Annotated in this window: 57 protein-coding genes (2 of these 57 running past the window's edge); 12 read left to right on the top strand and 45 right to left on the bottom strand. The window is 74.6% G+C overall.

The annotated features are described in order from the left end of the window. Positions 1-406, bottom strand: the 5' end (the start) of a protein-coding gene (locus ACFYPD_RS24245; RefSeq protein ID WP_387117619.1) for an ABC transporter ATP-binding protein. The gene continues 1370 nt to the left of window position 1, outside the view; the window shows 406 of its 1776 coding nt (coding positions 1-406); the start codon lies at positions 404-406; its stop codon lies beyond the left edge, outside the window. Positions 407-462: 56 nt separating this feature from the next. Then, entirely contained in the window at positions 463-2337 is a 1875-nt protein-coding gene (locus ACFYPD_RS24250; RefSeq protein ID WP_387117622.1) for an ABC transporter ATP-binding protein, read from the bottom strand. Between the two features lie 216 nt (positions 2338-2553). Between ACFYPD_RS24250 and ACFYPD_RS24255 the strand changes: the two genes are divergently transcribed. The 3 genes from ACFYPD_RS24255 (at position 2554) to ACFYPD_RS24265 (ending at position 6232) form a co-directional block, all read left to right on the top strand. After that, entirely contained in the window at positions 2554-3183 is a 630-nt protein-coding gene (locus ACFYPD_RS24255; RefSeq protein ID WP_387117625.1) for a TIGR03085 family metal-binding protein, read from the top strand. A gap of 128 nt (positions 3184-3311) precedes the next feature. Continuing rightward, positions 3312-4262, top strand: a complete 951-nt coding sequence (locus ACFYPD_RS24260; RefSeq protein ID WP_387117628.1) for a terpene synthase — start codon at positions 3312-3314, stop codon at positions 4260-4262. Between the two features lie 143 nt (positions 4263-4405). Next, entirely contained in the window at positions 4406-6232 is a 1827-nt protein-coding gene (locus ACFYPD_RS24265) for an AMP-dependent synthetase/ligase (protein ID WP_387117631.1), read from the top strand. 86 nt (positions 6233-6318) lie between these two features. Here the strand turns inward: ACFYPD_RS24265 and ACFYPD_RS24270 are convergent, their stop codons facing one another. The 3 genes from ACFYPD_RS24270 to ACFYPD_RS24280 all read right to left on the bottom strand — a co-directional run bounded on the left by ACFYPD_RS24270 (position 6319) and on the right by ACFYPD_RS24280 (position 10493). After that, complete coding sequence (locus ACFYPD_RS24270) at positions 6319-7590, bottom strand: low temperature requirement protein A (RefSeq protein WP_387118119.1); 1272 nt, start codon at positions 7588-7590, stop codon at positions 6319-6321. A gap of 102 nt (positions 7591-7692) precedes the next feature. Further along, complete coding sequence (locus ACFYPD_RS24275; RefSeq protein ID WP_387117633.1) at positions 7693-8970, bottom strand: low temperature requirement protein A; 1278 nt, start codon at positions 8968-8970, stop codon at positions 7693-7695. 65 nt (positions 8971-9035) lie between these two features. After that, complete coding sequence (locus ACFYPD_RS24280) at positions 9036-10493, bottom strand: PLP-dependent aminotransferase family protein (protein ID WP_387117636.1); 1458 nt, start codon at positions 10491-10493, stop codon at positions 9036-9038. A gap of 58 nt (positions 10494-10551) precedes the next feature. Here ACFYPD_RS24280 and ACFYPD_RS24285 point away from each other — a divergent pair, with 58 nt between their 5' ends. Then, positions 10552-11229: a YitT family protein gene (locus ACFYPD_RS24285; RefSeq protein ID WP_387117639.1), complete on the top strand. Its 678-nt coding sequence runs from the start codon at positions 10552-10554 to the stop codon at positions 11227-11229. 140 nt (positions 11230-11369) lie between these two features. Continuing rightward, positions 11370-11831 carry a hypothetical protein gene (locus tag ACFYPD_RS24290; protein ID WP_387117642.1) on the top strand — a complete coding sequence of 154 codons (462 nt, stop codon included), beginning with the start codon at positions 11370-11372 and terminating at the stop codon, positions 11829-11831. 29 nt (positions 11832-11860) lie between these two features. On the opposite strand, the gene hisF is transcribed toward ACFYPD_RS24290, so the two are convergent. From hisF to hisD, 12 genes are all read right to left on the bottom strand, one after another. Next, positions 11861-12628, bottom strand: coding sequence for an imidazole glycerol phosphate synthase subunit HisF (hisF, locus tag ACFYPD_RS24295; RefSeq protein ID WP_387117645.1), 768 nt, complete (start codon positions 12626-12628; stop codon positions 11861-11863). A 73-nt stretch (positions 12629-12701) separates the two neighbouring features. Next, entirely contained in the window at positions 12702-13700 is a 999-nt protein-coding gene (locus tag ACFYPD_RS24300) for an NADP-dependent oxidoreductase (protein ID WP_387117648.1), read from the bottom strand. After that, entirely contained in the window at positions 13697-14122 is a 426-nt protein-coding gene (locus ACFYPD_RS24305; RefSeq protein WP_387118121.1) for an organic hydroperoxide resistance protein, read from the bottom strand. The genes ACFYPD_RS24300 and ACFYPD_RS24305 overlap by 4 nt, the downstream gene beginning before the upstream one ends. Before the next feature lie 5 nt (positions 14123-14127). Next, the gene (locus tag ACFYPD_RS24310; RefSeq protein WP_387117651.1) at positions 14128-14574 is read right to left on the bottom strand and encodes a MarR family winged helix-turn-helix transcriptional regulator; all 447 of its coding nucleotides are present in this window, start codon (positions 14572-14574) and stop codon (positions 14128-14130) included. An 82-nt stretch (positions 14575-14656) separates the two neighbouring features. Further along, a complete protein-coding gene (locus tag ACFYPD_RS24315) occupies positions 14657-15103 on the bottom strand; it encodes a RidA family protein (protein WP_387117654.1) in 447 nt (148 codons plus the stop codon). Then, positions 15100-15828: a bifunctional 1-(5-phosphoribosyl)-5-((5-phosphoribosylamino)methylideneamino)imidazole-4-carboxamide isomerase/phosphoribosylanthranilate isomerase PriA gene (gene priA / locus ACFYPD_RS24320; RefSeq protein WP_387117657.1), complete on the bottom strand. Its 729-nt coding sequence runs from the start codon at positions 15826-15828 to the stop codon at positions 15100-15102. Before priA ends, ACFYPD_RS24315 begins: the two co-directional genes overlap by 4 nt. A 19-nt stretch (positions 15829-15847) precedes the next feature. Continuing rightward, positions 15848-16168, bottom strand: a complete 321-nt coding sequence (locus tag ACFYPD_RS24325) for a hypothetical protein (RefSeq protein WP_387117660.1) — start codon at positions 16166-16168, stop codon at positions 15848-15850. 58 nt (positions 16169-16226) lie between these two features. After that, positions 16227-16850, bottom strand: coding sequence for an imidazole glycerol phosphate synthase subunit HisH (hisH, locus tag ACFYPD_RS24330; protein WP_387117662.1), 624 nt, complete (start codon positions 16848-16850; stop codon positions 16227-16229). Next, a complete protein-coding gene (locus ACFYPD_RS24335) occupies positions 16850-17020 on the bottom strand; it encodes a hypothetical protein (protein WP_387117665.1) in 171 nt (56 codons plus the stop codon). The genes hisH and ACFYPD_RS24335 overlap by 1 nt, the downstream gene beginning before the upstream one ends. A 58-nt stretch (positions 17021-17078) precedes the next feature. Continuing rightward, a complete protein-coding gene (hisB, locus tag ACFYPD_RS24340; protein WP_387117668.1) occupies positions 17079-17690 on the bottom strand; it encodes an imidazoleglycerol-phosphate dehydratase HisB in 612 nt (203 codons plus the stop codon). Then, positions 17687-18760, bottom strand: coding sequence for a histidinol-phosphate transaminase (locus ACFYPD_RS24345; RefSeq protein ID WP_387117671.1), 1074 nt, complete (start codon positions 18758-18760; stop codon positions 17687-17689). The genes hisB and ACFYPD_RS24345 overlap by 4 nt, the downstream gene beginning before the upstream one ends. Further along, the gene (gene hisD / locus ACFYPD_RS24350; protein WP_387117674.1) at positions 18757-20079 is read right to left on the bottom strand and encodes a histidinol dehydrogenase; all 1323 of its coding nucleotides are present in this window, start codon (positions 20077-20079) and stop codon (positions 18757-18759) included. Before hisD ends, ACFYPD_RS24345 begins: the two co-directional genes overlap by 4 nt. A 107-nt stretch (positions 20080-20186) precedes the next feature. Here hisD and ACFYPD_RS24355 point away from each other — a divergent pair, with 107 nt between their 5' ends. After that, on the top strand, positions 20187-20891 hold the full coding sequence (locus ACFYPD_RS24355; RefSeq protein WP_387117677.1) for an LON peptidase substrate-binding domain-containing protein: 705 nt from the start codon (positions 20187-20189) through the stop codon (positions 20889-20891). Here ACFYPD_RS24355 and ACFYPD_RS24360 read toward each other — a convergent pair. The 25 genes from ACFYPD_RS24360 to mraZ all read right to left on the bottom strand — a co-directional run bounded on the left by ACFYPD_RS24360 (position 20857) and on the right by mraZ (position 47253). Then, positions 20857-21792, bottom strand: coding sequence for a DUF2567 domain-containing protein (locus ACFYPD_RS24360; RefSeq protein ID WP_387117680.1), 936 nt, complete (start codon positions 21790-21792; stop codon positions 20857-20859). The two genes, ACFYPD_RS24355 and ACFYPD_RS24360, sit on opposite strands and share 35 nt — an antisense overlap. A 47-nt stretch (positions 21793-21839) precedes the next feature. Beyond that, the gene (locus ACFYPD_RS24365) at positions 21840-23405 is read right to left on the bottom strand and encodes an AAA family ATPase (RefSeq protein ID WP_387117683.1); all 1566 of its coding nucleotides are present in this window, start codon (positions 23403-23405) and stop codon (positions 21840-21842) included. Positions 23406-23522: 117 nt separating this feature from the next. Beyond that, on the bottom strand, positions 23523-24383 hold the full coding sequence (locus ACFYPD_RS24370) for a hypothetical protein (RefSeq protein WP_387117686.1): 861 nt from the start codon (positions 24381-24383) through the stop codon (positions 23523-23525). A gap of 7 nt (positions 24384-24390) precedes the next feature. After that, positions 24391-25335 carry an RluA family pseudouridine synthase gene (locus ACFYPD_RS24375; protein ID WP_387117689.1) on the bottom strand — a complete coding sequence of 315 codons (945 nt, stop codon included), beginning with the start codon at positions 25333-25335 and terminating at the stop codon, positions 24391-24393. After that, positions 25332-25934: a signal peptidase II gene (gene lspA / locus ACFYPD_RS24380; RefSeq protein ID WP_387117692.1), complete on the bottom strand. Its 603-nt coding sequence runs from the start codon at positions 25932-25934 to the stop codon at positions 25332-25334. Before lspA ends, ACFYPD_RS24375 begins: the two co-directional genes overlap by 4 nt. Before the next feature lie 67 nt (positions 25935-26001). Then, the gene (locus ACFYPD_RS24385; protein WP_091268039.1) at positions 26002-26421 is read right to left on the bottom strand and encodes a TraR/DksA C4-type zinc finger protein; all 420 of its coding nucleotides are present in this window, start codon (positions 26419-26421) and stop codon (positions 26002-26004) included. A 222-nt stretch (positions 26422-26643) separates the two neighbouring features. Further along, positions 26644-28149, bottom strand: coding sequence for a potassium/proton antiporter (locus tag ACFYPD_RS24390; RefSeq protein ID WP_387117695.1), 1506 nt, complete (start codon positions 28147-28149; stop codon positions 26644-26646). Between the two features lie 22 nt (positions 28150-28171). Then, positions 28172-28480 carry a DUF167 domain-containing protein gene (locus ACFYPD_RS24395; RefSeq protein WP_387117698.1) on the bottom strand — a complete coding sequence of 103 codons (309 nt, stop codon included), beginning with the start codon at positions 28478-28480 and terminating at the stop codon, positions 28172-28174. Positions 28481-28482: 2 nt separating this feature from the next. After that, positions 28483-29217: a hypothetical protein gene (locus ACFYPD_RS24400; RefSeq protein ID WP_387117701.1), complete on the bottom strand. Its 735-nt coding sequence runs from the start codon at positions 29215-29217 to the stop codon at positions 28483-28485. Between the two features lie 73 nt (positions 29218-29290). Beyond that, a complete protein-coding gene (locus ACFYPD_RS24405) occupies positions 29291-30103 on the bottom strand; it encodes a DivIVA domain-containing protein (protein WP_387117704.1) in 813 nt (270 codons plus the stop codon). Positions 30104-30144: 41 nt separating this feature from the next. Beyond that, positions 30145-30450, bottom strand: coding sequence for a YggT family protein (locus tag ACFYPD_RS24410; protein ID WP_387117707.1), 306 nt, complete (start codon positions 30448-30450; stop codon positions 30145-30147). Positions 30451-30478: 28 nt separating this feature from the next. After that, on the bottom strand, positions 30479-31174 hold the full coding sequence (locus ACFYPD_RS24415; protein WP_387117710.1) for a cell division protein SepF: 696 nt from the start codon (positions 31172-31174) through the stop codon (positions 30479-30481). Positions 31175-31369: 195 nt separating this feature from the next. Next, the gene (locus ACFYPD_RS24420) at positions 31370-32116 is read right to left on the bottom strand and encodes a YggS family pyridoxal phosphate-dependent enzyme (protein ID WP_387117713.1); all 747 of its coding nucleotides are present in this window, start codon (positions 32114-32116) and stop codon (positions 31370-31372) included. Positions 32117-32125: 9 nt separating this feature from the next. After that, entirely contained in the window at positions 32126-33241 is a 1116-nt protein-coding gene (ftsZ, locus tag ACFYPD_RS24425) for a cell division protein FtsZ (RefSeq protein ID WP_387117716.1), read from the bottom strand. A gap of 238 nt (positions 33242-33479) precedes the next feature. Next, the gene (locus ACFYPD_RS24430) at positions 33480-34298 is read right to left on the bottom strand and encodes a cell division protein FtsQ/DivIB (RefSeq protein WP_387117719.1); all 819 of its coding nucleotides are present in this window, start codon (positions 34296-34298) and stop codon (positions 33480-33482) included. Continuing rightward, positions 34295-35776, bottom strand: coding sequence for a UDP-N-acetylmuramate--L-alanine ligase (gene murC / locus ACFYPD_RS24435; protein ID WP_387117722.1), 1482 nt, complete (start codon positions 35774-35776; stop codon positions 34295-34297). The genes ACFYPD_RS24430 and murC overlap by 4 nt, the downstream gene beginning before the upstream one ends. Positions 35777-35807: 31 nt before the next feature. Continuing rightward, positions 35808-36914: an undecaprenyldiphospho-muramoylpentapeptide beta-N-acetylglucosaminyltransferase gene (gene murG, locus ACFYPD_RS24440; RefSeq protein WP_387117724.1), complete on the bottom strand. Its 1107-nt coding sequence runs from the start codon at positions 36912-36914 to the stop codon at positions 35808-35810. After that, positions 36914-38356, bottom strand: coding sequence for an FtsW/RodA/SpoVE family cell cycle protein (locus ACFYPD_RS24445; protein WP_387118124.1), 1443 nt, complete (start codon positions 38354-38356; stop codon positions 36914-36916). Before ACFYPD_RS24445 ends, murG begins: the two co-directional genes overlap by 1 nt. 214 nt (positions 38357-38570) lie before the next feature. Further along, the gene (mraY, locus tag ACFYPD_RS24450) at positions 38571-39695 is read right to left on the bottom strand and encodes a phospho-N-acetylmuramoyl-pentapeptide-transferase (protein ID WP_387117726.1); all 1125 of its coding nucleotides are present in this window, start codon (positions 39693-39695) and stop codon (positions 38571-38573) included. Continuing rightward, positions 39692-41089 (bottom strand): UDP-N-acetylmuramoyl-tripeptide--D-alanyl-D-alanine ligase, encoded by a 1398-nt coding sequence (murF, locus tag ACFYPD_RS24455; RefSeq protein ID WP_387117728.1) that lies wholly within the window; start codon positions 41087-41089, stop codon positions 39692-39694. The genes mraY and murF overlap by 4 nt, the downstream gene beginning before the upstream one ends. Next, positions 41086-42648: a UDP-N-acetylmuramoyl-L-alanyl-D-glutamate--2,6-diaminopimelate ligase gene (locus ACFYPD_RS24460; RefSeq protein WP_387117730.1), complete on the bottom strand. Its 1563-nt coding sequence runs from the start codon at positions 42646-42648 to the stop codon at positions 41086-41088. Before ACFYPD_RS24460 ends, murF begins: the two co-directional genes overlap by 4 nt. A 52-nt stretch (positions 42649-42700) precedes the next feature. Beyond that, positions 42701-44905 carry a peptidoglycan D,D-transpeptidase FtsI family protein gene (locus ACFYPD_RS24465; protein WP_387117733.1) on the bottom strand — a complete coding sequence of 735 codons (2205 nt, stop codon included), beginning with the start codon at positions 44903-44905 and terminating at the stop codon, positions 42701-42703. A 3-nt stretch (positions 44906-44908) separates the two neighbouring features. Beyond that, positions 44909-45511 (bottom strand): septum formation initiator family protein, encoded by a 603-nt coding sequence (locus ACFYPD_RS24470; protein WP_387117736.1) that lies wholly within the window; start codon positions 45509-45511, stop codon positions 44909-44911. Further along, positions 45508-46617, bottom strand: a complete 1110-nt coding sequence (gene rsmH / locus ACFYPD_RS24475; RefSeq protein ID WP_387117739.1) for a 16S rRNA (cytosine(1402)-N(4))-methyltransferase RsmH — start codon at positions 46615-46617, stop codon at positions 45508-45510. The genes ACFYPD_RS24470 and rsmH overlap by 4 nt, the downstream gene beginning before the upstream one ends. Before the next feature lie 204 nt (positions 46618-46821). Further along, positions 46822-47253 carry a division/cell wall cluster transcriptional repressor MraZ gene (mraZ, locus tag ACFYPD_RS24480; RefSeq protein ID WP_073831045.1) on the bottom strand — a complete coding sequence of 144 codons (432 nt, stop codon included), beginning with the start codon at positions 47251-47253 and terminating at the stop codon, positions 46822-46824. A gap of 355 nt (positions 47254-47608) precedes the next feature. On the opposite strand from mraZ, the gene ACFYPD_RS24485 reads away from it, so the two are divergent. The 4 genes from ACFYPD_RS24485 to ACFYPD_RS24500 are packed head-to-tail and all read left to right on the top strand — an operon-like array spanning position 47609 to position 51011. Next, on the top strand, positions 47609-48856 hold the full coding sequence (locus ACFYPD_RS24485; protein WP_387118127.1) for a MurT ligase domain-containing protein: 1248 nt from the start codon (positions 47609-47611) through the stop codon (positions 48854-48856). Beyond that, a complete protein-coding gene (locus tag ACFYPD_RS24490; RefSeq protein WP_387117742.1) occupies positions 48846-49568 on the top strand; it encodes a type 1 glutamine amidotransferase in 723 nt (240 codons plus the stop codon). The genes ACFYPD_RS24485 and ACFYPD_RS24490 overlap by 11 nt, the downstream gene beginning before the upstream one ends. Continuing rightward, a complete protein-coding gene (locus ACFYPD_RS24495; RefSeq protein ID WP_387117745.1) occupies positions 49565-50248 on the top strand; it encodes a TVP38/TMEM64 family protein in 684 nt (227 codons plus the stop codon). The genes ACFYPD_RS24490 and ACFYPD_RS24495 overlap by 4 nt, the downstream gene beginning before the upstream one ends. 1 nt (position 50249) lies before the next feature. After that, the gene (locus tag ACFYPD_RS24500) at positions 50250-51011 is read left to right on the top strand and encodes a phosphotransferase family protein (protein ID WP_387117748.1); all 762 of its coding nucleotides are present in this window, start codon (positions 50250-50252) and stop codon (positions 51009-51011) included. A 247-nt stretch (positions 51012-51258) separates the two neighbouring features. On the opposite strand, the gene ACFYPD_RS24505 is transcribed toward ACFYPD_RS24500, so the two are convergent. Both ACFYPD_RS24505 and ACFYPD_RS24510 read right to left on the bottom strand, forming a co-directional pair. Continuing rightward, entirely contained in the window at positions 51259-51915 is a 657-nt protein-coding gene (locus ACFYPD_RS24505; protein WP_387117751.1) for a response regulator, read from the bottom strand. Next, the gene (locus tag ACFYPD_RS24510; protein WP_387117754.1) at positions 51912-53093 is read right to left on the bottom strand and encodes a sensor histidine kinase; all 1182 of its coding nucleotides are present in this window, start codon (positions 53091-53093) and stop codon (positions 51912-51914) included. Before ACFYPD_RS24510 ends, ACFYPD_RS24505 begins: the two co-directional genes overlap by 4 nt. Before the next feature lie 132 nt (positions 53094-53225). Here ACFYPD_RS24510 and ACFYPD_RS24515 point away from each other — a divergent pair, with 132 nt between their 5' ends. Then, positions 53226-54134, top strand: a complete 909-nt coding sequence (locus tag ACFYPD_RS24515) for an ABC transporter ATP-binding protein (protein WP_387117757.1) — start codon at positions 53226-53228, stop codon at positions 54132-54134. After that, entirely contained in the window at positions 54134-54925 is a 792-nt protein-coding gene (locus tag ACFYPD_RS24520) for a hypothetical protein (RefSeq protein WP_387117759.1), read from the top strand. Before ACFYPD_RS24515 ends, ACFYPD_RS24520 begins: the two co-directional genes overlap by 1 nt. 44 nt (positions 54926-54969) lie before the next feature. Here the strand turns inward: ACFYPD_RS24520 and leuS are convergent, their stop codons facing one another. Next, positions 54970-55435: the 3' portion of a leucine--tRNA ligase gene (gene leuS, locus ACFYPD_RS24525; RefSeq protein WP_387117761.1), read on the bottom strand. The gene runs 2375 nt beyond the window's last position; only the last 466 of its 2841 coding nucleotides appear in the window; the start codon falls outside the window, past its right edge; it ends in the stop codon at positions 54970-54972.

The raw sequence follows: 55435 nt of genomic DNA on the forward strand, positions 1-55435 counted from the left end.
CGCTGGTGACCCGGGAGACCAGCGAGCCGCGCCGCTCGGACTGCTGGTGCAGCATGGACAGGTCGTGCACGTGCCGGAACGCGCGCGTGCGCACCCCGGCCAGCGCGGTCTCGCTGACCGTGAACAGCCGGCGCATCATCAGGTAGCCGCAGGTGGTGGTGACCACCAGCACGGCGGCGGTGACCACCACGGTCACCATGACCACGTCCAGGTCGAGGCCGCCGAGGATGCCGTGGTCGATGCCCCGCTGCACGGCCACCGGCACGGCGACCCGGCCGACCATGTAGATCAGGGCCAGCGCCACGGTGCCGGCCAGCCCGGTCCTCAGCTCCGGGGAGAGCGCCAGCCCGCGCCGCAGCGTCCGCCAGGTCGACTCGGTCGCCTCGGCCTCGTGGTTCGCGCTCACCGCGCCGGTCTCCGTTCGCGACTGCGGGGCTCGCAGACCCGGCTCACTCCTCGCGCTCACCGGTCAACCTCGATTTCCAGGCCGGAGGTCAGCGGGGTGACCTCGTCGTACGTGCGGGTCTGCTCGCGTTCCTGCTCGGCCTGCTCGTAGGCGGTGACCAGGTCGGCGTAGCCGGCGACGGTGGCGAGCAGGTCGGTGTGCGTGCCCCGGGCCACCACCCGACCGTGCTCGACGTAGATCACCTCGTCGGCGAGCGCGATGGTGGCCCGCCGGTAGGCGACCACCAGGATCGAGGCGGGCGCGTTGCCGTCAGCCGGGGCGCGCAGCCCGGCCAGGATGGCCGCCTCCACCCGCGGGTCGACGGCGCTGGTGGCGTCGTCGAGCACCAGCAGCCGGGGCCGGCCGGCGATCGCCCGGGCCAGGGTGAGCCGCTGCCGCTGCCCGCCGGAGAGCGAGGTGCCCCGCTCGCCGACCATGGTGTCCAGCCCGTCGGGTAGCGCGGCCACGAAGCCGTCCGCCTCGGCCAGCCGCAGCGCCGCCCAGACCTCCTCGTCGCCGATGCCGGCGCGGTCCAGGGCGATGTTGGCCCGCACGGTGTCGTCGAAGACGAACGGCACCTGGGCGACCAGGGCCACGGTCGAGGCCAGCGAGGCGGCGGTCAGCTCCCGCACGTCGACGCCGTCCAGGGTGACCGTGCCGGTGCGCGGGTCGACCAGCCGCACGGCCAGCGAGGTGATGGTGGACTTGCCGGCGCCGGTCGGCCCGACCAGGGCGACCGTCTTCCCGGCCGGCACGGTGAAGGTGACCTCGCCGAGCACCTCGGCGCCGGGCAGGTGCGCCTCGGCCGGCTCGTACCCGAAGTGCACGTCGTGGAAGGCGAGGGTGGCCGGCGCCGGCGTGGCCGGGTCGAGCGTCACGTCGCCGTACGGCATCTCGCCGGTGGCGTCGAGGACCCGGCGGACCCGGTCCCAGCCGGCGACGCTGCGCGGCAGCTCGGCCAGCACCCAGCCGATGGCCCGGACCGGGAAGGCCAGCACGGTGAAGAGGAACGCCACGCTGACCAGCTCGGTCACGGTGATCGCGCCCTCCCGGAGCCGGACCGCGCCGACCACCAGCACGGCGAGCGTGCCGAGGCTGGGCAGCGTCTCCAGCATCGGGTCGAAGACGCCGCGCAGCTTGCCGACGGAGATCAGCGCGTCGCGCAGGTCGCCGGCCCGGTCGGCGAACCGGGCGGTCTCCTGGGCCTCCCGGCCCATCGTCTTGACCACCAGGGCGCCGTCGAAGCTCTCGTGCGCGATGCCGCTGACCTCGGCGCGCAGCCGCTGGGCGCGGGCCTGGCGGGGCGCCATCCGGCGGGAGTAGACCACGTTGAGCGCGAACAGCGCCGGGAACACGGCGAGCCCGACCAGCGCGAGGGCCCAGTCGGTGAGGAAGAGCGAGATCACCGCACCGACGAGCATCACCAGGGTGCCGACGGCGAAGGGCAGCGGCGCGATCGGATACCAGGCGGCCTCGACGTCCGAGTTGGCGTTGGAGAGCAGGGTGCCGGTGGCGTTGCGGTGGTGCCAGGCCAGCGGCAGGTCGAGATAACGGCGGGTGACCCGGCGGCGGTAGGCGGCCTGGAGCCGGTACTGCATGTAGCCGGCGCCGAGCCGGCGGCCGAAGATGCCGACCACCCGCAGCACGCTGATGCCGAACAGTGCGGCGGCGGCGAGCGCCAGGGCGCCGCCGGTGACCGAGCCGCGGGCGACCGCCGGGACCACCACCTTGCCGACCACCGCGCCGACCACGTACGCGCTGGCGATCACCATGAGGCCGAAGAGCACGCTGCCGGCCACCGCGACCGCGAAGATGCGCGGCTGCTCCCGGATGGCCCGGCCGAGTACCCGTAGCCCTCTGCCGAGGACGTCCCGACTTGTCCCGCTCGCCACGCTCTCCCCCGCCGTAAGCCGCAGTTATCTCCCTCATCCTTACCGGTCGGCCCCTGCTCTGCCGACCCGGCCCCGATATGTCCGCCGTCACTCCTTCCCGGTCAACCCCGCCCAGCAGGACGGACGTCCGCGCGGCCGGACGGTGCCGGACGAGGGACGCCGGCGCGGGGCCGCGCCGGACGCGCCGATCGGCCCGGGCGGGCCTACGATCGGGCCATGCCGCGGTACGCCCGAACGGAGCGCGAGGCGCTCGCCGACCTGATGCTGGAGCTGGGACCGGACGCGCCGACGGTCAACGAGGGGTGGACCACCCGGGACCTGGCGGCGCACCTGCTGGTGCGGGAGCGCCGGCCGGACGCGGCGGGTGGCATCCTGCTGCCGCCGCTGCGCGGGTACGGCGAGGCGGTCCGTCGTCGGGTGGCCGCTGGACCCTGGGCCGAGCTGGTGGACCGGGTCCGCCGCCCGCCGCGGTGGAGCCCGCTGAGCAACCCGCTGACCGACGAACTGGTCAACAGCCTGGAATTCTTCATCCACCACGAGGACGTGCGCCGGGCCCGGGCGGGCTGGCTCCCCCGCGACCTGCCGGCCCGGCAGCAGGCCGCGCTCTGGAAGCGGGCCGCCATGCTGGCCCGGGTGGCGTTGCGGCGCTTCCCGGCGGACCTGCTGATCCAGGCCCCCGGCTACGGCGAGCGGGCCGTCGGCCGCGGCGGCGAGCGGCTGCGGGTGGTGGGCGCGCCGGGCGAGCTGGTGCTGTTCATCTCCGGCCGCCAGCGGGTGGCCCGCGTCCAGGTGGACGGCCCGACCGAGCCGGCGGAGCGGTTGCGGACGGCCGGCCTGGGCTTCTGACGAAGCGCGCCGGACCGGTCACCGGATCCCGTGGGAACAGCTTCGGCCCAGCGACGGGCGCCGATCCGCGCTGCCGTACGCTCCTGACCCGCCGCCCAACCGCGGGGTGGCGGGACAAGGGGAGACGGATGCGAGGCTTCGCGCTCTCGGCACTGCACGAACCCCCCTTCCCGGCGCGCCGGCACGCCGCCGTCGAGCTGGTCGCCGGGGAGAGCGCAGCGTGGGTCGTCGACCTGGGCCTGATCGACACCCCGGCCGGGTTGCGCCGGCTCGCCGGCGCCCACCCGGTGGAGCTGGCCGGGCGGGCCTGCCCGGACGCGTCGGTCGGCGACCTGCGACTGCTCGCCGACCTGATCAGCTGGCTGTTCGTGATGGACGACGCGTGCGACGAGGACGGCCTGGGGGCCAGCCCCACCCGGCTCGCGCCGACCGTGGCGGCCCTGCTGGAGGTGCTCGACCGGCACGGCGATCCGCTCGCCCCGAGCCCGACCGGGGCCGGCCCGCTGGCCGTGGCGCTGGACGACCTGTGCCGGCGGGTCCGCGACCGGCGGCGGCCGGCGCTGCTGCTGCGCCTGGTCAGCCAACTGCGCGAGTACCTGCTGGCCCTGCTCTGGGAGGCGGCCAACCGGGAGCACCGCCGGGTGCCGGGGGTGGTCGAGTACGTGCAGATGCGCCGGCACACCGGGGGCGCCCGGCCCAGTTTCACCCTGACCGACCTGGCCCACCCGGACCTGCCCGGCCCGGACCGGCGGGCGGACCCGGCGCTGGCCGCCCTGGACGCGCTCGCCGCCGACCTCGTCTGCTGGTGCAACGACCTCTTCTCCTACGACAAGGAGCGGGCGACGGGCCCGGACGCGCACAACCTGGTCACCACGATCGCCGGCGAGGCCGGGCGGGGCGAGGAGGCGGCGCTGCGCGCGGCGGCCACCCGGTTCAACGAGGGCCTGGCGGCGTACGCGGAGCGGGACGCGGCGCTGGCCGCGACGGGCGACGAGGGGGTGCGGGCCTTCCTCACCACCCGGCGGAACTGGATCCGGGCCACCTACGACTGGTCCCGCGCCGCCACCCGGTACGCCTGAGCCGCGGGTTCCACCTCCCGGGAGGGCGGTCGCCGCAGGCCACCGGGGCTAGCCGCTGCCCCGGTCCAGGCAATACTCTTCGGTAACCGCAGAATGGCGTGACCCCCGTCACGTCCCTCCACCCTCTGAAGGCGGCTACAGCGATGGCTCTCGATGTACCGTACCGTTCCGTACCCGACATGTTCCTCAAGCGCGTGGCGGACTCCCCCGACCGCCACGCGTTCGCCCATCCCGCCCCGGACGACTCGGGGCCGGTCTGGCTGACGTGGGAGCAGGTCGGGCAGCGCGCCAAGGCGATCGCCGCCGGCTTGCACGCGCTCGGCGTCGGCCTGGAGGATCCGGTGGCGATCCTCGCCAACACGCGGCTGGAGTGGGTGCTCGCCGACTTCGGGATCATGTGCGCCGGCGGGGCCACCACCACCGTCTACCCGACCACCGAGCCGGAGGACGCCACGTACATCGTCGCCGACTCCGGGTCGAAGGTGCTCTTCGCCGAGAACCCCGCCCAGGCGGCGAAGATCGCCGGCACGGCGGTGCCGGCGCTGACCCACGTGGTGCTCTTCGACGGCGCACCCGACCCGGCCGCCACCGTCCCGCAGCTCACCCTGGCCGAGCTGGAGGACCGGGGGTCCCGGGCGCTGGCCAACGAGCCCGACCTGATCGACATGCTGGTCGCCGGCATCGGCCCGGACCACCTGGCCACCCTGATCTACACCTCGGGCACCACCGGCCGGCCCAAGGGCGTCGAGCTGCTGCACGGCGGCTGGTGCTGGGAGGGCGTGGCGCAGGCCGAGTTGGGCCTGCTGCACGCCGACGACCTGCAGTACCTGTGGCTGCCGCTGTCCCACTCGTTCGGCAAGACGCTGCTCTGCGGCGCCACCCACGTCGGCCTGCCCACCTACGTCGACGGCCGGGTCGACAAGCTGGTCGACCTGCTCGGGGTGATCCGGCCGACGCTCATGTGCGGCGCGCCCCGGGTCTTCGAGAAGGTCTACAACAAGGCGGTCACCACGGCACAGGGCGCCGGCGGCGCGAAGGCGAAGATCTTCGCCTGGGGCGTCGCGGTGGGTAAGGAGAAGGTCGCGCTGGAGCAGGCCGGCAAGCCGGTGCCGGCCGGACTGAAACTGAAGTACGCGCTGGCCGAGAAGCTGGTGTTCAGCAAGCTCCAGGCCCGGCTCGGCGGCCGGATGCGGGTGCTGGTCTCCGGCGCGGCGCCGCTCAGCAAGGAGATCGGCACCTTCTTCGCCGCGGCCAACCTGCCCATCTCCGAGGGCTACGGGCTCACCGAGACCAGCGCCGGCGCGTTCGTGAACCCGCCCGACGGGCTGAAGATCGGCAGCGTGGGCCGGGCCATGGGCGACCTGGAGTGCCGGATCGACACCGACGGCGAGATCCTGGTGCGGGGCAAGCCGGTCATGCGCGGCTACCACAACCTGCCCGAGGAGACCGCTGCCGCGTTCACCGAGGACGGCTTCTTCCGCACCGGCGACATCGGCACCCTCGACGACGACGGCTACCTGTGCATCACCGACCGGAAGAAGGACCTGGTCAAGACCTCCGGCGGCAAGTACATCGCGCCGTCGCACATCGAGGGCATGTTCAAGGCCGTCTGCCCGTACACCTCGCAGGCGGTGGTGATCGGGCAGGCGCGCAACTACTGCACCATGCTGGTCACGCTCGACCCGGACGCGATCAAGGGCTGGGCGGCCGGCACCCCGCTGGAGGGCCGCGACTACACGGCGATCGTCACCTCGCCCGAGGCGCAGGCCATGGTCGAGGGCTACGTGGCCGAGCTGAACGGCAAGCTGAACCGCTGGGAGACGATCAAGAAGGTGACCATCCTCCCCCGGGACCTCACCATCGAGGACGGCGAGGTCACCCCGTCGCTGAAGATCAAGCGCCGGAGCGTGGAGACCAACTTCGCCGACCAGATCGACAAGATGTACGCGGGCAGCCTCGCCGAGTTGTAGCGAGCCCGCACCGCCCGGCGGCCGTGCCCCTCCGTCCCGGGGCACGGCCGCCGCCGTGGTTCCGGGCCCGGTCACACTCCTCGCGCTCAGAGGTGCTGCTGGCGCCAGTGGCTCTGGTCCGCTTCCGCGGCGAGCTGCTCCTCCAGCGCGAGCTCCCGGACCTGGCGCCGCCCGCCGTCCTCGCTGAACGTCTCCGCGATCACCCCGATGGTGGTGAGCACCGCCAGCAGGCCCAACGCGGCCAGCTCCGGGATCGGGGCGGCGAACGGGGCGACGGCGGCGAGCACCACCACCGTGACCAGCAGCGGCCAGTGCACCTTCCGCAGCGCCACCAGCGCGCAGCCGACAAGACTGAGCAGGTAGAGACCCACCCCGCCGTAGAAGACGGCGACCCAGAAGCCGCCGAGCGGATCGCCCCAGCTGGGGGATTCTGGGCTGGCCGCCTCGGCGAGCAGGTCCTTCAGGCCGAGGGCGAAGAGAATGATCCCGGCGAGCAGGGGCAGGTGCAGGAACGTGTAGACGTCCCGGGCGAGCCGGAGCCGGGCGGCCGGGTCCCGGGCGTGGTGCAGCGCCTGCTCCAACGCGTACGCCAGGGTGTCGAAGTACCCCCACCAGAGCATCGCCACGATCAGGACGCCGAGCAGCGCGGCGACCGCCACCGGGCGGGTGAGCGGCAGCCCGGTCTTCGGGCCGAGCCCGAGCGCGATGATCAACTCGCCGAGCGCGATCAGCACCATCAGGGCGTGCCGCTCCGCCCAGTGCCCGGCCGAGACCACCACCCACCACCGCCGGGCCAGGGTCACCCCGCCGACGTACTCGACCAGCAGCGCCACGGTCCAGAGCGCCAACTGCAGCGCCACCGCGAACGGCCGGTCGGCGAGCCGCTGGGGAACCGTGCCGGCGACCACCAGCAACGCGGTGGCCACGCTCGGCAGCACCGCGCGCAGCAGCAGCCGCTGGCGCCGGACCGGATCCGCCCGGTCCACCCAGCCGAAGACCACGAGCTGGGCCATCCGGATCACGAAATAGCAGCCCGCGAAGACCAGCGGGCCGTTCAGCCCGCCGGGACGGTCGACGAACGCGCTCGGCACGCTGAGCACCAGCAGGAAGGTCGCGGCCACCGTGACGAAGCCGACCAGCGGCAGCAGGCCCTGGTCGGCGCGCACCGCGTTGCCGAGCCGGGCGAAGCCGGTCCACGACCACCAGAGCAGCGCCAGCACCAGCAGGCAGCGGTAGAGGTTGGTCGGGGTGAGCAGGGTGGCGGTCAGCGTGGTGACGTTGATGAACGCGAAGACGAAGACCAGGTCGTAGAAGAGCTCCAGCCGGGTGGTCCGGGAGCCCGGCGCGCCGAGTCGCACCACGCGCGACCATCCGGCACCCCCGCCGTTCCCCACCCGGGCAGTCTCCGCAATCCCCGCCCCGCGCCGGTGCCGATCAGGGGATCCGTACCGGAACGGGGCCTACCGCCCGGGCGCGCCGCCCGCGCCGTGCTCGTCGAGGAACTCGTCGCGCAGCGCGCGGCGGGCCGCCCCGAAGAGCACCATCTCGGCCACCACCATCCCGGCGCAGACCACGGCGAGCAGCCCCAGCGCGGCCAGCGCCGGCAGGTGGTCGGCCATCGGCAGGAGCAGCACCAGCAGCACCGTGGTGGCGACCCGCGGCCAGTTGACCGAGCGCATGTTGCGCAACCGGAAGCCCACGTGGCCGAGCAGGTAGACGATCACGCCGCCGTAGAGGGCGAGCAGGCCCAACCCGTGCAGCGGGTCGGTGAGCCGGTGGTGGGTGTCGTCCGCGACGTACGCCAGCACCTTCTTGAAGCCGAGGGCGAGCAGGATGATCCCGGTGATCATCGGCAGGTGGAGGTAGGTGTAGGAGTCCCGGCCCAGCGCGGCCCGCTCGGCGCCCCGCGCCCGGGCCAGCACCCGCTCGGCGGCGATCGACACCACGTCGAAGTACGCCCACCACAGTGCCGCCGCCACCGTGACGCCGAGGAACGAGGCCACGATGATCGGCCAGGAGATCGGCAGCGCGGTGATCCCGACGCCGATCGCGACCAGGGACTCCCCCAGCGCCACGATGATGATCAGGCCGTGCCGCTCGGTCCAGTGCGCGGCCGAGTAGATCTGCCAGCCCGCCGCGCCGATGGCCATGATGCCGCCGTAGTCGACGACGAGGGCGAGCACCCAGAGCAGGGTCCGCAGCCACACGACCCGCGCCGGGTCGTCGGTGAGGTACGAGGGCAGCAGCGCGGCGGTGAAGAGCAGCACCGCCCCGCCCAACATCGGCAGGGCGGCGCGCACCAGCTGCCGGCGCAGCCCGGCGTCGCCGCGGGCGGCGTACCAGTAGAGGACCAGGTGCAGCACCCGGACGGCCAGGTAGCAGGCGGCGAACACGACCGGGCCGGGGAGCCCGCCGGGCAGGTCGACGAACGCCTCCGGGATGGTGGCGGCGACCACGAACATGATGGCCACCACCGCGAAGAGGACCACCCGGACCACGCCCTCGTCGGCGCGGACGGTGTTGCCGAGCCAGGCGTAGCAGCACCAGCACCACCAGAGCAGGGCCAGCACCAGCAGGCCCCGACCCATCCCGGGCCAGGTCAGGTCGGCCGCCATCAGCGCGGTCACCTGGGTGAGCGCGTAGACGAAGACCAGGTCGAAGAAGAGCTCCAGCGGGGTGACCGAGGCGCCCTCGGTCATCCCCCGCATCCGCGGCCCGCGCCGCGTCCCGTCCGTCACGGCCGACAGTCTCGCAGCCGTCCGGCGGGGGTGCTGCCCCCGAGCCACCCGGCGCCGCGGTCGGGTCAGGCGATGACGGAGGGCTCCCGCCACTGCGGCCGGCCGGTCCGGTCCAGGTCGTAGCGGACCGCGGCCAGCCGGCCGACGGCCTCCACCAGGTCCGCGGCGGGCAGGGTGAAGGGCAGCCGGAGGAACCGCTCCAGGGTGCCGTCCAGGCCGAAGCGGGGTCCGGGCGCCAGGCGTACGCCGACCTCCTCGGCCGCCCGGGCCAGGGCGCTGGAGATCGGGCCGTCCAGCTCCACCCAGAGCGTCACGCCGCCGCGCGGCACGGTGACCCGCCAGTCGGGCAGCCGGTCGGCCATCGCCGTGACGAGGGCGTCCCGCTGGGCGGCGAGCTGGACCCGCCGGTCGGCCACGATGCCCGGCCCCTGGGCCAGCAGGTGCACCGCGACGAGCTGGTCGAGCACGGGGCTGGCCATGTCCACGCCGACCCGGACGGCGGCCAGCCGCTGCACCTGCGGGGCGGACGCCCGGACCCAGCCGATCCGCAGGCCACCCCAGTACGGCTTGCTCATCCCGCCGATGCTGATGACGCGGGAGTGCCGGTCGAAGGTGGCCACCGGCGGCGGCAGCGGGGTGCCGTCCAGCGGCAGGTCCACGAAGGACTCGTCCACGATCAGGTCGGTCCCGGCGGCGTGCGCCGCGCCGACCAGCCGCTCCCGCAGGTCGGTGGCCATGAGGTGGCCGGTCGGGTTGTGGAACTCGGGGATCACGTACGCCAGCTTCGGCCGGGTCTGCCGGATGCTGCCCAGCAGCAGGTCGGCGTCCCAGCCGTCCCCGTCGGCGGCGAGCCCGTGGGTGGTGATCCGGGCCCGCCGGGCGGACAGCGCGGCGAGGGCGTTCGGGTAGGTGGGCGACTCCACCAGCACCCCGCCGCCGGGCGACAGGGCCAGCCGCAGCACCAGGTCCAGCGCGTGCTGGGTGCCGCTGGTCACCATGATCTGCTCCGGGCTGGTCGGCAGCCCCCGCTCGGTGTACGCGCGGGCCACCGCCTCGCGCAGCTCGATGATGCCGGTCGGGTGGTAGCCGGCGCCGCCGAGATAGCGCGGCAGATCCTCGGCGGCGGCCCGGGCCGCCGGCACGAGCTGCGCCGGGGCGGAGAGGGCGGCCACGCCCAGGTCGATCATGTCCCGGTCGTCCAGCGGGGTCCAGAGCCCGGTGCTGGCCACCCGGTGGGTGCCCGGAAGCATGGTCCAGCTCCCGGCGCCCCGCCGGCTGGCCAGGTGGCCGGTCTCGCGCAGCTCCCGGTACGCGGCGGTCACCGTGGTCCGGCTGATCCGCAGCGCCTCGGCCAGATCGCGCTCGGCCGGCAGGCGTACCCCGAGGGGAAGCCGGCCGTCGGCGAGCAGCCCGCGGACCGCGGCGGCGAGCGCGGCGTAGTCCGGGCTGCGCCGGCGGCCCGGCAGGGCATGCCACTGCCCGAGGAGCCGAGCCAATTGGACGCCACGCACCTGGCTCGTCATGGCCACTCCTCCTAAATTGGCTCTGTCCTGGGCAGGATTGGCCCCTAGGGTGGCATGCATGGCACAGATTGGCAATCTCCGGTACCGGCCGGCCCGGCGGCTCGTCCAGCTCTACGCCGGGCTCGCCCTCTACGGGATCAGCATGGCGCTGATGATCCGGTCCGGACTCGGGCTCGACCCGTGGGACGTGTTCCACCAGGGGCTCGCCCGGCAGACCCACCTCTCCTTCGGCACGGTCACCATCGCGGTCGGCGCGCTGGTGCTGCTGCTCTGGATCCCGCTGCGGCAGCGCCCCGGCCTCGGCACCGTCAGCAACGTCGTGGTGATCGGGCTGGTCGTCGACGCCACCCTGGCCCTGCTGCCGCCCGGCGAGGGCCTGCCGCTCCGCGCCACCCTGCTGGTCGTCGGGATCGTCGCCAACGGCGCCGCCACCGGCCTCTACCTGGGCGCCGGGCTCGGCCCCGGCCCGCGCGACGGTCTCATGACCGGCTTCACCGCCCGCCGGCCCCGCTACTCCATCCGGCTGGTCCGGACCGTCATCGAGGTGACCGTGCTGAGCCTGGGCTGGCTGCTCGGCGGCACCGTGGGTCTCGGCACCGTGGCGTACGCGGTGGCCATCGGGCCGCTCGCCCAGTTCTTCATCCCGATCTTCGCGGTGCCGGCCCCGCCGGTCGACAAGCCCGCCGACGAGCCGGCGGTCCCCTGCGCGCCGCGCCCGGCCGGCGAGGCCGCCTGACCGCCCCTCGATCACGCAGCGTCACCTCGACCGCGCCGACCGCCACCCTGTGGGACGCCCGGGACGTCGCTGAGCTGCGGCGACGTCCGGCAGCGAAACCGGGTGTTTTCTCCGCCGCCGCGGCCGGGCATCATTCGTTCATGGGGGAGAACGGTTGGCGTCGGAGCGACGCCTGGATCTTCGTCTCACTGGTCATCGCGAGCGGCGCCGGTCGGCACCGCCGGGCCGCCGCGACCCGGCGCCCGGAGGGCGTGCGCCTCGCCGACGTCCTCTCCACCGCCGACCACCTCAACCAGGCCATCCCCGAGCGGCACGAGGTGGAGGGAGCGGTCCGCCGGCTGGCGAGCGCCGGCCTGGTCAGCGTCACCGACGGCTGGTTCCGGGTCACCCCGGACGGCGAGCGGCTCTGGCGCACCCGGCCCAGCGCCGGGCTGGGCACCACGGTGGACACCGTGCAGGGCGTGCTGAGCCGCCGCCCCGCCCCCGACGAGTTCGACTGGCAACTGGACGAGGACGACCACGCCGCCGCGGTGCAGGAGTACGCGGTCCGCTCGATCCCCATGCCGCGCCGCTCCCGCGAGGGCCACCCCGGCCGCCCCTGACCGCTAGCGGCGCCAGGGGGTGGGCGGGGTCAGCGGATCGGGTGGCCGGCGCCGCGCAGGGCGTCCTTGACCTCGCCGACGGTCAGCTCGCCGAAGTGGAAGACGCTGGCCGCGAGCACCGCGTCGGCGCCCGCGCCGATGGCCGGCGGGAAGTGGGCCACCCGGCCGGCCCCGCCGCTGGCGATCACCGGCACGTCGACGACCGCGCGGACCGCCTCGATCAGCGGCAGGTCGAAGCCGGACTTGGTGCCGTCGGCGTCCATCGAGTTGAGCAGGATCTCCCCGGCGCCCAGTTCGGCGCCGCGCGCCGCCCAGTCGACCGCGTCGAGGCCGGTGCCGCGACGCCCGCCGTGGGTGGTCACCTCGAAGCCGCTGGGCGTGGTGCCGGCCGGCGCCCGGCGTACGTCGAGCGAGAGCACCAGCACCTGGCGGCCGAACCGGTCGGCGATCTCGGCGATCAACTCGGGGCGGGCGATGGCCGCGGTGTTCACCCCGACCTTGTCCGCGCCGGCGCGCAGCAGGGTGTCGACGTCGGCGACCCGGCGGACGCCCCCGCCGACGGTGAGCGGGATGAAAACCGACTCGGCGGTGCGCCGCACCACGTCGAGCATGGTGCCGCGGTCGCTGCTGGAGGCGGTGACGTCGAGGAAGGTCAGCTCGTCCGCGCCGGCCCGGTCGTACGCGGCCGCCAGCTCGACCGGGTCGCCGGCGTCGCGCAGGTCGAGGAAGTTGACCCCCTTGACCACCCGCCCGGCGTCCACGTCCAGACACGGGATGACCCGAACCGCCACCGTCATGCCGCGAGCCTATCCAACCGCCACGCCACGGCGGCCGGCCCGACCGGGCCGGCCGCCGCGAACGAGTGCTGGCTCACACCCGGACGAGCATCTTGCCGAGGTTCTCGCCGCGCAGCATGCCGAGGAAGGCCTCCGGGGCCCGCTCGATGCCGTCGACCACCGTCTCGTCGTAGGAGATCCTGCCGTCCCGCAGCCAGCCGGCCATCTCCTGGACGAACTGCTCCCGCAGGTGCCCGTGGTCGCCGACCAGGAAGCCGCGCAGGGTGAGCCGCTTGCCGATGAGCAGCGCCAGGTTGCGCGGGGCGGCGGGCGGCTCGGTGGCGTTGTACTGCGCGATCATGCCGCAGATGGCGGCCCGGCCGTGCAGGTTCATCGCACCGATGGCGGCCTCCAGGTGCTCGCCGCCGACGTTGTCGAAGTAGACGTCGACGCCGTCCGGAGCGGCGGCCCTGAGCCGGTCGCGGACCGGCCCGTCGTGGTAGTCGAACGCGGCGTCGAAGCCGAGCGCCCGGAGCCGCTCGACCTTGGCGGGGGAGCCGGCGCTGCCGACCACCCGGGCCGCGCCGCGCAGCTTGGCGATCTGCCCGACCATGCTGCCGACCGCGCCCGCCGCGCCGGAGACGAAGACCGTCTCGCCCGGCTTCATGGCCGCCACGTCGAGCAGTCCGGCGTACGCGGTCAGCCCGGTCATGCCGAGCACGCCCAGGTAGGCGGTGACCGGCGCCAGGCGCGGGTCGACCTTCCGCGCCCCCTTGGCGTCGACCAGCGCGTACTCCCGCCAGCCCAGGCCGTGGAGCACGACGTCGCCGGGCGCGAAGCCCTCGGCCTCGCTGGCCACCACCTCGCCGACCGCGCCGCCGTCGAGCGGGGCGTCGAGCGCGAACGGCGGCACGTACGACTTGACGTCGTTCATCCGCCCGCGCATGTACGGGTCGACCGACATGAACTGGTTGCGGACCACGAGCTGGTCCGGCCCCGGGGTGGGCACCTCGGTGGTGACCAGCCGGAAGTTGTCGGCGGTCGGCCAGCCCTGCGGACGGGACGCCAGGTGGATCTCCCGGTTGGCGCTCATCGGGCGTCCCGGACGGTCAGGCTGACCTCGATGTTGCCCCGGGTCGCGTTGGAGTACGGGCAGACCTGGTGGGCGGCCTCGACGAGCTGCTGCGCGGCGGACCGCTCGACGGCGGGCAGGTCCACCACCAGGGTGACCGCGAGGCCGTAGCCGCCGCTGCCGTTCGGGCCGATGCCGACCTCGGCCTCGACGACCGAGTTCGAGACGTCCGCCCTGGCCTTGCGGGCGACCAGGCGCAGCGCCGAGTGGAAGCAGGCCGCGTAGCCGGCCGCGAAGAGTTGCTCCGGGTTGGTCGCGCCGCCGGCGCCGCCCATCTCCTTCGGGACGGCCAGGTCCAGGTCGAGGCCGCCGTCGGAGGTGCGGACGTGGCCGTCCCGGCCGTCGCCGGTGGCCTGCGCGGACGCGGTGTAGAGCACCTGCATGGTGGTCACTGCTCCTTCTGTCGGTGGATCGTCTCGGTGACCCGGGTGAGGGTGTCGCGCAGGGCGACCAGCTCGGCCTCGGTGAGGCCGGTGGCGCGGGCCACCTGTCGCGGCACCTCGTCCATCCGCTCGCGCAGGGCCCGGCCCTGCGGGGTGAGGCCCACCTCGACCCGACGCTCGTCGGCCGCCGAGCGGGTGCGCACCACCAGGCCGGCCGCCTCCAGCCGCTTGAGCAGCGGGGAGAGCGTGCCGGAGTCGAGCCGGAGGCGCGCGCCGAGTTCGGAGACGGTGGGGGCGTCGTCGCCGCGCTCCCAGAGCACCAGCAGCACGAGGTACTGCGGGTAGGTCAGGCCGTGCTCGTCGAGGATGGGCCGGTAGACGTCGGTGAGGGCGCGCGACGCCGCGTAGAGGGCGAAGCACACCTGCCGGCGCAGCACCAGATCATCGGTCACCCGCAAACCGTAGCGCCCAATTGAGTTGTGCACAATCGATCGGGCTGCGAGGTGACCGCCCTCACACCGCGGGACGGCGCCCTCAGCGGTCGCCGAGCCAGGCCTCCAACTCGACCTCGACCAGGTGGTCCGGGTCGATCAGCCCGGCCACCACCACCATGGTGGCCACCGGGCGGACCGCGCCGAACACCGCGTTGTGCGCCCGGCCCACCTCGTCGGCGTACATCCGGTCGGTCACGTACATCCGGGTGCGCACCACGTCGGCCGGCCCGGCGCCGACCTCGGCGAGCGCGTCCAGGCCGATCCGGATCGCCTGGGCGGTCTGCGCGGCGGCGTCCCCGACGTGGGCCACCCGGCCGTCCACCGTCGAGGTGCAGCCGGCGGTGAGGGCCGACTGCCCGGCCCGGACCACCCGGCAGTAGCCGTAGAGCGCCTCCCACGGGCCGCCCGAACCGAGCCGGGTGACGGCCGAACCGTCACCCGAGAGGTCCAGCTCCGACCCGGCGCTGTCGCCCGCGACGGCGGTCACGCCCCGGCCCGCAGGGTGGAGAGTGCCTCGGCGACGGTGAACGCCCCCGCGTAGAGCGCCTTGCCGGCGATCACGCCCTCCACACCCACCGACTCCAGGGTGGCCAGGGCGAGCAGGTCGTCCAGGGTGGACACGCCGCCGGAGGCGATCACCGGGGCGTCGGTGCGGGCGCAGACCTCGCGCAGCAGGTCCAGGTTCGGCCCGCGCATGGTGCCGTCCTTGGTGATGTCGGTGACCACGTAGCGGGCGGCACCGGCCTTGTCCAGCCGGTCCAGCACCTCGTAGAGGTCGCCGCCGTCACGGGTCCAGCCGCGCGCGGAGAGGGTACGGCCGCGCACGTCCAGCCCGATGGCCACCTTGTCGCCGTACTCGCCGCAGATCCGGTCGCACCACTCCGGGTTCTCCAGCGCGGCGGTGCCGATGTTGACCCGGGCCGCTCCGGTGCCCAGCGCGGCCTGCAGCGATTCGTCGTCCCGGATGCCGCCGGAGAGTTCGACCTTCACGTCGAGCTGGCGGACCACCTCCGCGAGCAGATGGGCGTTGGTGCCCCGGCCGAACGCGGCGTCCAGGTCGACCAGGTGGATCCACTCCGCCCCGTCGGACTGCCAGGCGAGGGCGGCCTCCACCGGATCGCCGTACGCGGTCTCGCTACCGGCGGCGCCCTGGACGAGCCGGACGGCCTGGCCGTCGGCGACGTCCACGGCGGGCAACAGGGTGAGAGTCAACGCTCTTCTCCTCGCATCTTCAACGGCGGTCCAGGGCGATCACCACGATCGCGGGCAGGACCAGCAGTAACAACACGACCAACGCCAGCCGCAGCGCCAGGTCGTCGACGAAACTCCAGATGCCGGCCACCGCCGCGCCGGTGAGCAGCGCGATCGCCGCCCGCTCGCCACGGCTGTGCCGGCGCAGCCGGCCGGTCCGGCCCCGCCGCGGGGTGAGCGTCAACCGGCGTACGACGGCGCGTCGCCGTGCCCGGCGCGCCACCCGGCGGGCGCGCGCGGCGCGTTCCCGCTCCTGCTCGGCCTGGCGTGCCTCCCGGCGCCGGGCCCGCTCCTTGCTCACGCTGCGCCGCCGGCTGGTCGCGGCCGTGGGGCTCGCAAACCCGGCTCGCTCCTCGCACTCACAGGGTCGTCAGCCAGTTGCGCAGCAGGGTAGCACCCGTGTCGGCCGACTTCTCCGGGTGGAACTGGGCCGCCGACAGGGGGCCCCGCTCGATCCCGGCGACGAAGTCCGTGCCGTGGTGGGCGGTGGTGACGGTGGCACCGGCGGCGGCCAGCGCGGCGGGGGCGGTCGCCCCGTAGGAGTGGACGAAGTAGAACCGGGCGTCGGCCGGCAGGCCGGCGAAGAGCACCGAGCCGGCCGGGGCCTGCACGGTGTTCCACCCCATGTGCGGCAGCCGCGGCGCGGGCAGCCTGGTCACCCCGCCGGGCAGCAGCCCGAGCCCCTTGGTGACCACGCCGTGCTCGTCGCCGTGCTCGAAGAGCACCTGCATGCCGACGCAGATGCCGAGCACCGGGCGGCCGGCGGCGACCCGGTCGGCGATGACCGGGCCGGCGCCCAGCGCCTCGATCCCCGCCATGCAGGCGGCGAACGCGCCGACGCCCGGCACCACCAGGCCCTCGGCCTCGGCGGCGGCGGTCAGGTCGGCGGTGACGGTGACGTCCGCCCCGACCCGCGCCAGGGCGCGCTCGGCCGACCGCAGGTTGCCCGACCCGTAGTCGAGCACCACGACCCGCCTGCCCATCAGCCCTCCCCCGGCAGCAGCCAGAGCAGCCCACCGGCGGTGGCCAGCACGGCCAGCAGGCCGGTGATCACCACCGCGCCGCGGGCGGCGCCCTGCTTGTAGAGCGACCAGGTCCCGCCGACCAGCACCCCGGCCAGGATCAGCAGCAACGTCGGCAGCGGCCGCCCCATCAGTGCCGCCCCTCATTCGCGACGGCGGTTGTCCGCTGCGCCGCGTTCCGCGCGCCCATTACAGCGCGCCCTTCGTGCTGGGGATCGCGCCCGCGGCGCGCGGGTCGATCGAGGTGGCCTCACGCAACGCCCGGGAGACCGCCTTGAACTGGGCCTCGACCACGTGGTGGGCGTCCGGGTGGCCGCCCGGCCGGGCCGCGCGCAGCACGTCCACGTGCAGGCTGACCCGGGCGGCCTGGCCGAACGACTCCCAGATGTGCCGGGTCATGCTGGTCGGGTAGACCGGCCCGATGTACGGCGCGAGCGCCGGCTCATCGTGCACCACGTAGGGCCGGCCGGAGAGGTCGACCGCGGCCCGGACCAGCACCTCGTCCATGGGGACGGTGGCCGAGCCGTACCGCCGGATGCCGGCCTTGTCCCCCAGCGCCTGGTCGAACGCGGCGCCCAGCGCGAGCGCCGTGTCCTCCATGGTGTGGTGGGCGTCGATCTCCAGGTCGCCGACCGTGTGCACGGTCAGGTCGAAGCCACCGTGCCGGGCGATCTGGTGGAGCATGTGGTCGTAGAAGCCGACGCCGGTCTCGATGTCGGCCTTGCCGGTGCCGTCGAGGTCGATCTCGACGAGGACCTTGGTCTCCTTGGTGATCCGCTCCACCCGGGCGGTCCGGCTCATGACAGCTTCTCCATCGCAGACAAAAAGGCGTCGGTCTCGGCGGGGGTGCCGGCGGTGACCCGCAGCCAGCCGGGCAGGCCGACGTCGCGGACCAGCACGCCGGCGGCGAGCAGGGTGCGCCAGGCGGTGGCCTGGTCGCCGCCGACCTCGAAGAGCACGAAGTTGGCGTCGCTGTCGGCCACCCGGTGCCCGCGGGCGCGCAGTTCGGCGACGATCCGGTCGCGCTGCCGCATGATCGCGGCCACCGTGCCGAGCAGGGCGTCGCGGTGGGCCAGCGCCGCGCGGGCGGCGGCCTGGGTGAGCGCCGAGAGGTGGTACGGCAGCCGGACCAACTGCACAGCCTGCACCACGGCCGGATCGGCGGCCACGTAGCCGAGCCGGCCGCCGGCGAAGCCGAAGGCCTTGCTCATGGTCCGGGTGACCACCAGCCGGGGGTGCCCGGGCAGCACGGCGAGCGCGCTGACCGTGCCGGGCCGGGCGAACTCGGCGTACGCCTCGTCCACGACCACCATGCCGGGCGCCTCGGCCAGCACGGCGGCGACCACGGCCGGGTCGAGCGCCGTGCCGGTCGGGTTGTTCGGCGAGCAGAGGAAGACCACGTCGGGCCGGTGCGCCCGGACCTGGGCGACGGCGTCGGCCACGGTCAGCCCGAAGTCCGCGTCGCGGGCGGCGGGGATCCAGCCGGTGCCGGTGCCGAGCGCCAGCAGCGGGTGCATCGAGTACGCCGGGGTGAAGCCGAGCGCGGTGCGCCCGGGGCCGCCGAACGCCTGGAGCAGCTGCTGCTGGATCTCGTTGGAGCCGTTGGCCGCCCAGACGTGGTCGACGGTGAGCCCGTGGCCGAGGTAGTCCGCGAGGTCGGCGCGCAGCGCCATGGCGTCCCGGTCGGGGTAGCGGTTGAGGTCGCGCAGCTCGGCCGCGAGGGCCTTGCCGATCGCCTCGACCACCGGCTCGGGCACCGGGTAGGAGTTCTCGTTGGTGTTCAGCCGCACCGGCACGTCGAGCTGCGGCGCCCCGTACGGGCTGAGGCCCCGCAGGTCGTCGCGGATCGGCAGGTCGTCGAGGGTGGTCACGAGGTCTCCCCCGGGAAGCGCGCGCTGACCGCCTGGCCGTGCGCCGGCAGGTCCTCCACGCCGGCCAGGGTGACCACGTGCGGGGCCACCTCGTGCAGCGCGTCGCGGGTGTATTCCACGAGGTGGACGCCGCGCAGGAAGGACTGCACCGACAGCCCGGAGGAGTGCCGGGCGCAGCCGCCGGTGGGCAGCACGTGGTTGGAGCCGGCGCAGTAGTCGCCGAGCGACACCGGCGACCAGGCGCCGACGAAGATCGCGCCGGCGTTGCGCACCCGCAGCGCCCACTCGCGCGCGTCCGCGGTCTGGATCTCCAGGTGCTCGGCCGCGTACGCGTCGACCACCCGCAGCCCGGCCTCCAGGTCGTCCACGAGGACGACCCCGCTCTGCTCGCCGCGCAGCGCGGTGCCGATCCGCTCGGCGTGCTTCGCGGCCGGCACCTGCCGGGCCAGCTCGGCGTCGACCGCGTCGGCGAGCGCCGGCGACGGGGTGACCAGCACGCTGGCCGCGAGGGGGTCGTGCTCGGCCTGGCTGATGAGGTCGGCGGCGACGTGCGCCGGGTCGGCGGTGTCGTCGGCCAGGATGGCGATCTCGGTGGGCCCGGCCTCGGCGTCGATGCCGACCACGCCGCGCAGCAGCCGCTTGGCGGCGGTGACCCAGATGTTGCCGGGGCCGGTGATCATGTCGACCGGGTCGCAGCGCTCGGCGCCCGCCGGGTCGACGGTCGCGCCGTACGCCAGCATGGCCACCGCCTGGGCGCCGCCGACCGCGTAGACCTCGTCGACGCCGAGCAGCGCGCAGGCGGCGAGGACCCGCTGGTCGGGCAGGCCGCCGTTCTCCTTCTGCGGCGGGCTGACCACCACCAGCGAGCGGACCCCGGCCGCCTGGGCGGGCACCACGTTCATCACCACGGTCGACGGATACATGGCCAGGCCGCCGGGGACGTAGAGGCCGACGCGGTCGACCGGCACCCAGCGCTCGGTCACCGTGCCGCCCGGCACCACCTGGGTGGTGTGGTCGGCGCGGCGCTGGTCGGCGTGGACCGTGCGGGTGCGGGTGATCGACTCCAGCAGCGCGGCGCGGACCTGCGGGTCGAGGGTGTCCTCGGCCGCGCGGATCACGTCGACCGGCACCCGCAGGTGCTCCGGGGAGATGCCGTCGAACCGCTCGCTCGCCTCGCGGATCGCCGGGTACCCATGCTCCCGGACCGCCTCGACGAGGGGGCGGATCCGCTCGACGGCCACGGAGACGTCGAGCTGGGCACGGGGCAGCAGGCGGCGCGGGTCGCGGGACCCGCCGCGCAGGTCGATCCGGTTCAACACCCTTGCGAGTCTAGGCGGCCGGCCCGCGCGCCGACCGAAGCCGCCCGTACGCCGGGACGGTGAGCCGGGACACGCCGCCGGGGCACGATCGGGATACTCTCGATCACGTGACCGCACGGCTGCCGGTTTTCCCGCTCGGGACGGTCCTCTTCCCGGGGCTGGTCCTCCCGCTGCACATCTTCGAGGAGCGTTACCAGGCGCTGGTGCGCCACCTGATCGGGCTGCCCGAGGGCGCGGCGCGCGAGTTCGGGGTGGTGGCGATCCAGGCCGGTTGGGAGGTCGCGCCGCCCGGGCCGCCGGGCCGCCCGGGCCCCGCCGGCGGCGAGGTCACCCTGCACGAGGTGGGCTGCACCGCCGAGCTGCGGCAGGTCACCGAGCTGGCCGACGGCGGGTTCGACATCGTCACCGTGGGGCGGCGGCGGTTCCGCATCGCCGAGGTCGACGACGCCGCCGCGCCCTACCTGACCGCCGAGGTGGAGTGGCTGCCCGAGCCGGCCGGCGCCGACGAGGTGGCCGACCTGCTGGCCGCCCGGGTGATCTCGGTCTTCCGGCAGTACCTGGGCCTGGTCCGGCCCGACCCGCAGGAGATCTCCGAGCAGCTGCCGGAGGATCCGACCGTGCTGTCGCACCTGGTCGCCGCGACCGCGGCGCTGACCGTCGACGACCGGCAGCGGCTGCTCGCCATCGACGACACCGCCGGCCGGCTCCGGGCCGAGCTGCGCCTGCTCAACCGGGAGACCGCCCTGCTGCGCGAGATCCGGGCCGTCCCGGTGCCGCTCAGCGAGCTGGCTGGTCCCCCGGTTCCGAACTGATCCCCGGCCCGCCGGGCGCCCAGCCGCCGTCCCACTTGGGCTCCGGCCGCAGCGAGGGCCACCGCGACCAGCCGGCCAGCAGGGTGTACGTCACGGCCGCGCCGAACGCCGCCAGCAGCAGGTTGCCGTGCGGCACGGGCAGCGGCCCGTACCAGTCGATCCCGCCGGCGCGCAGGTCGGCGGGCTTGGTGAAGTCGGTCCCGGGCGGCGCGCTGTCCAGCAGCCGCTGGTAGGCGCCGAGCCCGATCCGGCGCCCGACCTGCCAGGCCACGACCGCCGCGCCGAGCCCGCCGAGCGCCCCGGCGACCAGGCCGACCGGGCCGCGCCGGCGGCGCAGCACCACCCAGAGGGTGATGGCGGCGAGCACCCCGAAGCCGAGGCCGAGCAGGCTGAACCAGCCGTCCGCGGCGATGGGCTGCTCCGGCTGCGGGGTGGCGTAGACGGCGCCGTCGGCGGTCATCTGCACCGGCGTGCCGGGGGCCACCAGCGCCCAGAGCAGGCCCAGGGGCGCGCCGAGCGCGGTGAGCAGCAGCGCCGCGCCGAGGGCGACCGCGGCGGCCCGGCCCCCGGCCCGCCGGGTGGCGGACGGCACACCGGGCGCGGCGCCGACGACACCGGGGTAGCCGGCGAGCGGATCCGCGCCGGGCGCGGCTCCGACGACGCCCGGGTAGCCGGCGAGCGGGTCCGCGCCGGGCGCGGTGACCGGGGTGCCGGCGGGCACCGGCAGGCCGCCGGGCCAGCCGGGCACCTCCCCCTCGGCCGGGGGCCGGTCGGGCGGTGCGCCGTCGGTCGGCCGGTCGGGCCGCGGGGAGCTGTCCGCACCGGCGGGCGGGCGGGCGGCGTCGCCGGGCGCGGCGGGACCGTCGGCGGCCCGCTGGGAATCAGGGGTGTCCGGACTCACCCCGTGATCCTCTCAGGCGACAGGGCGGCGCGGGGCGGCGGTGGCGGTCAGCGGCCGAACGGTTCCAGCATCACCGAGGCGGCCTTGAGCCAGCCCTGCCGGGTCTCCGCCTGGAGCTGGTGATATTCGATCGAGGAGCCGGTCTCCAGCGCCGGGTCGTAGGGCACCACGGCCACCGCCCGGGTCCGGGTGGCGAAGTGCCGCTCCAGGTCGTCCTGGAGCGCGGTACGACCGGGGGTGGGGCAGGAGATGAGGGTGACGGCGTTGTCGGCCAGCTCGCCCATGCCCTCCTCGTGCAGCAGGTCGAGCATCCAGTCGGCGCTGAACGCGGCGTCCTCCCGGGGCACGGTGGTCACCACGAGCTGGTCGGCGGCCTGCATGACGGTGCGCCAGTTGGGGCTCTCCACGTTGTTGCCGGTGTCCACGCAGACCACGTCGTGGGTGCGGCGCAGCAGCTCCAGCACCCGCTTGACGGTGAACTGGTCCAGCCGCTGGGCGAAGCGCGGGCTCTCCTCGCCGGCCAGCACGTCGTACGAGCCGTCGGAGGCGTGCCGCAGGTAGTCGTCGAGGTGCTCCAGGAGGGTGGCGCCCTCCAGGATCTCGATCTGCGCGAGGTCGTGGATCAGGTGCCGGATGGTGCGGGCGTGCCGGGCGCTGCCGGCGCGCAGGCCGAGGGTGCCACGCAGCTCGTTGTCGTCCCAGGCCAGCACCCCGCGCCCGCGGATGCTGCCCACGGTGGCCGCGGCGAGCACGGTGGCGGTGGTCTTGTGCACCCCGCCCTTGGGGTTGGCGAAGGCGAGCACCCGGGGCCCACCCAGCTCGCGGCGGAGCACCCCGGCCGCCCGTTCCAGCTCGGTCTCCGGTTCCGGTGCGCGCCACTCCACCCGGGCCGGCTCGATCCGGGCGGGCTCGATCCGGGCGGGCTCGATCCGGGCGGGGTAGGCCTCGGTCTGGGCCGGGTAGGCCTCGGTCTGGGCCGGGTAGGCCTCGGTCTGGGCCGGGTAGCCAGGGGCGGGCGGGGCCGGCTCGGGGGCGGGGTGGGTCTCCGGCCGGTAGCGGCCCCGGTCCAGCAGCGCGTAGCGGGACTCCGCCGGGGGCGGGTCGGGCTGGTAGCCGCCGTCGAGCAGGGCGTACCGGGACTCGACCGAGGCGGTGCCCCGACCGCGCGCCTGCGGCTCGGGATAGCCCGGCTCCGGCGGGTGGACCGGCTCGGCGCGCCAGGACGGCTCGGCGCGCGGCTCCGGCTCGGCGCGGTACGCGGGCTCCGCCCGGTAGGCCGGCTCGCCGCCGTAGCGCGGGTCGACCCGGTAGGCCGGCTCCACCCGGTAGGTCGCCTCGACGCGGTAGGCCGGATCGGCGTCGAAAGACGCGTCGGCGGGGTGGGCGACGGCCTGCGCCCGGCCGGTCCAGCCGGTGCCCGCGCCGCGCCGGGGCAGCGGCTCCTGGGTCGGCGGCGGGGGTTCTTCGGGGCGGTGGTCGGCGTCGGGATGCTCCGCGCCGCGACCGCCGAGCCGGGCCCGGTCGAGCAGCGCCCGCCACCGTGGTGCCGGCTCAGCCTGCCGACCCCAACCGGTCTCGCTGCCGTCCAAGGCCTCGCCCCTCCCCCAGCCCATCGATCTCCGTCTGACAGGCTACGAACGAAACCCTATTCGGACCACACCCCGGCGCGCACATCCCCCGGTGCCTGTCCTCACCGCGGGGCCGGGCACGAGGCCTTCCACCTGCACGTCTCAGGAGGTGGGAGCGGGATTGGGCGGTCCCGCCCCGGCGGCGGGCCGGCTGGCGGCCGGTGAGGATCCGGTCACCGTCGGTGCGGATTCCGACGAATCGGCCATACCAACGTTCGGCGCGAGCCCGGTGTCGGCCGGCGGCCGGGCCACGTCCCGCTGCTCCGGCAGCGGAGGGGTGAACACCGTGCGGTCCAACCGGGTCACCTCCGGGGCGGGGTCGACCGCGCGGACGCCGGAACGGGCGGCCAGCGCCCGCAGAGCGTCCGGGGCGTCCCGGACCACCGCGGCGTAGACGCAGGCGCAGGCCGTCCGGTAGCCGACCGCCTCCCGCGCCGCCACGACGGCCCCGGTGTCGTACACCCGGCGCAGCTCGGGATCGGCGGTGGCCGCCGGGGCGGCGGCGCGGGCCCGGTAGTCGGCGGCCTCCCGGTCCTTGCGCACGGCCACCTCGGCCATTCCCGCGACCACGTCGTCGGGGACGCGCAACGCGGCGATCCGGACGATCTCGGTCTGCCGCCCGGGCACCGGCACCCGGGCCAGCACGGCGGAGACCGGGGCGCCGCCCAGCGCGGTGGCCACCTGCGCCGGCGTCAGGTACGCGGCGAACGACACCAGGGCGTAGCTGCCGGACGCCGGGGCGTCGAGCCGGCCGAGTTCGTCGGCGGCGGCGCGCAGGTAGGCCGGGACGGAATCGCCGTCGGTCACCCCGACCCGGGTCACCTCACCCACGGTGCGGTCCCCCACCGGCTGGTCCCGCCGCTGCGCGACGGCGACCACCAGCACCACCAGCGCGCAGGCCAGGGCGAGCCAGGTGAGCGCGGTGGTGCGCGACCGGCGCGGCGGCTCGGTGTCGGTGCTCATCGGCGGGTCAGTCGCTGAGGATCTCCAGCGCCCGGGCCAGGTCGTCCGGGTATTCACTGACGAAGGTGACCTCGTCGCCGGTTCGCGGGTGCAGGAAGCTCAGCGAGCGGGCGTGCAGCCACTGGCGGCTCAGCCCGAGCCGGGCGGACAGGGTCGGGTCGGCGCCGTAGGTGAGGTCGCCCACACAGGGGTGCCGCAGCGTGGAGAAGTGCACCCGGATCTGGTGGGTACGCCCGGTCTCCAGCCGCACGTCGAGCAGGCTGGCCGAGGGGAACGCCTCGAGGGTGTCGTAGTGGGTGATGCTCGGCTTGCCGCCGGAGACCACCGCCCAGCGGTAGTCGTGGTGCGGGTGCCGGTCGATCGGCGCGTCGATGGTGCCCCGCAGCGGGTCCGGGTGGCCCTGCACCACGGCGTGGTAGCGCTTCTCCACCTCGCGGTACTTGAACGCCCGCTTCAACGCGGTGTACGCCTGCTCGCTCTTGGCCACCACCATGACCCCGGTGGTGCCCACGTCGAGCCGGTGCACCACGCCCTGCCGCTCGGCGGCGCCGCTGGTGGAGATCCGGTGGCCGATCCCGGCCAGCCCGCTGATCACGGTCGGGCCGGTCCAGCCCGGGCTGGGGTGGGCGGCCACCCCGACCGGCTTGTCCACCACCACGATGTCGTCGTCGGCGTAGACCACGGTGAGGCCGGGCACGGCCTGCGGCACCACGGTCGGCGGGGCGGCCGGCGCGGGCAGCGTGACCTCCAGCCAGGAGCCCGCCTTGACCTTGTGCGAGTTGGGCCGGGCCGCGCCGTCGACCAGCGCGTCCCCGGCGTCGACCAGCGCGGCCGCGGCCGTCCGGGACAGCCCGAAGAGCCGGGAGACGGCCTGGTCCAGCCGCATGCCGTCGAGCCCGTCCGGGACGGGCAGGGACCGGTGGTCGCCGCCGGCGGCGAAGGCGGAGGTCACGCGCGCTCCCGCTGCCCGGCGGGAGCCTCGGCGACGGACCGCGCGGCGGTGGCCCGGGAGCCGTCCCGCTGCCGGCCGGTCAGCTCCAGGAACACCGCCAGCAGCACGCCGCAGACCAGCGAGCTGTCGGCCAGGTTGAACACCGGCCAGACCTGCCCGTACGGGTCGAAGAGGCTGACCATGTCGACCACGTGGCCGACGAAGTGCCCGGGTGCCCGGAAGACCCGGTCGGTGAGGTTGCCCAGCGCCCCGCCCAGCACCAGCCCGAGCGACACGGCCCAGGGCAGCGACCGCAGCCGCAGCGCCATCCAGGCGATCCAGGCGATCACGCCGAGGGTGATCAGCGGGAAGACCCAGGTGTGGTCGGAGCCGATACTCCACGCGGCGCCGCTGTTGCGGGTCAGGCTGAGGTAGACCGCCCCGCCGAGCAGCGACACCGGGCCGCGCCCGGTGAGCTCCGAGAGCGCGAGCTGCTTGGTGACCAGGTCGGCGACCAGGGAGGTCAGGGCGACCCCGAGCAGCAGGCCGGTCGCCTTGCGGCGGGGCGTGCCGGTGCCCGATTCGGCGGTGCCGGACCCGGCGGGCGGTGCTGCGGTCATCTGCTCCCCATCGACGCTCGCGACGGTGGCGGTCACCGTCTGCCGTTCGGCGGCTGGGGAACGGACGTCAGCGCCGCTCCTCCAGCTGCTTGCAGCTCACGCAGAGGGTGGCCGACGGGAAGGCGGCGAGCCGCTCCACCGGGATCGGGTTGCCGCACCGCTCACACCAGCCGTAGCCACCCTCGTCGAGGCGCTCCAGGGCGCGCTCGACCTGCGTGATCCGTTCCTTGATGCTGTTGGCGAGAGAGATCTCCTGCTCACGCTCGAACGTCTTGGTGCCGGTGTCGGCCTGGTCGTCCCCGGCCGAGTCGGTCAGCCGGTCGCGCTGCAGCTCGGTGATCTCGCTCAGCGTCTGATCGTACTCGGCGTTGAGCTCGTCCCGCCGTGCCGCCAGGGCGGCCCGGATCTTCTCGGTCTCCGCCGCGCTGCGGGTGGCCTTCGCCACCGGCTTACGGCCGGCGGTCCTGGTGTCGGCTGGCTTCGCCATCGTCAGCTCCCTCAGCCGCGTGCCGCGGCGGTCAGCGTGCCTGGGCGGGGGTCGCCAGCACGGGCGTCCCCCATGTACAGAACGGGCGCACGGCGATGCGGCCGCGCACTCCGGAGGGTGGCAAGAATACGGAACGTACAGGCGTCCGACAACGTGCCGCACCGTCGCACCGCGATTCAGCCCCGAACTGCCACCAATCGGGGCAAAGGGAACGCTAGCAGATCAGCCGGTCCGGTCCTCGCCGTACTCGCCAAACCACCGGGCCAGCCGACCCCGGCGGCTCACCGCCCGCAGCCGCCGCTCCGCCTCGTCCCGTACCTCCGCCGTGGCCACGATGAGCAGGCTGTCGCCGACCTTCAACCGGGTGTCCGGGCCGGGCACGAAGCCCACCCCGTCCCGCAGCACCAGCGTCACCGAGGCGCCCACCGGCAGCCGCAGCTCGTCCACGTGCACCCCGCCCAGCCGGGAACCGGGCGGCACCTCCAACTGGAGCAGGTCGGCCCGCATCCGCTCCAGCGGCGCCGTCTCCAGCAGGATCTCCGCGGCCTCGGCCGGCGCGGTCACCCCGAGCCGGCGGGCCGCCGGCGCCAGGGTCCCGGCCTGGAGCAACGTGAAGATCACCACCAGCACGAAGACCGCGTCGAAGAGCCGGTCGGCGCCCGGCACCCGCAGCGAGAGCGGGATGGTGGCCAGCACGATCGGCACCGCGCCGCGCAGCCCGGCCCAGGAGAGGAAGAGCTGCTCGCGCAGCCGGAACCGGAACGGCAGCGCGGACACCGCCACCGACAGCGGCCGGGCGAGCAGCAGCAGGGCCAGCCCGGTGACCACCGCCGGCAGCACCGCCGCGTCCAGCCGGCTCGGCGAGACCAGCAGGCCGAGCAGCACGAACAGGCCGATCTGGGCCAGCCAGGCCAGCCCGTCGGCGAAGCCCAGGATGGCCTGCCGGTGCGGCAGCCGGGCGTTGCCGAGCAGGACGCCGGCCACGTAGACGGCGAGGAAGCCCGAGGCGTGCAGCACCGAGCCGGCCGCGTACGCCAGCACCGTGAAGCCGACCACCGCGATCGGGTAGAGGCCGGAGGACGGCAGGGCGGCCCGGCGCAGCGCGTACCGGCCGGTGATCCCGGCGGCCACCCCGACCGCCGCGCCGACGCCCAGCTCGTAGCCGACCAGGAGCACCTCGTACCACCACGGGTGGGCGGCCTCCACCCCGGCCCGGGACAGCAGCAGCACCAGGATGACGACCGGCGCGTCGTTGATCCCGGACTCGGCCTCCAGGGTGGCCACCAGGCGGGGCGGCAGGCGCAGCCGGCGCAGGGTGGCGAAGACGGCCGCCGCGTCGGTGGAGGAGAGCACCGCCCCGTACAGCAACGCCAGCCGCCAGTCCAGGCCGAGCAGCAGGTGCACCACCACGCCGACGACCAGGATGCTGACCGCCACGCCGACCGTGGAGAGCGCGGCGGCCAGACCGAGCACCGGCCGCAGGGTGCTCCACCGGGCACTCAGCCCGCCCTCCGCGATGATCACGATGAGCGCGCAGAAGCCGAGCACCCGGGTCAGCTCGACGTCGTCGAAGCGGATGCCCAGGCCGGCCTCGCCGATGGCCACCCCGAGCGCCAGGTAGGCCAGGAGACTCGGCACGCCGAGCCGGGTGGAGAAGCGCACCGCGCCCACCGCGACCAGCAGAACGGCCGCGCCCACCAGCAGCGCGACATCGAGCCCCGGCGTCATCCGCGGCCGATCCGGAGGGTCCTCACCCGGCCGATCCGTCGCGGAGCCGCCGGAGCACGTCGGGCAGCCCGGGGGCCGGGTGCTCAACGAGGAAGAGCTTGTCCCGGCTGGCCGCGCCGGACCGCAGGGAGACCGCCGCCGGCCGGACGCCGAGCGCGTCGGCCAGGGCGCGGCGGGCCGCCTCGGTGGCCCGGCCGTCCACCGCGGGCGCGTTCACCGCGACGACCAGGGCCGGCCCGTGCGGCCCGTCGAACCGGCCGCCGACCCGGGCCCGCGAGGCGCCGGGCTTCACGCGTACGGCGACGGTGAGCGTGTCGTCCATGGTCACCATGATCAGTGCGGCCGGGACTCGGCGAGCAGCGTGGTGGCCGGCGCGCAGCGGCCGCACGGGGTGAAGCCCAGCCCGACCGCCTCGGCGACCGGCAGGGGCTCGTCGACCCGGCCCACCAGTTGAGGGCAGCCGGGCAGGTGGAAGCGGGGATGGCCGTCGACCACCCGGACCTCGCCGTCGAGCCGGACCAGCCGCGCGACCTCCCCGGCGGTCAGGAACTCGGCCGGCGGATCGCCCTCGAACGGGCCGTCCGGCGCCGGCGACGTGGGAGTCGGCGCGTCGGAGGCCGTCTCGGCCCGGGACGGGCCGCGGGGAGCGGGCGGCGAGTAGGGCTCGGCCGGCGGCGCGAACGGGTCCGGCTCGAACGGGTCGGGCTCGAACCGCTCGGCCGGCGGGCCGTACGCGGCGGCCGGCGGGTCGAACGGGTCGGCCACCGGTGGCCCGGGTGGTTGCCGCCACCCGGGTCCACCGGTGCCGACCGGCGACGTGCGGTGCGGGACCGGGATCTCCGGCTCGTCCGGGGACGGGCCGGTCGTTGCGGTCCGGCGACGCGGCCCGGTCTCCCGGCCCGCCGTGGCCCTTGCGCCGGCCGCCTGGCGGGCGAACGCGACGAGGGCGACGGCGGCCAGCAGGCTGACCGCGATCGAGGTGATCAGCAGCGGGCTGGACCCACCGGCCAGCCCGGCCACCAGGAGCACGACCGCGACGAGGATGAGCAGGATGCTGGCGGCTATCACGGCTCACCCCCGGCCGCGTCGTGTCGGTCTGCGTTGTCGGTGGCCGCCGCGGGGACGACCACCGACGCCGGGATCAGCGGCCGGACTCGAGCGAGCCCGTGCGGCCGCCGCCGCCGTAGGAGCCGGCCAGGCCGGCGGTGGCGAGGCCGTTGCTGCCGCCGGCGGCACGGGTGCCCTCGGAGCGGTTCATCTCGACCTCGAGGCCCTGGCCGCGACCGTCGAGGTCGCGCAGCTGGCTCTCCAGGTACGCCTTGAGGCGGGTGCGGTACTCGCGCTCGAACTGCTTGAGCTCTTCGATGTGCTTCTGCAGCGCGGTGCGCTTGGCGTCCAGGCCGCCCATGGCCTCCTGGTGCCGCTGGCGGGCGTCCCGCTCCAGGGCGTCGGCCTTGGCGCGGGCCTCGCGGGTGACCTCCTCGGCCTTGGAACGGGCCTCGGAGAGCAGCTGGTCGGCCTCGCGCCGGGCGTCGGACACGTGGTCGTCGGCGGTGCGCTGGGCCATCATGAGCACTCGCAGCGCCTGCTGCTCGCCGTCCGCGGCGGCGGAGGCCGCCGGGCCACCCTGGGCGCGGACCTGCTCCAGCTCGGCCTGCATCGCGCGGGCCGCCTGCTCGGCGGCCGCCTTGTCGCGCTGCACCCGGTCGAGCTGGGCCTTGACGTCGTTGAGCTCCGCCGCGAGCCGGGCGTCGCCGCCGGGGCCGGCGGGAGCGCCACCCCGACCGCCGCGCTCCACCTGGGCGCGCAGCTCGTTGTTCTCCTCGATCAGACGGGCGAGCTCGCGCTCGACCTCGTCCAGGAAGGCGTCGACCTCCTCCTCGTCATAGCCCCGCTTGCCGATCGGCGGCTTTTTGAAGGCGACGTTGTGGACGTCGGCCGGGGTCAGCGGCATCGAAACTCCTCGGGTCAGTTGCGGCCGCGAAAGCGCTCTGGTCAGGCAAAGGCCACGATCAGGCGCCTAAACACGAACTCCATCAGCACGAACAGGATAACCAGGAGCACAAGGGAGGCCAGGTCGATGCTCACGGTACCAATTCGCAGTGGTGGGATCACACGCCTCAACGCGCGCAGGGGCGGATCAGTGACGCTCCACACGACTTCCAGTCCCGCCGATGCTCCACGGCCCGGTTGCCAGCGGCGACCATAGGCCAGGACGGCGCCGAGGACAAATCGGGCCAACAGCACAAGAAGGAAGAAATACAGGAGCAGATAGAGCACCTGGAACAGGATCGACAACACGGCAGGCGACGTCCCTCGGTCGTGCGGGCTAGCTCATGCTGAAAAAGCCGCCCTCAGCGATCTTGGCCTTGTCCTCCGCGGTGACCTGGACGTTGGCCGGTGAGAGCAGGAACACCCGGTTGGTCACGCGCTCGATCGTACCGCGCAGGCCGAACGCCAGCCCGGCAGCGAAGTCGACCAGCCGGCGGGCATCCGCCTCGTCCATCTCGGTGAGGTTGATGATCACCGGCACGCCGTCGCGGAAGTGCTCGCCGATGGTGCGCGCCTCCCGGTAGGTGGTCGGGTGCAGGGTGGTGATCTGGTAGCGCTGCTCGTCCTCGGGCACCACCGCCCGCTCGCGCGGCTGGGCCTGCGGCGCCAGGGCGAGGTTGTCGCGCGTGTGGTAGGTCAGCGCGCCGGAGGTCTCGCCCGCGCCGGAGCGGGTGATCGACCGGACGCTGGACCGCTCGGCCCGCTCCGGCCGCTCCACCTCGGCACGATCGTTCTCGACGGCGCGGCTCGACGCGCGCTCGGTCAGCCGGCCCCGGTCGCCGGCCCGGCCACGGCTCGCCGGCGGCTCCTCGGACTCGTCGTCCTCGTCGTCGGCGAACTCTTCCGAGTAGCGGCTCGACCGGTAGCGCGACTCGCGGTAGCCACCCTTGTCGTAGCCACCGTCCTCGTACGCCCGCTCATCGTCCTCCTCGACGAGACCGAGCCAGACCCCCGCCTTGCGCAGTGCACCCATCCCCGCGCCCTTCCGTCCGCCGTGCGGCACGCGCCCCCGATGCCGTGTCGCTTGATCACGAGTGGACAACGATGCCCACCGGACCGGATCGGCAATCCCCTGGCGAGCGATTCGCGGTCCGCTCGCCACGGCCCCCGGCTACGGGAACGCCGTTCCTGAACAACACTGCTGTAATTTGCTTCTTTCGCGGTCAGGCTACCGCAGCGTGGGGCGCATTCCGAGTAACGCGCTGCCGACGCGGACATGTGTCGCGCCGTATCCGATCGCAATTTCCAGATCGCCGCTCATGCCCGCCGAGAGCACCGTCGCACCGGGATGGTCGGCGCGGAATCGCGCCGCCACCTCGGCCAGCCGGGCGAACGCCCGGTCCGGCTCCCAGCCCAGCGGGGCGACCGCCATCAGGCCGGCGAGCCGCAACGCGCCGGCCCCGGCCACCGCCGCGGCCACCGCACCGAGCCCCCGGTCCGGGTCGGCCGCGTCCGGCAATGCCCCGCCGCGCGCGGGGTCGCCGTCGACGCTCACCTGCACCAGCACGTCCAGCGGCCGGTCCCGGCCGGCGGCCGCGGCGCCGTCCAGGGCGGTGGCCAGGCGCACGCTGTCGACCGACTGGACCACGTCGGCGTAGCGGACCACCGAACGGGCCTTGTTGCGCTGGAGCTGGCCGATGAAGTGCCAGCGCGGCGCGGCCCCGGCGGCGGCCGCCTCGGCGGCCTTCGGGGCAGCCTCCTGGTCGCGGTTCTCCCCCACGTCGGTCACCCCGAGCCCGGCCAGCGCGACCACGTCGGCGGCCGGGTACGTCTTGGTCACCGCGACCAGGGTGACCTCGCCCGGGTCCCGGCCCGCCGCCGCGCAGGCGTGGGCGATCCGGGCCCGGACCCGGGCGAGGCCGGCCGCCAGCTCGGCGCGACGGTCGGGTCGCACCGTGGTCGGTGAGTCGGTCATCGGCGCGGCTCAGGACCCGTTCTTGAGGAAGTCGGGCACGTCGACGTCGTCGAAGAGCACTCGGCGCGGCGACTGCTGCGGGGCCGGCATGGTGGCCGGCGGGCTGACCGGCGCGTTCGCCTGCGTCGGCGGGTTCTGGTTGGTCTTGCGGGACGGCTCGACCGCCTTGTACGCGGGCGCGCCCCCGTCGAAGCCCGCCGCGATCACGGTCACCCGCACCTCGTCGCCGAGCGCGTCGTCGATGACCGCGCCGAAGATGATGTTGGCGTCCGGGTGGGCCGCGTCGGTGACCAGCTGGGCCGCGTCGTTGATCTCGAACAGGCCCAGGTCGGAGCCGCCGGCGATGGAGAGCAGCACACCCCGCGCGCCGTCCATGCTCTGCTCCAGCAGCGGGCTGGAGATGGCCGCCTCGGCCGCCTCCACGGCGCGGTTCTCGCCGCGGGCGCTGCCGATGCCCATGAGCGCGCTGCCGGCGCCGCTCATCACGCTCTTCACGTCGGCGAAGTCCAGGTTGATCAGACCCGGCGTGGTGATCAGGTCGGTGATGCCCTGGACACCGGAGAGGAGCACCTGGTCCGCGGTGCGGAAGGCGTCCATCATGGAGATGTTGCGGTCGCCGAGCGCGAGCAGCCGGTCGTTCGGGATCACGATGAGCGTGTCGCACTGGTTGCGCAGCTCGTCGATGCCGGACTCGGCCTGCACCTGGCGGCGCTTGCCCTCGAAGGAGAACGGCCGGGTGACCACGCCGATGGTGAGCGCGCCGAGCTTGCGGGCGATGTTGGCCACGACCGGCGCGCCCCCGGTGCCGGTGCCGCCGCCCTCGCCGCACGTCACGAAGACCATGTCGGCGCCCTTGAGCACCTCCTCGATCTCGTCGCGGTGGTCCTCGGCGGCGTTCTTGCCGACGTCCGGATTGGCGCCGGCGCCCAGCCCTCGGGTCAACTCCCGGCCGACGTCGAGCTTGACGTCGGCGTCGCTCATCAGCAGCGCCTGCGCGTCGGTGTTGATCGCGATGAACTCGACGCCCTTGAGCCCAACCTCGATCATCCGGTTGACGGCGTTCACGCCGCCGCCCCCGATGCCGACGACCTTGATGACCGCCAGGTAGTTGTGCGGAGGTGTCATCTCCGGTCCTTTCCCTTCGAGATTGGCATGGGCCGACCCCACACGGCTTGGCCAGACCAGCGGCGGAGCATTTCCCAGCTGTTCCGACGGCTGAAACCCTCACCCTCTACTAGAGGCTTAGAGCGATGTCAACCACTGATCTCTTCGGGGCAACGTATGCGCCGCCGCGCGCTGAGCCAAGGACCTGCCCGGCGTGTCGCCCGTGGAGCGGGCCGGCTCACGTCGGCCGACCGCCGGATCACTGGAACGTGACCACGTCCGGAGCGCTGACGTCGATCGTGTCGGCCTTCCGACCGAGCAGGGCGGTGGCCACCTTGGACTTGTCCGGGCTGCGCGTCGCGTCGCCCCAGACCACCTTCCGGTCGTCGCGCAGCAGCAGGGTGATCCGGGCCAGCCCGGCCACGTCCACCGCGACCAGCTCGCCGCGCAGCTTCGGGCTGAGCGCGGCGAGCACGTCCAGCCCGGCGCGGGTGCCGGGGTCGTCGGGAGCCGGCCTGCCCACCCGGACGACGGGCAGCCCGGCGGGCGCCTGATCCAGGTTCTGGAAGACCACGCCGGCCCGGTCCACGACCGCCCAGCGCTCGCCCTGCGGCACCGCGGCCACCGGGGTCCGCTCCACCACCCGGATCACCAGGGCGCCCGGCCAGTCCCGCTCCACCGTGGCTCGCTCCACCGGAGCGAGCGTGCCGACCCGGCGGGCGGTCGCGGCCAGGTCCACCCGGGCCAGCGGAGCCTCGTCGGGCACGGCCGCGGCGTCGCGCACCTCGACCGGGGTGACCAGCGTCGCGCCGACCACCCGCACCTCCCGGACACCGAACAGGCCGGTGTTCAGCACGGTCCAGGCAACCAGCCCGGCGACCGCCAGCACGGCGACGGTGACCGCCCAGGGCAGCGCGGCGCGCATCCGCCGCTGCCGGGCCCGGGCCATGAACCGCCGGGTGGACGGGGGTACGGCATCCGCGCTCGCCCGGACCAGCTGCCACCGGCGGACCGGGTTGCGTCGGCCGGCCCCGCCGTCCTGGCCGGGGGTGCGGCCACGGGCCGGGCCGGGGCTCATCCGGCCGTGGCCGCCGCGCCGTCCGGGTCGACGCCGGTGCCGATCGCCGCGGCGTCACCGGTCCGGGCCAGCAGGGCGTCGAGCAGCTGGTCGCCCATCAGCGAGATCGGCGGCGCGCCCATGGTCACCACCACGTCGCCCGGCCGGGCCCGGCGGGCCACCTCGGCCGGCACGTCGTCCCACGCCTCGACGAAGACCTTCCGGTCCGCCGGCAGCGGCACCACCTGGACCAGGGCGGCCGAGCCCTCGCCGGGCTGGCGCAGCTCGCCTGGGCCGAAGACCTCCAGCAGCACCAGTTCGTCGGCGATGCCGAGGGCGGCGGCGATCTCCGCCTGGAGGTCCCGGGTGCGGTACAGCCGGTAGGGCTGGAACACCACGATGAGCCGGCCCTCGCCGGCCACCTCGCGCAGCGTCTGCAGGGCCAGCGTCATCGAGGTCGGGTGGTAGGCGTACTCGTCGTAGACCAGCACGCCGTCCGCGACGCCCTTGCGCTCGAAGCGCCGCCGCACGCCGGGGAACGCGCCGAGCGCGGCCTCCGCCGCCGTGATCGGCAGCTCCAGCAGGTACGCGGCGAGCACCGCCGAGGCGCTGTTGAGGCCCATGTGCCGCCCCGGCATCGGCAGCCGGATCTCGCCCAGCGACCGGCCCTCGATCTCGGCCAGGTAGCGCACCCCCTGTGCGGAGGAGGCCATCGCGCTGAGCTTCAGGTCGGCGTCGGCGGACTCGCCGTACGTCCAGACCCGGCGCCCCTCGGCCCGCAGCGTCTCGGCCAGCCGCCGCCCGCCCGGGTCGTCGGCGCAGGTGACGATGAAGCCCTCGGGGTCGGTGAGCCGGGCGAACTCGGCGAAGGTCGCTTCCAGGTTGGCGAGGTCGCCGTAGGTGTTGAGGTGGTCGGCCTCGATGTTCGTGATGATCGACACGTACGGGCGGTAGATGAGGAACGAGCGGTCGCTCTCGTCCGCCTCGACCACGAAGTACTCGCCGGTGCCGTGGTGGGCGCCGGAGCCGACCTCGGAGATCTCGCCGCCGATCACGAAGGACGGGTCGGTGCCGGCCTGCTGCAGCACCATGGTGACCATTGAGGTCGTGCTGGTCTTGCCGTGGGTGCCGGCGACCGCCACGGTCCGGCGGCCGGTCATCGCGGCGGCGAGGGCCTCGGAGCGGTGCAGCACGCGTAGCCCGCGCCGGCGCGCCTCGGCCATCTCCAGATGGTCCTGCGGGATGGCCGAGGAGTAGACGACCGTGTCCACGCCGTCGAGGTTGGTCGCCTCGTGGCTCATGTGGATGGTGCCACCCAGCGCCCGCAGGCCGGCGAGGGAGGGCCACTCCCGCAGTTCGCTGCCGGAGACCGGCAGGCCCCGGGTGAGGAAGAGCCGGGCCAGGCCGCTCATGCCGACGCCGCCCACCCCGATCAGGTGGATCCGGCCCAGGTCCTCCGCGGTCATGGTGCCGGCGGGGGTGAACTGCGCGGTGTTCATGCGACGTACCTTCCGGTCGCGGCGGCCGCCATCAGCGGCTCACCGCCTCGTAGACGAAGTTCAGCAGGGCGACGTCGCCGTCGCGCCGGCCGTACGCGGCCGCGGCGCCGCCCATCGCGGCGAGCCGCTGCGGGTCCCGGATCAGCGGGATCACCGTGCGCTCCACCCAGGCCGGGGTCAGCTCGGCGTCGTCGACGAGCAGCCCGCCGCCGGCCTCCACCACGGGCAGCGCGTTGCGCTTCTGCTCCTGGTTGCTGTGCGGGTAGGGCACGTAGATGGTGGGCAGTCCGATCGCGGCCACCTCGGCGCAGGTCATGGCGCCGCCGCGGGCCAGCATCAGGTCGGCGGCCGCGTAGCCCAGCTCCATCTCGGACAGGTAGGGCAGGGTCACGTACGGCACCGGCAGGTCGGTGGGGACGGAGACCGCCTCGTTGCGGGCGCCGATCACGTGCAGCACCTGCACGCCGTTGCGGGCCAGTTCCTTGGCCGCCCCGGAGACCGCCAGGTTGATCGAGCGGGCGCCCTGCGAGCCGCCGGCCACGAAGAGCACCGGCAGGTCGGGGCGGAGCCCGAAGTGGGCGCGGGCGGCGTTGCGCACGGCGGCCCGGTCCAGCCCGGCGATGCCCCGGCGCAGCGGCACCCCGACCACCCGGGCGTCGCGCAGCGACTCGGCCTGCGCCGGCTGGTGCGGGAAGCCCACCGCGACGTTCTTCGTGAACTTCATGCCGAGCCGGTTGGCCACGCCCGGCGGCACGTTCACCTCGTGGATGACGATGGGCAGCTCGCGGCGCCACGCGGCCAGGTAGCCGGGGACCGAGACGTACCCGCCGAAGCCGATCACGGCGTCGGCCTGCACCTCGTCGAGCACTTTGCCCGCCGCGCGGGCCGCCTTCCACATCCGGTCCGGGGTGCGCACCAGGCTCATGTTGACCGAGCGGGGCAGCTGGTAGGCCGGGATCTGGCGCAGGTCGTAGCCGGCCGGCGGGATCAGCTCGTTCTCCAGCCCCTTGGGTGTGCCGAGGCAGGTGATCCGGACGCTCGGGTCGTGTCGGCGCAGGCAGTCGGCGAAGGCGAGCAACGGGTAGATGTGGCCACCCGTACCGCCTCCGCAGAGCACCACCGAACGCAGCGGACCCATCAGCGTCTCCTCTCGCTCGCCGTGCCGGCGCGCGTCCGGTCGGGCCGGGCGCCGCGGGCTGCGGCCTGGTCGTCCTGCCGCCGCGGGCGGGACCGGGGCACGGACCCTCGGTCCGCCGGTGGCGACGCCGGTCGGCGGCGCCGGCCGGGAAGCGGCGGCAACGGGGCCCACACTAGTCGGACCCACCGGGCCGGCGGACGGGCATGCAGGGCCCGGGCCGCGTCGGGCTCGGCGCGGGCGAAGGAGGCGAGCATCCCGACCGCGGCCAGGGTCACCACCAGGGCGCTGCCGCCGTCGGAGATGAACGGCAGGGGTACGCCGGTGAGCGGCAGCAGCCCGGTGACCCCGCCGACGTTGATCACGGCCTGGCCGACCAGCCAGGCGGTGACCCCGGCGGCGGCGAGCCGGCGGAACGGGTCCTCCACCCGGCGGGCGATCCGCAGCCCGGTGTAGGCCAGCACCGCGAAGAGCACCAGCACCACCGTGCAGCCGACCACCCCCAGCTCCTCGGCGATGATGGCGAAGATGAAGTCGTTGTGCGCCTCGGGCAGCCAGCCGAACTTGGCGCTGCTCTTGCCCAGCCCGACGCCGAACCAGCCGCCGTGCTCCACGGCGAAGCGGGCCTGGACGAGCTGGTAGCAGTTGGGCAACTCCAGCTCGAAGCAGGTCTTCGGGTCGGGCGGGTCGAGCCACATGGTGAGCCGCCCGAGTCGGTAGTTGTCGGCGTCCCGCGACCCGGAACCGGCGCCTAGTGACGCGGCGGCGACCAGCAGGCCGATCCCGGCCAGACCGATCGCGGAGAGGGTGGCGAAGACCCGCTTCCGCACCCCGGCCGCCCAGAGCATCCCGACCACCAGCGCGAGCAGGCAGAGCATGCTGCCCAGGTCGTTGTAGCCGACCAGCACGAAGAGCAGCCCGACCACCGGGAACAGCGGGGTGGCCAGTTCCTTCCACCAGCCGAGGGCGGCGCCCTTGCGGGCCAGCACGTGCGCGCCCCAGAGCACCAGCGCGAACTTGGCCACCTCGACCGGCTGCACCGAGATCGGACCGAGGTAGAGCCAGAGCAGCTGGGCCTTGAGCGGGCCGAGCGACTCGACCCGAAGCAGCGCCTCCAGCGCGACCAGCAGATTGAGGACCAGCAGGAGCGCCACGGCCACCCCGAGGAAGGGCCGGGACACCGCCCGGAACGTCCGGGCGGGCAGCCGCTGGCAGGCCCAGAAGGCCACGATGCCGATCACCGCGAAGATCGCCTGCTTGACCAGGGACGCGGTGGCGTCCCCCTCCTCGGCGAAGTCCTTGACGCTGGTCGCGGAGAAGACCATGGTCAGGCCGATCAGCAGCAGCAGGCCGGCGCTGGAGAGCAGCAGGTAGTAGGAGGCCAGCGGCCGGGCCAGCAGGCCGCGCAGCGCGGCCAGCCCGCCGGCCGCGTCCAGCCCGAGCAGCGGCCCCGGCGGGTCGGCCGGACGGGTCGCCGCGGGCGGCCGTCGGGCCTGCGTGTCGGTCGCGCCCTCGGTGTCTCTTCCCTCCCCCACCCGCCCATCATGGCGGCTCGACCCGCCCGTCCGTGGCGCAACCGCCCGGTCGGCGTGTCGGAACGCGAAACGGCGGGACCCCTGGTAACGCCCAGGGATCCCGCCGTGACGCAGCGGCAGCGGGTCAGCTCACCGCGGCGAGGAACTCGCTGTAGAACAGGCCCAGCGCGATGGCCACACCGATGCCGGCGATGATCCAGAACCGGACCACGATGTTGACCTCGCTCCACCCGGCCAGCTCGAAGTGGTGCTGAAGCGGCGACATGCGGAACACCCGCTTGCCGGTGGTCCGGAACGAGATGATCTGGATCACCACGGACATCGTGACGATCACGAAGAGGCCGCCGATGATCGGCAGCAGCAGGATGGTCCGGGTGGACATCGCCATGCCGGCGATCAGGCCGCCCAGGCCCAGCGCGCCGGTGTCGCCCATGAAGATCCGGGCCGGCGAGGTGTTCCACCAGAGGAAGCCGACGCAGGCGCCGGCCGCCGCCCCGGCGATCAACGCGATCTCCAGCGGGTCCCGGACGGCGTAGCAGTACGCCTCGGAGTAGTTCGGGTCGGCGCACCAGTGCCGGTACTGCCAGAAGGCGATCAGGGCGTACGCGGCGAGGACCATCACCGAGGCGCCGGTGGCCAGGCCGTCGAGGCCGTCGGTGAGGTTCACCCCGTTGGTCGCCGCCATCACCACCAGGATGATGACGATCACCGCGCCGATCTTGCCGATCTCCAGGGCCGGGATGTCCCGGATGAAGCTCAGCATGGTGCTGCCGACGGTCTCGGTGTTGGTCGCGTTGCCGCGGACGTCGGTCATGCTGCTCGGGAAGTAGAGCGCCACGACGCCGAAGATCGCGCCGACCAGGATCTGGCCGGCGAGCTTGCCGCGCTTGTTGAGGCCGCCGCTGTGCCGCTTGCGGACCTTCAGGAAGTCGTCGATGAAACCGACCGCCCCGGAGAACACCATCAGCCCCAGCAGCACCAGCGCCGTGATGGTCGGCTCGACCTGGGCGATTTGCGCGTCCGGCAGGGTGGTCAGGGCCAGGTGACCGGCGACGTACGCGATCACCGTGGCCAGGATGAAGACCACGCCGCCCATGGTCGGCGTGCCCTTCTTGCCCTGGTGCATGGCCGGACCCTCGGCCCGGATCGGCTGGCCGGCCTTGAGCCGGGTGAACACCTTGATCGCGATCGGGGTGCAGAAGAGCGAGATGAGGAAGGCGACCCCGATGGCGACGATCACCGCCCTCATGCAGCCGACCCCTTCTCGGCGTCCGCGCGCAGCGCGTCGGCCACCTCCCAGGTGCGGTACCGGGAGCCCTTCACCAGCACCACGTCACCCGGACGTAGCTCGCTCCGCAGCACCTCGACGGCCGCCGCCTGATCGGTGAGCAGCACCGACTCTCCTCCCCAGTTGCTTACCGCTGTGGCGCCTTCGTGGATCGGCGCCGCCGACTCGCCCACCACGAGCAGCCGGTCGACCCCCAGTTCGGCCGCGAGCCGGCCGACCTGCTGATGCCCCTCCCGTTCGAAGTCACCCAACTCGGCCATGTAGCCGAGCACCGCGACGGTACGCCCCGTCCCCCGCATGCTGGCCAGCGCCCGCAGCGCCACGCCGGTGGAGGCCGGGTTGGCGTTGTACGAGTCGTCGATCAGGATCACCCCGTCGGGGCGTTCCCGCACGTCCATCCGGCGGGTGGAGACCAGGCCCAGCTCGCCCAGGGCCACCGCCAGGTCGGCCAGGGGCAGGCCCAGCTCGCGGGCGACCGCCGCGGCGGCCAGCGAGTTGGACACCTGGTGCCGGCCGGTCAGCCCGAGCCGCACCGGCGCACTCCCCTCCGGCGTGACGAGGGTGTACGACGCCCGGCCCCGCCCGTCCAGCGTCACGTCGACCGCCCGCACGTCGGCCCGCTCGGACTCGCCGTAGCGGACCACCCGGGCCGCGGTGCGCGCCGCCATGGCGTCGACCCGCGGGTCGTCGGCGTTGAGCACGGCCAGCCCGTCGGCGGGCAGCGCCTCGACCAGTTCCCCCTTGGCCAGCGCGATGGTCTCCACCGAGCCGAACTCGCCGAGGTGCGCCACCCCGACGTTGAGCACCACCGAGATCCGCGGCGGCACCACGTCGCACAGGTAGCGGATGTGGCCCACCCCGCGGGCGCCCTTCTCCATCACGAGGTAGCGGGTCTCCGGGCCGGCCTGCAACGCCGTGTACGGGTGCCCCAGCTCGTTGTTGAACGAGCCGGGCGGCGCCACGGTCGGGCCGAGCCGGACGGCCAGCTGGGCGATCAGGTCCTTGGTGGTGGTCTTGCCGGAAGAACCGGTCAGCCCGATGACGGTCAGCCCGGGCAGCCGGTCGACCACCGCGCGGGCCAGCCGCCCCATGGCGTCGAGCGCGTCGCCGACCAGCACCATCGGCACGCCGGGCACCTCGCGGGTGCCGAGCACGGCCACCGCCCCGGAGGAGACCGCACCGACCGCGTAGTCGTGCCCGTCCACCTTCTCGCCCGGGAAGGCGACGAAGAGGCCGCCGGGGGTGACCTTGCGGGAGTCGAACTCCACCGAGCCGGTCACCCGGGCGTCCGGGTCGGCGCCGACGAGCCGGCCGTCGACCGCGGCGGCCACCTCGGCCAGGGTCAGCGGGATCATCGCTGTCCCACCAGGTCGCCGAAGCGGGCGCGCAGCGCCTCCGCCAGCTCCACCCGGTCGTCGAACGGCAGCACCTCGCCGTTGATCTCCTGGCCGCGTTCCTGGCCCTTGCCCAGCAGCGCCACGATGTCCCCCGGTTCCGCCACCCGGACCGCCTCCTCGATCGCGGCCCGCCGGCCGGGCGCCTCGATGATCCGCGCGCCGGTGCCCGCCGCGTACGCGCCGGCCAGCACCTCGGCCCGGATCGTGGCCGGGTCCTCGGTGCGCGGGTTGTCGTCGGTCACCAGCACCACGTCGGCGCCCCGCGCGGCGGTGCCGCCCATCACCGGCCGCTTGCCCCGGTCCCGGTCGCCGCCGGCGCCGAGCACGCAGATCAGCCGGCCGCCGGTCAGGTCCCGCAGCGCCGCCAGGACCGCCTCGATGGCGTTCGCCTTGTGCGCGTAGTCGACCACCCCGCGCACCGGGGCGTCGCCGCTGACCAGTTCCAGCCGGCCGGGCACCCCGCCGCAGGCGGCCACCCCGCTGACCGCGGTGGTCGGGTCGACCCCGGCGGCCACCAGGGTGGCGACGGCCAGCAGCGCGTTGGCCACGTTGTGCCGGCCGGGCAGGGCCACCCCGGTGGGCAGGGTCAGCCCGTCGGGGCCGTGCACGGTGAAGCGCTGCGCGTAGCCCTCGCCGCCGATGCCGTCGGCCCACCAGGTGGCGGTCGGGTCGCCGGCCGCCGAGTAGGTCACGGTCGCCGGCTTGAGCAGCGGCCGCAGCGCCGGGTCGTCGTGGTTGAGCACCTCGACCCGGCAGCGCCCGTCGAAGAGCTTCGCCTTGGCGGCGAAGTAGTCCGCCTCGTCGGCGTGGAAGTCCAGGTGGTCGGAGCCGAAGTTGGTGTAGCCGCCCACGTCGAACCGGACCCCGCCGACCCGGCCCATCGCCAGGGCGTGGCTGGACACCTCCATGACCACCGTGTCCACCCCGCGCTCGCGGGCCACCGCCAGCATGGCGTGCAGGTCGGTCGCCTCCGGGGTGGTCCGGACGCTGTCGATCACCAGGTCGCCGAGGCGGGTCTCCACCGTGCCGATCAGGCCGGTGGTGTGCCCGGCGGCGCGCAGCCCGGACTCGATGAGGTAGCTCGTGGAGGTCTTGCCGGCGGTGCCGGTCACGCCGATCACGGTCAGTCCGGCGGTCGGGTCGCCGTAGACGGTGGCGGCGACCTCGCCGAGCACCGCCCGGGGGTCGTCGACCACCAGCACGGGCAGGCCCGCCCCGGCGGCCAGCGCGACGCCGGCCGGGTCGGTCAGCAGGGCCACGGCGCCCGCTCCGGCCGCCGCGGCGGCGAACTCCGCGCCGTGCCGGCGGGCCCCGGGCAGGGCCGCGTACAGGTCGCCGGGGCGGACCTCCTGGCTGGCGTGGGTCACCCCGGTGACGGCCACCTCGGCGGCCCCCTCCGGCGGCGCGACGGCCAGCCGGGCGGCGAGGTCGCCGAGCCGGACGGGATTCACGGTGGCGGGTCGTGGATTGCCGGGCACGGCGTCAGACCCTACCCGGTCGTCCGGTTCCGACCGCACAGCCGCCCCGGTGGTTCGTCGCCACTCACCGATCATGTCCCGCCCCGCCGGTTCAGTGCGGAAAGACCTCGAACTTCGGGGACTTGTTGGTCGCCGAGGGCGGCACCCGGTAGTGCCGGAGAGTGAAGGACATCATCTCCCGGAAGGCCGGCGTGGCCACCGCCCCGCCCTCGCCGCCCGGGCTCCAGGCGAAGACCGCCACCACGTACCGGGGCTTCTCGGCCGGGGCCATCCCGATGAACGAGGCGACCTCGCCGGGCTGGCGCTTGCCGTTCTCGTAACGCAGGCCGGTGCCGGTCTTGCCGGCCACCCGGTAGCCGGGCACCGCGGCGGCCAGGCCGGTGGCCCGCCCGTCCGGGCCGTCGACCGTGGTGACCGCCTCCAGCATCCGGCGCAGCGCGGCCGCGTTGGCCGGGCTGAGCACCGAGCGGGTGACCGGGGCGGCGCCGGGCTTCTTCTTCCCGTCCGGGCCGATCACGTTCTTGATCAGGTGCGGCTGGACGTACGTGCCGTCGTTGGCGATGGCGGCGTACGCGGCGGCCATCTGCAACGGGGTGGCGTCCACGCTGTGCCCGATCGGCACCGACCCGTACGACGAGCCGCTCCACTCGCTGGCGGGGAGTAACCGACCGGCGGCCTCCCCGGGCATGCCCTCGCCGGTGGGCTGCCCCAGCCCGAACCGCTTCTGGTAGTCGATCAGGCGATCCCGGCCCAGTTTCTCGGCGATCTCGATGGTCCCGACATTGGACGAGAAGGCGAGCATGCCCGGGATGCTCATGGTTCGCCCGTTGGCCGGGTGGGTGTCCGTGAAGGGCACGCCGCCCCTGGTGATCGTGTTGGCCACCGGGAAGCTGGTGTCCGGGGTGATCACGCCCTCCTGGAGGGCCGCGCCGTAGGTGATCGCCTTGTGGATCGAGCCCGGGTCGACGATGAAGCTGGTGGCCGCGTCCTCGCGGTCGGCCGGGGAGTTGACCTTGGTGGGGTCGGCCGCGTTGTAGGTGGGGAAGCTCGCCTGGGCCAGCACGTCGCCGGTGCCGACCTCGAAAACCACCGCCGCACCGACGCTGTTGCGGGTCTGGGCCATCGCGTCGGACAGGATCCGCTGGGTCTTGAACTGCAGATCGCGATCGATGGTGAGCTCCAGCGAACTGCCCGGTTGAGCCGGGGTGGTCTGGCTGTAGCCGCCCGGGATCGGCGCGGCCAGGTCGCCCTGCCCCACCTCGTACCGCTTCCGGCCGGGCTTGCCCTCGAGGACGTCGTCGTACTTCGCCTCCAGCCCCTCCAGGCCGGTCATGTCCTGGCTGACGAAGCCGATGAGGTTGGCGGCCAGGTCCCCGCCGGGCACCTCGCGCCGCTCGTCGCGGTGCACGCCGATGCCGGCCAGGTCCAACGCCATGATCTGCTTGGCCCGGTCGATGTTGACGCCGCGCGCCAGGTACTCGAACTGTGACCAGCCGCCGCCCGGCAGCTTGCGGCGCTTCATCTTCCCGGCCAGTTCGGAGGCGGGCACGCCGAGCAGTGGGGAGAGCAGCCTGGCGGTGGCGACCGGGTCCTTGACCTGGGTGGGGTCGGCGAAGACGTACCGCGCCTCCACACTGTGCGCCAGCGGGGCGCCGGTGCGGTCGTAGATCGCCCCGCGCGGGGCCGGCAGCTCGACCACGGCGAGACGGCTGGCGAGCCCGCCATCGGCGTACGCCGGGGTGCTGGCGGTCTGGAGGTAGATCAGCCGGATGCCGATGGTGGTGAAGAGCGCCAGCACGAGCAGCGTGCCGAGCCGCAGCCGGCGGCGCGGGTCGGCGAGCTTCGGCGGGCGGCGCGGCTTGCGGGCCGGCCGCCGGGCGGCGGCCGGCCGCTCGGGGCGGCGCGGCCCGGGCCGGCGCCGCGGCGCGGGCTGGTCGTCGTCGTCGAACGGCTCACGCACCGGCCGGGCGGACACGGTCCGCACCACGCCGGCCCGGCCACCGGCCGCGGTCTCCCGGCGGCCGGCGCGGGTCGCTCCGGTCCGGCCGCCGTCGAGCACCTGCAACGCCGGGCGGAACGGGTCCCCGGAGCGGCTGCTGCGCGGGGTACGCCGTTGCTCGGCGCTCCCACCGGTGCGGGCCGCGCCGCCGCCCTCCCGGATGGTCCGGCCCCGCGGGGTGTACGCCCGGGCGTCGGAGATCCCTCCGACCCCCGGCTCCCGGTGCTCCGCGCCCCGGGACGAGCCGCGCCGGGAGCCCTTGGCGTCCCGGCGCGGTTCCTCCGATCTCGGCGGCACTGCTCAGCCTCCGTTGCCCTGCTGGCTGGTGATCGCCGGCGCGCCCTCCACCGGGTGCGGGACGCCGATCACCTTCCCGTCCGGCAGCCGGATGTAGGCCAGCTCGTCGGAATCGACCAGGCCCAGCTTGCGGGCGTTGGCGGTCAGGTTGCCGGGCGCCTTCTGGTCGGCGATCTCCTTCTCCAGCTGCTGCTGGTCGACGTCGAGCTTGGCCTGCTGCTGCTGGAGCTTCTCCAGCTTGAAGGCGTTCTCGTTGATCTTGGTGTTGACCGCCAGGATGCCGAACACCCCACCGACCACGAGCACCAGGATCAGCCCGACGAACGGCGCCCGCGGCACACGGACCGGCGGCGGCGGGGCGACCCGCAGCCGCGGCGAGGTCGTGCCGGTGGCCTTGGTGCGCTCGGCCGGCCGCAGCGCGGCGCTGCCCTGGGTGGGGAACTCGCGCGCCCCCCGGGCGCGAGTCTCCTCCCGGCGGTCGGGCCGGTCGGCCGTCACCGTCGACGTGGTGCCACGCGGGGCGCGCTGCGCCGTGGTCCGGCCCCCCGACCGCGGTGCGCGCTGCCCGATGCCGGTGTCCCGGCTGTCGCGCTGGTTGACGTTCATGTCCCCTCCCCCTCTTCGTCCGTCCCGTTCCCGTCCCCCGAGGCCGACCGCGGGTCCGTTCCGGACCCCGGTGACCCCGTCCCCGGTTGGTGCATCGCCTTGACCCGGCGGCGGTACCGTTCGCGGTCGGTACGCCCCTGCCGGGCCGCCTCCGGGTCGAGCCGTTCCGCGGCCCGCAGCCGCACCGAGGCGGCCCGCGGGTTCGCCGCGACTTCGGCCTCCCCGGGCAGCTCCGCGCCCCGGCTGAGCAGCCGGAACGTCGGACCCGACCCGGGCAGTTCGACCGGGAGGTCGACCGGGCCCTTACTGCGGACCCGGTCGGCGAGCGCCTGCTTGGTGAGCCGGTCCTCCAGCGAGTGGTAGGACAGGACCACCATGCGGCCGCCCACGGTGAGCTTGTCCAGAGCGGCCGGCAGCGCCGTCTCCAGCGCTGCCAGCTCTCTGTTTACCTCGATCCGCAAAGCCTGAAACGTTCTCTTTGCCGGGTGTCCCCCGGTTCGTCGGGCTGGTGCCGGAATGCTCTCCCGGACCAGCTCGGCCAGTCGCGCCGACGACGTGATCCGCGCGCGCTCGCGCTCCCGGATGATCGCCGAGGCGATCCGCCCGGCGAACTTCTCCTCGCCGTACACCCGCAGCACCCGGGCCAGGTCCGGGTGGGAGTAGGTGTTGACCACCTCCTCGGCGGTCACCCCCCGGGTCTGGTCCATCCGCATGTCCAGCGGCGCGTCCTGCGCGTACGCGAACCCGCGGTCGGGCGCGTCCAGTTGCAGGGACGAGACGCCGAGGTCGAACAGGATCCCGTCGATCGCCGGGTAGCCGAGCCGGTCGAGCACCTCGGGCAACTCGTCGTAGACGGCGTGCTCCAGGTGGATCCGGTCGGCGAACCGGGCCAGCCGGGCCCGCGCGTGGGCGAGGGCCTCGGTGTCCCGGTCCAGGCCGATCAGCACCGTGTCCGGGTGCGCCTCGAGCACCGCCTCGGCGTGTCCGGCCAGGCCGAGCGTGGCGTCGACGTGGACGGTGCGGCCGGGCCGGCCCAGCGCGGGGGCCAGCAACTCGAGACACCGCTCGAGCAGCACCGGCACGTGCGTGCCGCGTAGCTCCCCCATCTCGACCCCCACTGGTTGAAACCCGCTTCCGTCCCTGTGTCCGTCGTCGTCACGGCGCCTCGCCATACCGCCAGATCCCCATCCGCTCCCGCCCGCCGGAGGCCGCGGCCCTCCGTATCGGATCGTGCGCCTGGCACCGGGGAAGGGGTGCCAGGAACTCGAAAGCGGGTGGAGATCTCGCAGTACGTCGGGCGCCGTCACGCCCTACAGACCGCCGGGCAGCACCCCCTCCTCGATGTCGGCGAAGTCGTCTTCGCTCTCCGCGAGGTAGGCCTCCCAGGCCGCCCTGTCCCAGATCTCCACCCGGGTGCTCGCGCCGATCACGACCAGGTCGCGGTCGAGAGCGGCGTACGACCGGAGATGCCCGGGGATGGTGACCCGTCCCTGCTTGTCCGGCACCTCGTCGTGCGCGCTGGCGAAGAAGACCCGGCTGTAGGCCCGGGCCGCCTTGCTCGTCATCGGCTGCGCGCGCAACTGGTCGGCGATCCGCTGGAACTCGGGCATCGGGAAGACGTAGAGGCAGCGCTCCTGCCCTTTGGTGATCACGACACCCCCCGCCAGCTCGTCCCGGAACTTCGCCGGAAGGATCAACCGGCCTTTGTCGTCCAGGCGCGGAGTGTGGGTGCCGAGGAACATCGGCCCAACCCCCTCGCCCTGAGCGGCGTTCGCGGCGCCGCTGACCCCCCGGGCCGGTGTGGCCCTCCCGGCCTCACCATCGCGCCCCACTCTACTCCACTTCCCTCCACCCGCAACCAGAAACGCCCGCGTGGCGCGGCGTTTGCGCGCGCAAAACAGCACGTCAGCGGGGGTGGGGCGGAGTGGAGGGGTGCGGCGGGCCGCGAGGGCCGTCCGCTTCCCGACATTGATCGACTCCGTCCGGCGGAGCGCGCGGTGGCCGTCCGCCGGACGTCCCCGGCCGAACGGATCGCCGTCGGCGGCGATCTGGTGGGCCCGGTGGTCCGGTAACCTCGCTCGGGTGACGGACGCGAAGATGCCCCTGCGGGCAAAGGTGGCCAGCTCCGTGTCGCGGACCGCCGCGGCGCTGTCGCGGGCGGCGGGCCGTGGCGACGGCTCGGTCATCGGCGGCTGGATCGGCCTCAAGATCGACCCGGACCTGCTCGCCCACCTCTCGACCGGGCGCGCCATCGCCCTGGTGTCCGGCACCAACGGCAAGACCACCACGACCCGGCTCACCGCCGCCGCCGTCGGCGTGCTCGGCCGGGTCGCCACCAACTCCTTCGGCGCGAACATGCCCACCGGGCACACGTCGGCGCTGGCCAAGGCCGGCAGCACGCCCTACGCCGTGCTGGAGGTGGACGAGCACTATCTCGCCCAGGTGCTGGAGGCCACCGAGCCGCACGTCGTGGCGCTGCTCAACCTCTCCCGGGACCAGCTCGACCGGGCCAAGGAGGTCGCCATGATGGCGCAGCTCTGGCGCGCCGCGCTGGTCCGGCACACCGACGTGCGGGTGGTCGCCAATGCCGACGACCCGATGGTGGTCTGGGCCGCCACCCCGCCGGCCGACCCGGCCCAGGGCCACGTCCCGCCGCACGTCACCTGGTTCAGCGCCGGCCAGCGCTGGCACGACGACTCCTGGGTCTGCCCCGAGTGCGGCTCCACCATCCAGCGCTCCGGCGAGCAGTGGTGGTGCACCGGCTGCCCGCTGCGCCGCCCCCAGCCGCAGTGGACCGTCGAGGACGACGGGGTGCTCGACCCCACGGGCGCCTGGCACAAGGTGCAGCTCCAGCTCCCCGGCAAGGTCAACCTCGGCAACGCGGCCACCGCCCTGGCGGTCGCCGCCGAGTTCGGGGTACGCCCCGTGGACGCGGTCTCCCGGCTCGGCTCGGTCACCTCGGTGGCCGGCCGCTACGCCCAGGTCGACCGGGACGGGCGCAACATCCGGCTGCTGCTGGCCAAGAACCCGGCCAGCTGGCTGGAGGCGTTCGACATGGCCGACGTCGCGCCGACACTGCTCTCCATCAACGCGCGCGACCCCGACGGGATGGACACCTCCTGGCTCTTCGACGTCGACTTCTCCCCGCTGGCCGGCCGGCAGGTGCTGATCACCGGCGACCGGGCGTACGACCTGGCGGTCCGGCTCGACGTCAACGGCGTGCCGTTCCAGCACGTCCGGACCTTCGACGACGCGGTCCGGGCCGTGCCGCCGGGCCGGCTGGAGGTCATCGCCAACTACACCGCCTTCCAGGACATCCGAGCGGAGCTGGACCGTGTCAACTGAGAGCCTGCGCATCGTCTGGATCTATCCGGATCTGCTGTCGACCTACGGCGACCGGGGCAACGCGCTGATCCTGGCCCGCCGGGCCCAGCTGCGCGGCATGCCGGTCGAGGTGCTGGAGGTCCGCTCCGACCAGCGGCTGCCCGCCACCGCCGACATCTACCTGATCGGCGGCGGCGAGGACGGCCCGCAGGCGCTGGGCGCGCAGCGGCTGATCGCCGACGGCGGCCTGCACCGGGCGGTGGCCCAGGGCTCGGTGGTGTTCGGCGTCTGCGCCGGCTACCAGCTGCTGGGCACCTCCTTCTTCGCCAAGGGCACCCGGTGCACCGGGCTGGAGCTGCTCGACATCTCCTCCGACCGGGGTCCCACGCGCGCGGTCGGCGAGCTGGCCGGCGAGGTCGACCCGCGGCTGGGCATCCCCTACCTGACCGGGTTCGAGAACCACGGTGGGCGGACCCACCTCGGCCCCGGCGTGTCGCCGGTGGCCCGGGTGACCGCCGGGGTCGGCAACGACGGGACCACCGAGGGCGCCTGGCGCGGCAAGCTGCTCGGCACCTACTCGCACGGCCCGGCGCTGGCCCGCAACCCCGCCCTGGCCGACCTGCTGCTGCGCTGGGCGACCGGCGTCCACCAGCTCCCCCCGCTCGACGACACCTGGGCCGACCGGCTCCGGTCCGAGCGCCGCGCCGCGGTGGCCGCCGCCGCACGGGAATGATCGGCGCCGCCCGACGGCTGCTCCGGCAGCCGTCGGCGCGCCGGTTCGCGCTGCTGCTCCTGCTGCTCGCCGGGTGCGTCGTCACGCTGCTGCTGGTTCCCCGCCCGGACCCGGGTGACCTGCCCCGGCTCGCCCACTCGCTCGGCGCCTACGCGCCGGCCGCCGCCGTGGTGGGCGGCGCGCTGCTGCTCGTGGCGCTGGTCCCGCGGACCTTCGTCACGCTGGCCGCCGGGGCGATCTTCGGCCCGGTGCAGGGCGCCGCGTACGCCCTCGGCGCGGCGCTGCTCGCGGCGGCCATCGGTTTCGCGGTCGGCCGCCTGCTGGGCCGGCAGTTCGTCGCCGAGCGGGTCCGTGGCCGGCTGGCCCGGCTGGACGGCTGGTTCGCCCGGCAGAGCGTGTTCGGCGTGATGACCGTCCGCCTGCTGCCGATCGCCGGGTTCGGGCTGGTCAGCTACGGCTACGGCACCACCGGGGCGCGGGTGCTGCCGTTCCTGGCCGGGAGCGTGATCGCCTCCGCTCCCACCGCGATCGGCTACGCGGCCATCGGCGCGGCGGTCAGCTCCCCCGGCTCGATCAACTGGTACGCCGCCGCCCCGGCCAGCCTCGGCCTGATCGCCAGCGTGTTCATCATCCACCGCTGGTGGCGGGCGGAGCGGCACCGCCGGCTCGGGCCGAGCTGACATGGTTGGCACCGGGGAGACGCTGCCCGGCGGGTTCGTCGCCGAGGTGGTCCGGATCGGGGACACCGTCCGCCGTACCCCGCCCGCCGACGCCGCCTTCGCCGCCGCGCTGCTGCGTCACCTCGCCGCGACAGCGCCCGGGATCGCGCCCGCGTACCTCGGGACGGACGAGCGGGGTCGGCAGGTGCTCTCCCACATCGAGGGTCTGGTGCCCTGGCGCGACAGGGAGGACCGGGCCTTCTTCGCCGACGCCGCGCTGACCCGGTTGGCCGGCCTGATCCGGGCGGTGCACGACGCCTGCGCCGGCACCGACCTGGCCGCCGGCGCGGAGACCGTCTGCCACCGGGACCTGTCCCCAAAGAACACGGTGTACCGGGTCGAGCCGGCCGGTCCGGTGCCGGTGGCGCTGCTGGACTGGGACCTCGCCGGTCCCGGCCGGCGCGTCGAGGACGTGGCGTTCGCCGGCTGGCACTGGGCCACGCTGGGCGGCGACGCCGACCCGACCGAGCTGGGCCGTTGCTGCCGGCTGCTCTGCGACGCCTACGACCGGCCGACCGGGGGGCTGCTCCCCCGGGGTGAGCTGGTCGGCGTCATGCTCGACCAGGTCGAGGGCACCTGGCGGGGCATCGACACCGGCGCCGACCGCGACGAGCCCGGCATGCGCCGGCTGCGCGCCGCCGGGGCGGTCGAGACGGTACGCGGCTGGCACGACTGGCTGCGCCGGCACCGCCGCACGGTCGAGGTCGCGCTCGCCGCGCGGTGACCGCCGGCCGGCCCGACCAGGCCGCCCGCCGGACCGCCCTTCGGGCGAGCCCGCCCTCCTCGGCGAGCCCCGTTCCCCTGGCGACCCGTTCCCCGGCGACCGCCGCCACCGTGCCGAAGGCACCACGGCGGCTGATCACACTCGTCAACTCATGACCGGCCGAACTCTCGTGCTACCCGACGACACCGGTGCCGGCCAGGCCGCTCGACCCGCCGAGGTCACCGTGCGCCGACCGGTGGAGCACCGGTCAGCGGGGTGGCCCGACCAGGCCGGCCTCGTAGGCGGCGATCACCAAGTGCACCCGGTCCCGGGCGGCCAGCTTGGTGAAGAGGCGGGCCACGTGCGCCTTGGCGGTCGCCGGGCTGATCACCAGCTCCGCCGCGATCTCCGGGTTGGACAGGCCGCGCGCCACGAGTGTGAGCACCTCCCGTTCCCGGTCGGTGACGCCGGGCAGGGCACGGGGGCGGGGCGCCGGGGCGGGGCGGCGGGCGAACTCGGCGATGAGCCGCCGGGTGACGCCCGGTGCGATCAGCGCGTCGCCGGCCGCCACCACCCGCACCGCCGCCAGGATCTCCTCCAGCGCCATGTCCTTGACCAGGAATCCGCTCGCCCCGGCGCGCAGCGCCGCGTGCACGTGCTCGTCGTCGTCGAAGGTGGTCAGCACGAGGACCCGGGTCGGTCCGCCGGCCGCGACGATCTCCCGGGTCGCCGCGATCCCGTCGGTGCCGGGCATCCGCAGGTCCATCAGCACCACGTCGGGGGCCAGATCGCGGGCCGACCGGACCGCCTCCGCGCCGGTGCCGGCCTCGCCGACGACGACCAGGTCCGGCGCGTCGGCCATGAGGACCCGCAACCCGGCCCGCACCAGCGGCTGGTCGTCGACGAGGAGGACGCGGACCGTCACGACGAGCCCACCGGCAGCACGGCGGCCACCCGGAAACCGCCCTGCGGCCGCGGACCGGTCTCGCACCGGCCGCCGAGCAGCGCGGCCCGTTCCCGCATGCCGATGATGCCGTGCCCTTCGCCGCCGAGCGGGCCGCCGCAGCCGTCGTCGAGCACCTCGACGTGGGCGGCGTCCGGCGCGTACCGCACAATCACCCCGCACTCGCTCACCCGCGCGTGGCGTACCACGTTGGTCAGCGCCTCCTGCACGATCCGGAATGCGGCCAGCTCCACCTCGGCGGGCAGCGGACGGGGCTCGCCGTCGATGGCGAGCGTCACCCGCACCCCGGCATCGGCCGCGGCCCCGACCAGCCGGTCCAGGTCGGACAGACCGGGCGTCGGTTCCAACGATGCGCCGCCGGGGCGGCGCAGCGCCCCCAGGGTACGGCGCAGCCCGGCGAGCGTCTCTCGGCTGGTGTTCTCGATGGTGGTGAGCGCGGCACGGGCCTGCGCGGGCTGGCTGTCGATGACCCGGGCGCCGACGCCCGCCTGGATGGCGATCACGCCGATGCTGTGCGCCACCACGTCGTGCAACTCCCGCGCGATGCGCAGCCGTTCCGCGGTGACCGCGTCGGCGGCCGCGTGTGCCCGCACCTGCTCGGCGTGCCGGCGGCGCACGAGCACCGAGTTGCCGAGCACCCACGCGGCGAGGACCGCCGGGACGGAGAGGATGGCCCGGTCCAGCGCGTCGGCGGCCGGGTTCACGAAGGCGGCGGCCACCTGCACCAGGAGCACCATGACCGCCGCGGGCACCGACACCCGGCGCAGCCCACGGGCCGCGACCGCCCCGAGCATCACGTCGACGACGAGGAACTGGAGGTACCAGACGCCGGCCAGGTAGCCCTCCTCCCACGCGTTCGTGGTGGCGGTGACCAGTGACGCCCCGGTGAGCATGAGGCCGAGGGCGAGCAGCGGTCGGCGACGCAGCAGGCCGGCGGGCAGCAGCACCGCCAGGACCGGCGCGAGATAGCGCACCGGGAGCCCCGGCACGCTGTTGTCGGGGGTGGGGACGACCAGCACCGGCCCGCCCATGCCGGAGGTGGCGGCGAGGAGCAGCACCACCGGCAGCAGCGCCACCGCGGACCAGATCAGCACGGTCCGCACCCGGCGGGCGCGGGGACGCGGGACGACGGCGTGCATGCGGTCACCGTATCCAGCGAGCGGTCGCCCGGTCATCGGCCGGCGGGCGTACGCCCGGGGGCGGGGTGTCGGCGGTCCGGTGTGGCCGCCGGCAGGACGACCCGGTGGCCGGAACACGGAAGCGTCTAAGCCATGATCGAGCTCAGGGACCTCACCAAGCGGTACGGCGGCACGACCGCTGTCAACCGGCTGACCCTCACCGTCCGGCCCGGACACGTCACCGGCTTCCTCGGCCCCAACGGCGCCGGCAAGTCCACCACGCTCCGGCTCGTCCTCGGCCTGCACCGACCGACCGGCGGAACCGCCCTGGTGGACGGACGCCCGTTCGCCGACCGGCCGCGCGGGCTGCGGCACGCCGGCGCGCTGCTGGACGCCGGGGACGTGCACGGCGGACGCAGCGCGGGGGCGCACCTGGCGGCGCTGGCCCGCAGCAACGGGCTCCCCCGCGCCCGGGTGGGCGAGGTGCTCGACCAGGTCGGCCTGACCGGGGTGGCGGGACGCCGGATCGGCGGATTCTCGCTCGGCATGCGGCAACGGCTCGGCATCGCCGCCGCGCTGCTTGGCGACCCGCCGGTGCTCCTCTTCGACGAGCCGTTCAACGGTCTCGACCCCGAGGGGGTGCGCTGGGTGCGGGCCCTGTTCCGCCGGCTCGCCGCCGAGGGCCGGACCGTGCTGGTCTCCAGCCATCTGATGAGCGAGATGGAGCAGACCGCCGACCACCTGGTGGTCATCGGGCGGGGCGAACTGCTCGTCGACGAGAGCCTCGCCGCGTTCGCCGCCCGCAGCGCCCATACCCAGGTGATCGTGCGGACGACCGACCCGGCCACGCTCGCCGCCGCGCTCGCGGCGGCCGGCGGCGCCGTCACCCCGGGCGGCGGGGACGCGCTCACCGTCACAGGGCTGTCCGTCGACCGGATCGGTGAGCTGGCCTTCTGCGCCGGTGTCGCCGTCCACGAGCTCACCAGCCGGGCGGCGTCCTTGGAGGAGGCATTCATGGACCTCACCGCCGACCGACTCGACTACGCCGCCGGAGGCCGATGATGCGCGCCCGTTTCCGTGACCTGCTCGCCGCCGAGTGGATCAAACTGTGCTCGCTGCGCTCCACATACGGCGCGCTGGCCCTGATCGCGGTCTCGGCGGTGCTGTTCAGCGCCCGTGCCGCGCTGGCCGACCACCACAACTGGCCGGGCTACTCCGCCGAGCGGCGAGCCGCGTTCGACCCGATCCACGACGCCTTCCCGGAGGAGGGCTGGCTGTTCATCATGCTCGCCGCCGGCGCGGTGGGTGCGGTCATGATCGCCGGCGAGTACGCCAGCGGCCAGATCCGCACCACGTTCCTCGCGGTGCCGGACCGCCGGGCCGTGGTCGGCGCCAAGGTCGTGGTGCTGGCCGGCGTCATGCTCGCCGTCGGCGCGGTGGCCTCGGCGGCGTCGTTCGGAGTGTCCCAGGCGATCCTCGCCGGCCGGGACGCGGGCGCGTCGATCGGCGACCCGCAGGCACTCCGCGCGACGGTGGCCTCGGCGCTGCTGCTGCCGGTCTGCGCGCTCGCCGGATTCGGCGTCGGCGCCCTGGTACGGCACACCGCCCCGGCGATCGTGGTCACCGCGACGCTGCTGCTGCTCGCCCCGCTGGCCTTCGACATCAACCAGCGGTGGACCGCCGCGATCCACAACGCGCTTCCGGTGCCGGCCTGGGAACGTCTGGTCGGGAACCCGTACGTGCTGCCGAACCTGCACGTGGCGAGCGTGCCCGGCTCCTGGGCGGTGTTCGCCGCCTGGCCGGTGGCCGCCGCGCTGCTCGCCGTCGTCGTCGTGCACCGGCGCGAGCCCTGACCGGCTCGTGGGCGCGCCCGGTCCGGGCGCGCCCACGGACCGGCTCAGGCGACGACCGAGACCATCCGGCCCTTCACCACGATCACCTTGCGCGGCTCCTTGCCGGCCAGCGCGCCGGCCACGGCCTCCAGCGCGGCCGACCGGACGTCGTCCTCGGACGCGTCGGCGGCCACCTCGACCCGGCCCCGGACCTTGCCGTTGACCTGCACGGGGTAGGTCACCGTCTCGGCGACCAGCAGCGCCGGGTCGGCGGTCGGGAAGTCCGCGTACGCCAGCGAGGTCCCGTGGCCCAGCCGCCGCCACAGCTCCTCGGCGATGTGCGGGGCGAACGGGGCCACCATCAGCACCAGCGGCTCGGCCACCTCGCGCGGCGTCTCCGCCAGGCGGGTCAGCCCGTTGGTCAGCTCGATCAGCTTGGCGATCGCGGTGTTGAACCGGATCGCCTCCATGTCGCCGCGGACCCCGTCGATGACCTTGTGCAGCAGCCGCCGGGTGGCCTCGTCGGCCGGC

The organism is Micromonospora sp. NPDC005299 (genome assembly GCF_042872345.1).
Lineage (GTDB): Bacteria > Actinomycetota > Actinomycetes > Mycobacteriales > Micromonosporaceae > Micromonospora.

Excerpts from the sequence above, each read along its gene's own strand:
- hisB (WP_387117668.1), bottom strand. The coding sequence starts at position 17,690 with ATGAGCCGGACCGCCCGGGTGGAGCGGATCACCAAGGAGACCAAGGTC.
- hisH (WP_387117662.1), bottom strand. The coding sequence starts at position 16,850 with ATGGGCAGGCGGGTCGTGGTGCTCGACTACGGGTCGGGCAACCTGCGG.
- mraZ (WP_073831045.1), bottom strand. The coding sequence starts at position 47,253 with ATGTTCCTCGGCACCCACACTCCGCGCCTGGACGACAAAGGCCGGTTG.
- ACFYPD_RS24420 (WP_387117713.1), bottom strand. The coding sequence starts at position 32,116 with ATGACCGACTCACCGACCACGGTGCGACCCGACCGTCGCGCCGAGCTG.
- ACFYPD_RS24390 (WP_387117695.1), bottom strand. The coding sequence starts at position 28,149 with ATGACGCCGGGGCTCGATGTCGCGCTGCTGGTGGGCGCGGCCGTTCTG.
- ACFYPD_RS24430 (WP_387117719.1), bottom strand. The coding sequence starts at position 34,298 with ATGAGCCCCGGCCCGGCCCGTGGCCGCACCCCCGGCCAGGACGGCGGG.
- ACFYPD_RS24415 (WP_387117710.1), bottom strand. The coding sequence starts at position 31,174 with ATGGGTGCACTGCGCAAGGCGGGGGTCTGGCTCGGTCTCGTCGAGGAG.
- ACFYPD_RS24405 (WP_387117704.1), bottom strand. The coding sequence starts at position 30,103 with ATGCCGCTGACCCCGGCCGACGTCCACAACGTCGCCTTCAAAAAGCCG.
- ACFYPD_RS24280 (WP_387117636.1), bottom strand. The coding sequence starts at position 10,493 with ATGACGAGCCAGGTGCGTGGCGTCCAATTGGCTCGGCTCCTCGGGCAG.
- ACFYPD_RS24265 (WP_387117631.1), top strand. The coding sequence starts at position 4,406 with ATGGCTCTCGATGTACCGTACCGTTCCGTACCCGACATGTTCCTCAAG.
- lspA (WP_387117692.1), bottom strand. The coding sequence starts at position 25,934 with ATGACCGCAGCACCGCCCGCCGGGTCCGGCACCGCCGAATCGGGCACC.
- ACFYPD_RS24370 (WP_387117686.1), bottom strand. The coding sequence starts at position 24,383 with ATGAGCACCGACACCGAGCCGCCGCGCCGGTCGCGCACCACCGCGCTC.
- ACFYPD_RS24520 (WP_387117759.1), top strand. The coding sequence starts at position 54,134 with ATGCGCGCCCGTTTCCGTGACCTGCTCGCCGCCGAGTGGATCAAACTG.
- ACFYPD_RS24300 (WP_387117648.1), bottom strand. The coding sequence starts at position 13,700 with ATGAGCGCCAACCGGGAGATCCACCTGGCGTCCCGTCCGCAGGGCTGG.
- murC (WP_387117722.1), bottom strand. The coding sequence starts at position 35,776 with ATGAACACCGCGCAGTTCACCCCCGCCGGCACCATGACCGCGGAGGAC.
- ACFYPD_RS24260 (WP_387117628.1), top strand. The coding sequence starts at position 3,312 with ATGCGAGGCTTCGCGCTCTCGGCACTGCACGAACCCCCCTTCCCGGCG.
- mraY (WP_387117726.1), bottom strand. The coding sequence starts at position 39,695 with ATGAGGGCGGTGATCGTCGCCATCGGGGTCGCCTTCCTCATCTCGCTC.
- murG (WP_387117724.1), bottom strand. The coding sequence starts at position 36,914 with ATGGGTCCGCTGCGTTCGGTGGTGCTCTGCGGAGGCGGTACGGGTGGC.
- ACFYPD_RS24500 (WP_387117748.1), top strand. The coding sequence starts at position 50,250 with ATGGTTGGCACCGGGGAGACGCTGCCCGGCGGGTTCGTCGCCGAGGTG.
- ACFYPD_RS24515 (WP_387117757.1), top strand. The coding sequence starts at position 53,226 with ATGATCGAGCTCAGGGACCTCACCAAGCGGTACGGCGGCACGACCGCT.
- ACFYPD_RS24470 (WP_387117736.1), bottom strand. The coding sequence starts at position 45,511 with ATGAACGTCAACCAGCGCGACAGCCGGGACACCGGCATCGGGCAGCGC.
- ACFYPD_RS24335 (WP_387117665.1), bottom strand. The coding sequence starts at position 17,020 with ATGGGGCGGCCGCTGCCGACGTTGCTGCTGATCCTGGCCGGGGTGCTG.
- ACFYPD_RS24385 (WP_091268039.1), bottom strand. The coding sequence starts at position 26,421 with ATGGCGAAGCCAGCCGACACCAGGACCGCCGGCCGTAAGCCGGTGGCG.
- ACFYPD_RS24255 (WP_387117625.1), top strand. The coding sequence starts at position 2,554 with ATGCCGCGGTACGCCCGAACGGAGCGCGAGGCGCTCGCCGACCTGATG.
- ACFYPD_RS24485 (WP_387118127.1), top strand. The coding sequence starts at position 47,609 with ATGCCCCTGCGGGCAAAGGTGGCCAGCTCCGTGTCGCGGACCGCCGCG.
- ACFYPD_RS24495 (WP_387117745.1), top strand. The coding sequence starts at position 49,565 with ATGATCGGCGCCGCCCGACGGCTGCTCCGGCAGCCGTCGGCGCGCCGG.
- murF (WP_387117728.1), bottom strand. The coding sequence starts at position 41,089 with ATGATCCCGCTGACCCTGGCCGAGGTGGCCGCCGCGGTCGACGGCCGG.
- ACFYPD_RS24305 (WP_387118121.1), bottom strand. The coding sequence starts at position 14,122 with ATGCAGGTGCTCTACACCGCGTCCGCGCAGGCCACCGGCGACGGCCGG.
- ftsZ (WP_387117716.1), bottom strand. The coding sequence starts at position 33,241 with ATGACACCTCCGCACAACTACCTGGCGGTCATCAAGGTCGTCGGCATC.
- rsmH (WP_387117739.1), bottom strand. The coding sequence starts at position 46,617 with ATGGGGGAGCTACGCGGCACGCACGTGCCGGTGCTGCTCGAGCGGTGT.
- ACFYPD_RS24510 (WP_387117754.1), bottom strand. The coding sequence starts at position 53,093 with ATGCACGCCGTCGTCCCGCGTCCCCGCGCCCGCCGGGTGCGGACCGTG.
- ACFYPD_RS24395 (WP_387117698.1), bottom strand. The coding sequence starts at position 28,480 with ATGGTGACCATGGACGACACGCTCACCGTCGCCGTACGCGTGAAGCCC.
- ACFYPD_RS24365 (WP_387117683.1), bottom strand. The coding sequence starts at position 23,405 with ATGGGCTGGGGGAGGGGCGAGGCCTTGGACGGCAGCGAGACCGGTTGG.
- ACFYPD_RS24285 (WP_387117639.1), top strand. The coding sequence starts at position 10,552 with ATGGCACAGATTGGCAATCTCCGGTACCGGCCGGCCCGGCGGCTCGTC.
- hisF (WP_387117645.1), bottom strand. The coding sequence starts at position 12,628 with ATGACGGTGGCGGTTCGGGTCATCCCGTGTCTGGACGTGGACGCCGGG.
- ACFYPD_RS24290 (WP_387117642.1), top strand. The coding sequence starts at position 11,370 with ATGGGGGAGAACGGTTGGCGTCGGAGCGACGCCTGGATCTTCGTCTCA.